The organism is Microbacterium azadirachtae (assembly GCF_025583665.1).
Lineage (GTDB): Bacteria > Actinomycetota > Actinomycetes > Actinomycetales > Microbacteriaceae > Microbacterium > Microbacterium azadirachtae.
The window spans coordinates 2,199,667-2,257,337 of record NZ_CP099706.1; the positions used below are offsets into that span (position 1 = coordinate 2,199,667).

Here is a 57,671-nt window from a genome sequence, read left to right on the forward strand (position 1 = left end):
CGACCATCACCTCGCGCGCGTGCCTGAACATCCTGCGCGCCCGGGCAGCGCGCGGCGAGATCCCCCTGGACGACGACGGGGGCGACCCGGTCGTGGAGCCGGAGCCGCGCACTCCGGATCCGCTCACGCAGGCGCAGCGGGAGGATGCGATCAGCGCCGCGCTCACCGCCGTGCACGAGCGTCTCTCCCCCGCCGAGCGCGTCGCGTTCGTGCTGCACGACTCGTTCGACGTCCCGTTCGAGCAGATCGCCGAGCTGCTCGAACGCTCCCCCGAAGCGGTGCGACAGCTCGCGAGTCGCGCGCGCAGGCGGATGCGCTCCGCCGACGTCGCCGGAACCAGGCCCGCCCGCGAGCGTCGTCCGGTCGTGGACGCCTTCTTCGCCGCCGCGCGCGCCGGGGACTTCGACCGCCTCGTGGCGCTGCTCTCCCCCGAGGTCGAGCTCCGGATCGACCAGGGGCTGTCGGCGACGTCGCTCGTCCGCGGCAGCGCGTCGGTGGCGAGCCGTGCCCTCATGTTCGCGATCCCCGACGCTGTGCTCGATCCCGTGCTGATCGACGGGCTCCCGGGCGTCGTGGTCCTGGTCGGCGGGCGGGCGGCGTCGGTCATGGCGTTCGATGTCGACGGCGATCGGATCGCGGCGATCGATGCGTTCGCCGGGCCGGCGCGTGTGGCCGAGCTCACGCTTCCGACCCGCTGACGACGGCGGTCCCGGAAGCGGAGGCGAATGTCCCCGCCCCGGGGCAGAGTGAGGGCATGAGCACCGCCACCCGCACCATCTCGCTGCCCCTCGTGGGGCCGTACGACCTCCGCGAGGTCGCACTCATGGGGTTCGGCCACCGCGACGAGGCGGCCTTCGACGGAGTCATGCGCCTGGCCTTCTGCACCGACGCGCTCGACGCCCAGGTCGGGGTCGAGGTGCGACAGCACGACGGCGCGCTCGCCCTGACCGTGCACGGGGAGGGCGACCTGACCGCGATCGCCGCGCAGGTCGCCCGTGTCGTCTCCGCCGATCACGATGGCGAGGCGTGGGCGGCGGTGTGCGCCGCGGATCCGGTGCTCGCGCGCGTGCACGCGGCCGCACCGGGTTTCCGCCCCTCGAACTTCTACAGCCCCTACGAGGCCGCCGTCTGGGCGGTCCTGTCCGCCCGCCGCGCCCGCAGGCAGGGGATCGCGCTGCGCCAGCGGCTCTCGCAGCAGCACGGAGCGGTCTTCGAGGTCGCCGGCCGCACCGAGGCCGCTCTCCCGCTGCCCGAGCAGCTGCTCGGCGTCGATGCGTTCCCGGGGCTCCCGGCCGACCGGATCCCGCGACTGCATGCGATCGCCCGGGCCGCCCTCGACGGCCGCCTCGACGTGCGACGTCTCGCAGCGATGCCTCCGGCCGACGCGATGCTCGATGTGCAGCAGCTGCCCGGCATCGGCCCCTTCTACAGCGCCCTGATCGTGATCCGCTCCTGCGGTCTCACCGACGTGCTGTCGACCCAGGAGGACCACACGCGCGCCGCCGTCCAGGCCCTCTACGGGCTCGATCACGCTCCCGACGATGCGGAGCTCGCGCGCATCGCGGAGGGCTGGCGTCCGTTCCGCACCTGGGCCGCCGTGTCGCTGCGTGCGGTGGGATCACGGCTCATCGCGCAGAGCGACGCCTGAGACGCGCTGCCTGCAGACGTGCGGCACGACCGTCGAAGGGCGGATGCCGCGCGCTGCAGCATCCGCCCTTCGACGGTCGTCCGGGGCTTACGCCTGGAGCGCGCCCTGCAGGTCGAGCGTGATGGTGACGTCCTTGCCCACGAGCACGCCGCCGGTCTCCAGCGCCGCGTTCCAGGTGAGGCCGAAGTCCTCGCGGTTGATCACGGTCTTCGCCGACGCGCCGGCCTTGTAGTTGCCGTACGGGTCGGCCCCGAAGCCGCCGAAGTCGAGCTCGAAGGTGACCGGCTTGGTGACGCCGTGGATCGTCAGGTCGCCGTCGACGTAGAGCTCGCCGCCCTCGGCGCGCGCACCCGTGGAGACGAAGTCCATCGTCGGGTACTTCTCGACGTCGAAGAAGTCGCCCGAGAGCAGGTGGCCGTCACGACCGGCGTCCCCGGTGCTCAGCGAGGTCACGTCGACGCTCGCCTCGACGCGCGCCTCGAGCGGGTTCTCCGGAGCCACGAGGGTGGCGCTCTTCACGCCGAAGGTGCCGCGCACCTTCGAGATCATCATGTGACGCACGCTGAACGTGACCTCGCTGTGAGCGGGGTCCAGGTTCCAGGTGCCGCTGCGGTAACCGGGGATGTCGATGGTCATGGGTGCTCCTCGTCGGAAGTGTTCGTAGGGGCCGCTCTCGGCGACATGAGAGTCCAACCTACATTCATCTGAATGCATTCCCGGCTCGCAGAACTTTTTCGGAGAGCTGTCGACGACACGACGAAGGCCCCGCCAGACGACGGGGCCTTCGTTCCGATCCGCTCAGCCGACGGCGATGAGATCGATGATGAAGATCAGGGTCTTGCCTCCGAGGAAGTGACCGGATCCGGCGGGTCCGTACGCGAGGTGCGGCGGGATGATCAGCTCACGGCGACCGCCGACCTTCATTCCGGGGATGCCCTCCTGCCAGCCCTGGATCAGGCCGCGCAGCGGGAACTGGATGGTCTCGCCGCGGCCCCACGAGGAGTCGAACTCCTCGCCGGTGTCGTGCTCGACTCCGGCGTAGTGCACGGTCACGGTGTCGCCGGGCTTGGCCTCGTCGCCGGTTCCCTCGATGATGTCGCGGATCACGAGCTCCGTGGGAGCGGGTCCGGTAGGGGCGTCGAACTCGGGCTTGGTGCGCTCAGTCATGCTTCCATCCAACCCGAGCGCGCACAGCGAGGTCAACGCGAGGCACTGCGCCGACGGCGAACACCCGCCGGCTCCGCGGTTTCCCGAAGCGATCCTTGACATCGCCGTACGGCGGGTGCAACCTGTTTTCAGATCAACTCAGCGCCCGGAGGACTTGCAGGCATCGCCGCAGCACCGGGCGCTGAGTCTTGCGATCACCGCATCCGCGCCGCGCACAGAATCCGATGCGGTCCCGTTATATCGGAAGCCACCGGTCGAGTCTCGTCCACCCCTAGATTCATCTCATGCGAGTACTGCGAGCCCCCGCGACCGTCCTCGTCGCGCTTGTCCTCACGTCGTGCGCTGCGGTCACTCCGCCGGCCGCGACGTCGAGCAGCCCGACGACCTCAGCAGTTCCCGCACCCACGCCGTCGTCGACCGCGTCACCGACGGCGGCGGCGATCGCGACCCTGTCGCTGTCGTTGGGCCATCTGGATGCCGCGGACGCCTCAGGGGCCGTGGCCGGGACCGCACGTCTGGATGATGGAGACGCGGTCGTCCAGCTCCTCTCTCGAACACTCGGCGCGCCGGTGTCCCAGGAGCACCATACGGATCCCTGGGACGTCACGACGACGAAATGGGACGGAGTGATCGTCAGCGTCTACGCCGATTCCGCGAAGGCGAGGATCACGTTCCTTGCCGCCGCGTCCGCCGGCGTCTCCCTGCGCAGCGCCATCGGAGTGTCCGTCGGCATGACCAGGGAGGCGACGATCGCCGCCGGTGCGACCCCCACGGCGTCCTTCACCGACACCTCCGGCGCTGTGCATCAGATCCTCGTCTCGGAATCGACGCAGCAGCCCGGGACGAACTCCCTCGTCACTCCGGGAGACGTCGGCTCCGTCTACGTCGAGCACGAGAGCGTCGATGGCACGGTCACCAGGATCGCCGCCCCAGGGGACGACTTCAGCGACCTCTGAGCGGGCTCACAGCGCCAGCAGGGCGTCTCGCGCGGCGTGCGTGCGGTGCAGCAGCGCCTGCTCGTCCTGTGCGGCCAGCGGATCCCGTCCGGTGATGATGCGCTGACGCACGGACGCCAGCGTCGTCGCGTCCTTGATGAACCCGCGCATGATCGGACGGCGGTCGCCGCGGAGTCCACTCGCCCACTGCAGGCCCGCACGGCGCCCGGCGGGCGTGGCCAGCATGGACACCTCCTGGGGCGTGAACCACCCCGCGGCCGCATAGTCGCCGAGGCGGGCGTAGGTGAGCCGGGCCTCCTCCTTGCGCAAGAGGATGACCGCGACGATGAAGCCGATGAACAGCGGCACCTGCAGCACGAAGTAGAGCACGAAGAAGTTGCCGATCATCGACGATCCGTTCCACAGGGCGTGCAGGGCCATGGCCCCGAGGAGGCCGACGGCGCCGAAGCCGAGCGCCCGCGCGGCGGAGGCGCCGCGCCGCGCCGCCAGTCCGATCGCGAAGCCGGTCACCGACGTGAACATCGCGTGCGCGAACGGAGACATGAGCCCGCGCAGCACGAACGTGACGGTCAGATCGGGAGCCCCGCCCTCGATCAGGCTGATCGCGAAGTACTGGATGTTCTCGGTGAAGGCGAAGCCCGCGCCCACGAGCGCGCCGTAGACGATGCCGTCGACGGGACCGTCGAAGGTGCGCCGCGCCATCAGGAAGATCAGGAACACGCCCAGGCCCTTGGCCGACTCCTCGACGATCGGCGCCTGGATCACGGCCGCCAGATCGGAGCTCCGCTCCCCGACCAGCAGCGTGAGCAGCAGGTCGACGAGCAGCGCCAGCCCGATCGAGGCGATCGCGCCCCACGCGATCGCGAACGCGACGAGCGACCGGGGCTCGGGCTCCCAGCGATCGATGAAGAACACGCCGAAGAACACGATCGCGAGCGGCACCAGTGCGAGCACCATGCCGATCATCGACGCCGCGGGGCCGAGCGCCCACACGAAGTACGCGATGAGCCCCAGCAGCACGAAGCCCAGCACGCCGAACGCCCAGACCGAGGCGTGGCGCCCCTTCGCCGACGGGACCGGCAGCGCAGGCACGGCCTGCACCGGAGCCGGCGGCGTGTATGCGTCGTAGGCGACCGCACCGTGATGCTCCGGCCGCTGCGCCAGCACGGAGCCGTACACCGGTGAGATCGGCGTCGACGCCGTCTGCGGGTAGCTCTGCGGCTGGACATACTGCGGCTGCTGCGCGTATTGCGGCTGCGCAGAGGACGGTGTCCCGTGCGAGGTCGGCTGCGCCGACGGTCGCGAGGCCGGGCGCTGCGCGGCAGGATCGCCGTGTCCTCCAAAGCTCATGCCCAAAGCCTAGAGGCTCGCTCGGGCGGGGTCGCGGATGCGCCCGGTAGCGTGGATGCATGCGGTTCGCTCATCTGCGCCGTCCCGAGTCCGACATTCCCGTCCTCGCCGTCATCGACGGCGACGGCGCGACGCTCGTCTCCGATCTCGTGGATCCGGCCCCTGCCACACTCCAGCAGCTCATCGAGGGCGGCGACGACCTCCTCGCCCGGGTCCGCGAGGCCCACGCCGACGGCGATGCCCCGGTGCACCCCCTCGACGGCTTCGGCTTCAGCGCCGCGGTGCTCGCTCCCCCCGTCGTGCTCGCGGTGGGGCTGAACTATGCGGCGCACTCGAGCGAGCTCGGCCTCAAGACCGACACTGCTCCCACGGTGTTCACGCTGTGGCCCAACTCGCTCACCGGGCACGGGCAGACGACGTCGTGGCCGCGGGCGCTGTCCGAGTCGGTCGACTACGAGGCGGAGCTCGGCGTCATCATCGGCGCACCCGCCAAGGACGTCACGGCCGAGGACGCGCTCGACCATGTCTGGGGCTACACGGTGGTCAACGACATCACCGCGCGCGACATCCAGTTCGCCGAGGCGCAGTGGTCGCGGTGCAAATCCTTCGACGGGTTCTCCCCTACCGGCCCCGTGGTCGTGACGGCCGACGAGATCCCGGATCCGCAGGACCTGCACATCTGGACCGTGGTCGACGGCCACCGGGTGCAGGACGCGTCGACCGGGCAGATGGTGCGACCGGTGTCGACCCTGATCGCGCATCTCTCGCGCTCGCTCACCCTGCGTCCGGGCACGCTCATCTCGACCGGCAGCCCCGGCGGAGCCGGATACTCTCGGGACCCGCAGATCTTCCTCCGCGACCGCTCGACCGTCACGGTCGGCATCGACGGCATCGGCGAACTCACGACGCACTGCCGGATCCTGGACTGACGTCCGCCGCCGCGAGGGTCAGCAGCCGCAGCTGCCGCCCACGCGGAGGTCCGTCGCGAGTCTCACGGTGCGCGGAGGCACTGTTCCGTCGCCGGGATCCGTCAGGAGCAGGTGGGCGGCGATGCGTCCCATCAGCTCCATCGGCTGGCGCACCGTCGTGAGCGTCGGCGTCGAGAGCCGACTCGCCATGATGCCGTCGAAGCCCGTCACGAGCACGTCCTGCGGCACGCGGATCCCCTCGCCGCGGAGCACGTCCATCACGCGCAGCGCGGTCTGGTCGCTGCCGCAGACCAGGGCGGCGGGGAGCGTCCCCGCCGCGACCCGCTCACGCAGCACGGGATAGGCGGGCATCCGCTCGAGGTCGGCGTCGTCGAGGGTCTCGGCGCGGGCGCCGCGGATGTCCTGCACCGCGGTGAGGAAGCCCTCACGCCGCTCGTCCAGATCGTCCTCGCCGATGGCCCCGACCCATCCGAACGTCTCGACGCCGTGCACGTCGTGCAGGTGCTGCACGAGCTTCCGCATGCCGCCGGCGTTGTCCACCGTGACGCGGTGTCCGATGCCCGCGCGCTTGCTCAGCTGCACGACCGGGACCCGTGCGGCCACCGCCTCGATCGCCGCGGCCGTCGAACGTCCCGGGAGGATCGCGAGACCGTCCACCCGCCCTGCCGTGTCGGCAAGGTCGGAGACGCCCACGCCTCCGCTGGAGAGGAGCACCGCCGTGCCGTTGCGCTTGCATTCGAGCACGAACCCGCGCTGCACCTCGTCGACGTACAGCGGGAACGTGCGCGGATCGCTCTCCCGCTCGTCCGCGGCGGCGTCCCAGGTCACCGCGTCGGCGTCGAGGTCGAGCTCGTCCAGGTCGACCCGGGCGCTCCCGTCCGCCGAGGGCGACGCCCCGGGCTCCTGGTCGAGCAGCATGTCGAAGAGATGCAGCCCGAGCACCCCGGTGCGCCCGCGAGCGAGGCTCCGCGCGGATCCGCTCGGCACGTAGCCGATCTCACGCGCGGCCTCGAGGACGAGGCGGCGCGTGTCCTCGCGCACCCGGTCGGGCCGGCGGAACGAGAAGGAGACCGTCGCGATCGACACTCCGGCACGCTGCGCCACGTCGTAGACGGTGGGTCGGCTCGACGCCATGAGCACCTCGCTTTCGGAGCGATTCTACTGAGCGGGCGCTCAGCCGATCGTCAGGCCGGTGCCGCGGCGGAAGACCGGATCCTCGGTGCCGTCCGGCATGTCGGCGAACGCCGCCCGCACCGCGTCCATCGAACGCGGGATGTCGACGGGGAGCACGCCGCGCGGCGGTATCCGCCCGGAGAGCGCCGCGAGCAGGGCGGCATCCGAGGTGCCGAACTCGACGGCGATCGCCGCGGCGAACGGCACGAGCGGCGTGAGGATCGCGGGACGGTCGAGGTTCACGACCACCACCAGCGGGCAGTGCGCGGCGATCCGTCGCAGCCGTGCGACGAGGCCCGGCGGGAACTCGAGGGAGCCCTGATGGAACCAGGCCTCCAGGAAGAGGTCGTCCCGCGGCTCGAACGGCGCGCCGATCCGCACCAGCGCGAGCTCCGCCTCCTCGGGAGCCGCGACGCGGTCCCCGTACCCGGCGAGCGCGTCCGTCGCGACGCCCTCGGCGTAGATCCTCGGACGCCCGCCGCGGAACAGCGGCAGCGTGCGGTCCCGGTTCTGCAGCACGGTGACGGACTCGGCCTGAGCACGCTCCCCCTCGGCGCGGAACTCCGCCGCGCCGACGATGCGCTCGGCCTCGTCCTCGTCCACATACGGGTCGTCGAAGAGCCCGAGCCGGAACTTCACGAGCAGGATGCGCCGCGCGGACCGGTCGATCCGCTCCTCCGCGACCGCCCCCTCGGCGAGGAGCTCCTGCAGGAGCTCGACGCACTCCTCGCCGCCGAACTGATCGACACCGGCGTCCAGCAGCCGCAGCAGCCGCTCCCGCGGCGACAGCTCCTCGACGCCCCACGCCCGCGCCGGCAGCACCTGATCCCCGACGTGGTTGTCGTTGATGAGCTCCCAGTCGCTCAGGACGACGCCGTCGTAGCCGAGCTCCTCGCGCAGCAGATCCGTGACGATCTGCCGGCTGTAGCTGAAGCCGACCTCCTCGATCGGCTCCCCGTGGCGCACCAGCCCCACCGGCATCCCGTAGTACGGCATGATCCCCGCCGTGCCGCGACGGATCGCCTCGACGAACGGACGCAGATGCTCCTCGAAGCGCCCGCCGGGGTACACCTGCTCGCGACCGTAGGGGAAGTGCGCGTCCTCGCCGTCCAACTGAGGACCGCCGCCGGGGAAGTGCTTGGTGATGCACGCGACGCTGTCGGGACCGAGCCGCTCCCCCTGGAAGCCCTCCAGATACGCGCCGGTCATCTCGGCGACGCGCTCGGCGTCGTACCCGAACGTCTGCGCCTGGCGCCCCCAGCGCGCCTCGGTCGGGAGGTCGACCTGCGGGTGCAGAGCCATCCTGATCCCCACCGCGCGGTACTCCCTGCCCGCGATCTCGGCGAACCTCCGCACCAGGTCGACGTCGTCCAGCGCGGCGAGCCCCAGGGGCTCGGGCCATTGCGAGAACGGGCCGGCGGCGAAGGCGACGCCCGAGTTCTCCACGAAGGCGTGCCGCGGGTCGGTGCTGATGGTCACCGGGATGCCGTGCGGGCTGCGGGCCGCGAGGGCCTGGAGCCGGTTGTTCCACCGCGCGCCCTCCCGTGCGGTGCGCATGCCGTGCACGTTGAAGTGCGTGAGGTGCTTGCCCAGCACGACCACCGAGGTCGGAGACTTCGAGATGGCACCGGGCTCCTCGCGCAGCTCGCCCTCGTCGCCGATCTCGATGACGGTGTGGAACAGGAGCCCCACCTTCTCCTCGATCGACAGGCGGCCGAGCAGGTCCTCGACCCGCTCCTCGGCGCTCAGCCGAGGATCCTCATACGGATCCATCACTCCGTTGCCGTTGAGGTCGCGGAAGCGCACGCCCTCGTCCGTCGTCCGAAACTCATCCCTCATGGATGTCCCTCTCCCTCGTTGCGTCATTTCAGGCCGGTCGTGGCGACGCCCCGGATGAACCACCGCTGCAGGAAGACGAAGAGCAGCAGGATCGGGGCGATCACGAGCACGGAACCTGCCAGCAGCAGCCCGTAGTCGGTGGCGTTCTGGCCCGTCGAGTACAGCGACAGGGCGACCGGCAGCGTGTACATGTCCTCGGTCTGCGCCGCCACGAGCGGCCACAGGAAGTTGTTCCAGGAGCCCAGGAAGGTCAGGATCCCGAGCGTCGCCAGGGGCGGTCCGCACAGCGGCATGACGACCGAGCGGAAGATCCGCCACTCCCCCGCGCCGTCCAGGCGTGCCGCCTCGAGCAGCGCGTCGGGGATCCCCGCCATGAACTGGCGCATCAGGAACACCCCGAGCGGCGCCGTGATGAACGGCAGGATGAGGGCGGGATAGCTGTTGACCAGCCCCAGCTTGGACACCATCACGAACAGCGGCACGAAGGTCACCACGCCCGGCACCATGAGCGTGACCATGACGGCGCCGAACAGGATCCGCTTGCCGGGGAACTCCATCTTCGCGAGCGCATAGCCGACCATCGAGCAGAACACGAGGTTGCCGAGCACCGTCACGAGCGCCACGATCAGGCTGTTGCCGAAGAAGTGCCAGAAGTCGAGAGGGCCGAACCACTGCGCGTAGTTCTCCCCGGTCGGCGCCTGCGGCCACCAGGTCGGCGGCCGGCGCAGGATCTCGCCCTGCGTCTTGACGGATCCGAGCACCATCCAGACGAACGGGACGAGCCAGATCACCAGCCCGACCGTCAGCACGGCGTAGGAGGTCGCCCGGCCGCTCAGCCGGCGGGCGCGGCGGGGCCGGATCGGGGCTTCTGTATGTGCGAGAGCCATGGGTCAGTCCTTCGAACGCAGCAGGCGGAACTGCAGCAGGCTCACGAGCGCGATCACGAGGAACAGCACGTAGCTGGCCGCGGACGCGAGGCCGTACTCGCCGAAGCCGAACTGCTGGTAGGTGTAGAACGCCACGGACAGCGTCGAGTCCAGGGGGCCGCCCTTGGTCATCACGAAGGACTCCTCGAAGAACTGCAGGTATCCCACCGAGATGAGCACGGCCCCGAGGAGGAGCGTCGGACGCAGCAGCGGCAGGGTGACCGAGACGAGCCGCCGCCACGGCGACGCGCCGTCCATGATCGCCGCCTCCGTGACGTCCTCCGGCACGGCCTGGAGCCCGGCGAGGAAGATGACCATGAGCGTGCCGACGTTGCGCCACACCGCCATGAGGATGAGCGACGGCAGGGCGAAGGCGGGATCGTTCAACCAGTTGGGCCCTGCGATGCCGATCGCCGCGAGCGCAGTGTTGAGCAGGCCGTCCGGCTGCAGGATGTAGCGCCAGACGACGGCGACGGCCACGATGCTGGTGACCACGGGCGCGTAGAACCCGACCCGGAAGAACGCCACCAGACGTCCCTGGCCGCTGTTCAGCGCAAGGGCGAGGGCCAACGCGACGATCATCGTGACGGGGATGCCCACCACCACGAACACCCCCGTGACCCCCAGCGAGGTGAGGAATCGCGGATCGCGGAAGAGCGCGACGTACTGCTGCAGGCCGACGGCGTCCACGGCGAACGGCGAGCCGATGTCGCGGGCGGTGAAGTCGGTGAACGACATCGCGAACGAGCCCACGATCGGCACGATCATGAACACGCCGAAGACCAGGACGAACGGCAGGGCGAAGCCCCACGCGATGAGCGCCCGGCGGCGGCGGGCGGCCGCGAACATGCCGCCGCCCGCCCGGTCGTTCCCGCCGCCGGAGCCCGTCCGGGTTCCGGCGGCGGGGAGGACGGTGGACGTCATCTCACTTCAGCCCGATCGTGTCGGCGTCGGACTGCAGCTTCTTGAGCGCGTCGGCGACCGAGGTCCCGCCGCGGCGGATCGATTCGAGCGCCTGGTCGCCCTTGGCCGCCACCTGCACCCAGGAGGTCGTCACGGGCGGAGCCTTCGCCGTCTCCAGCTGGGTGCCGAAGGTCGGCAGGCTCGCGTCGGAGGAGACGGACTTCTCCTGCCACGCGGCCTTCGCCGCGGGCAGATCGCCGGTCGCGGCGTAGAAATCGGCCTGCACCTTCGGATCCGCCAGCCAGCGCGCGAGCTTCCACGCCGAGGAGGCGTTCTTGCTGCCGTTGAAGACCACGAGGTTCGCACCGCCGCTGAACGACACCGAGGACTTGTCCGCCGGGAGCACGGCCGTGGCGTACTTGCTCGCGAAGTCCGCACCGCCGACCGAGGCCAGCTGGCCCCGGAGGAACGGCCCCTCCACCACCATCGGCGTCGTGCCGGCGACGAACTCGGACTCGACCGCCCCTGCGGAGGTGTCAGCGTTCGGGTCCGCGAGCTTCTTGTCGAAGAAGCTCTTGTAGTACTCGATCCCCTTGGTCATCTCGGGGGTGTCGAGCGTCCACTTCTTGCCGTCGGTCACCTCGGCACCGGCCGACCACGGCATCCACAGCGCGCCCTGGAAGGAGTCGTTTCCGGCGGGCATGCGGATCCCCCACTTCGCCCCGCCCTGGGACTGCATGTCCGCCGCCATCTTCTGCAGCTCCTCCCAGGAGGCCGGAGCCTTGGTCCAGCCGGCCTTCGCGGCGATGTCGGTGCGGTAGTACAGCACGCGGGTGTCGACGTACCAGGGGATGCCCGCGGCCCGGTCGCCGACCTTGGTGGAGCTCACCGCCGCGTCGAAGAATCCCGACGTGTCGATCCCGGCGGGCACGGTGCCGAAGGAGTCCCCGAAATCGGCCATCCAGGTGGTGCCCATCATCGCGATGTCCGGGGTGTTGCCGCCCGCGATGGCGGTCTGGATCTTGTTGTGCGCGGCATCCCAGGGGATCGCGGTCACCGTGACGGTGACGCCCGGGTTCGCCTTCTCGAAGGTCTTGACGAAGTCGGGCAGGGCCTCCCCCTCGGCTCCCATGGCCCACATCGTGATGGTTCCCTTGGCCGGCGCGTCGTCGAGCTGCACCGCCGTGGCGCTGGGGGCGGACGACCCGCCGTCCGCGCGGCCGCACCCCGTGAGCGCGAGGCCGATCGCTGCGAGAGCCGCGATCCCGGCCAGAGCTGTCCTGCTTTTCACGTCTTCCTCCTTGAAGCGTCCATCGACTGGATCTAAGCGCATAGATTCTCGCTCTTCGTCGATCTAAGCGCATAGATCCCGGGAATGCAAGAGCAGGAATGCCGAACGGCCCGCCACTGCAGCGCGTGGCGGACCGTTCGTGCGGTGCGTCGGGTCAGGCCCCGGCGTCGACGTCCTTCGACGGGATCACCGGGATCGCCGCGGTGATCGTCTCCAGACCGGACAGGCGCGCGGGCGACAGCTGCTTGGTGACCTCTTCGCGCGACATCAGCCCCGCCTCGACGACGAGGTCGGCGACGTTGCGGTTGGTCAGCAGGGCCGTCTTGGCGAGCGCCGCGGAGGCCGCGTAGCCGATGAACGGGGTCAGCGCGGTGATGACGCCCACCGAGGAGCCCACCATCGCACCCAGACGGTCGCGGTTGGCGGTGATGCCGTCGACGCAGTTCACCCGCAGGGTCCACATCGCCTGGCGCATCCAGGTGATCGACTGGAAGATCGAGTGGGCGATCACGGGCTCGAACGCGTTCAGCTGCAGCTGACCGGCCTCGGCCGCCATCGTCACCGTCATGTCGGATCCGGCGACGGCGAAGGCCACCTGGTTCACGACCTCCGGGATGACGGGGTTGACCTTGCCCGGCATGATGCTGGACCCCGCCTGCATCGCGGGCAGGTTGATCTCGCCGAGGCCCGCCTGGGGGCCGGAGGAGAGCAGTCGCAGGTCGTTGCAGATCTTGGACAGCTTCATCGCGTTGCGCTTGAGCGACGACGAGAACGACATGAAGGACCCGGTGTCGCTGGTCGCCTCGACGAGGTCGCTGGCCGTGGCGAGGTCCAGACCCGAGATCTCGCGCAGGTGCTTCAGCACGGCGGGCGCGTAGTTCGGGTGCGTGGTGATGCCGGTGCCGATCGCCGTCGCGCCCATGTTGATCTCGTACATGAGCCAGGCGTTCTCGGTCAGACGCGTGTGGTCGTAGCCGAGCGTCGACGCGAAGCCGTGGAACTCCTGGCCGAGGGTCATCGGCACGGCGTCCTGCAGCTGCGTGCGGCCGACCTTCAGAACGTCGTGGAACTCGCGCGCCTTGTTGAGGAACGACACGCGCAGCAGGTCGAGCTCGTCCAGCAGCGAGCGCAGGTTCAGCGAGAGGCCGATCTTGACGGCCGTCGGGTACACGTCGTTCGTGGACTGGCTGCGGTTGGTGTGGTCGATCGGCGAGAGGAACGCGTAGTCGCCCTTCTCGCGGCCGGCCAGCTCGAGCGCGATGTTGGTGATGACCTCGTTCGCGTTCATGTTGGTGGACGTGCCGGCGCCGCCCTGGATGACGCCGACGATGAACTGGTCGTGGAACTCGCCGTTGATCACCTTCTGCGCCGCGGCGTCGATGAGGTCGGCGCGCTCGGCGTCGAGGGCGCCGATCTCCTTGTTCGCCCGGGCGCTGGCCTGCTTGACCATCGCGAGCGCCTCGATCAGCTCGGGGTAGACCGAGATCGGTCGCTTCGTGATCGGGAAGTTCTCGGCGGCGCGGAGCGTATGGATCCCCCAATACGCGTCCGCAGGGATCTCCTTGCTTCCCAGGGAGTCGGTTTCGGTTCGGGTGGTGCGGGTGGCAGGCGCAACGGCGGCCATGGACACATCCTCGTGGGTGATGGCGAACAGGGAAGGGGGATGCGTCCATCCTAGCCGCCCGAGATCACCGCCCCGGCTTGCGCGAGAACGCCTCCAGGCGCTCCTCGGGTGTCAGCCGCTCCATCCTCGCGACCCATTCCGGGCTGAAGGTGTCCACCGGAATCGCCTCGACCACAGGGACCACCGTGTGCGCGATCGTCTCCGGCCGCACGTGGACGAGCTGGAACGACTGCGCGGCGTCCATGCCGTTCACCTGGTCGCCCGGGCTCGCCACGTCCATCGTGTAGCAGGTGGCGCTCGCGACGCTCACCGGGATGCCCGCGAACGTCGCGTGCAGCGAATAGTGCAGGTGTCCGGCGAGGATCCCGCGCACGTCGGATCCGCGCAGGATCTCGGCGAGCTCGTCCTGATGACGCAGCTCCAGGATGTCGAAGAAGGGGATGTGGCTGGGCACGGGCGGGTGGTGCATCGCGAGGAGGGTGCCGTGCGGGGCGGGCTCGCTCAGCTGCTCGGCGAGCCAGGCGCGCTGCTCGGCGTCCACGTCGCCGTGATGCCAGCCGGGGACGGTCGAGTCGAGCGCGATCACGCGCAGGCCCCGGAGATCCCACACCCCGGTCACCGGGTCCTCCGTGGGCGGAGCATCGAGAAGGTGCTCGCGCAGCACGGCGCGCTCGTCGTGGTTGCCCGCGACCCAGATGACCGGAGCGCCGAGGCGCTCCGAGACGGGAGCGACGGCGGCGCGGAGCCGCCGGTACGCGTCGGGCTCGCCGAGGTCGGCGAGATCGCCGGTGACCACGATCGCATCCGGCCGTTCGACCGCGTTCTCGATCGCGGCGAGCGTGCGCGCCAGCGTGCGATCGACGTCGAAGCGCCCGCCGAGAGCTGCGCCTCCCGCGAGGAGATGCGGATCGCTCAGATGCACGAGGGTGTGCGTGGGCGGCGCATAACGGCCGAACTGCACTGTCATGCCCCCAGGCTAGCGGGCGCTCCGGACGCCGGCGTGGAGCGCCCGAGGCGGCTCCTCGGCTCCTCGGCGGGCCCGTGCTACTTCACGACGATGAGCAGGATCCCCGCGGCCACCGCGGCCGTGCAGACGGCGAAGCACGCGTACGCGGCGACGAGCGCGAGCGACTTCTGCGCCTCGCTGAGCGGGCTCTTGCGGGCGGCCTTCGCGGCGGCCTTCGCGGCGCGCTTGGCCTCCTTGTCGCTGATCACCGTGATCGCATCGGTGAACTCGGCCGGGGTGACGACGGGCACGCGGCCGGCGCGCACGAGCATGCGCAGGCCCAGGGCGTAGAACCCGACCACGAGCAGAGTGCCGACGAGAGCGGCCCCGAGCACCTGGAAGAACGCCTCCCAGTGGATCGCCACGGTCATCGTCCCGCCCCCTTCTCGCGAGCCTTCGCCCGTTCGCGCGCCCGCTGCGCCCGCGCCTGACGCGGCGTGAGCGGCGGCTCCTCCGGCACCTCGACCGCGCGCGCGGAGTCGGCGACCTCGCTGAAGGCGTTGTTGGCCGTGACGGCGTTGCGGCGCGAACGCAGGAACAGGCCGATGATCACGGCGAGCGCCAGGATCGCGTCGATGAGCACGCCCCAGCCGCCCCCGATCACCACGATGAGCGCGGCGAGCGCGCCGACGGCGGCGGCCGCCGGAAGGGTGAGCACCCATCCGATCGCGATGCGACCTGCCGTACGCCAGCGCACGGCGGATCCGCGACGGCCGAGGCCGGATCCGATCACGGACCCGGAGGCGACCTGCGTGGTCGAGAGCGCGAAGCCGAGCGCGCTGGAGGCGAGAATCGTGGCGGCCGTGGACGTCTCCGCGGCGAAGCCCTGTGCGGGCTTGACGTCGGTGAGGCCCTTGCCGAGGGTGCGGATGATGCGCCAGCCGCCGAGATACGTGCCGAGGGCGATCGTGCAGGCGCAGGCGATGATGACCCACAGCTGCGGCTCGTGGTGGGCGCCGGACTGCCAGCCGACCGTGATGAGGGCGAGCGTGATGACGCCCATGGTCTTCTGCGCGTCGTTCGTGCCGTGCGCGAGGGCCACCAGCGACGACGTGAAGATCTGACCCCAGCGGAATCCGCTGCGGCCGTCGGGCTTGCCGTCGTACCGGCGCGTGATCAGATACGCGAGCTTCGTGGCGAGGAACGCGATGAGGCCCGCCGTCACCGGTGCGATCAGTGCCGGCAGCACCACCTTGGACAGCACCGCGCCGAAGTCGATGCCGTTCATGCCGATCCCGACGAGCGTGGCGCCGATCAGGCCGCCGAACAGCGCGTGGGACGAGCTGGACGGGAGTCCCAGCAGCCAGGTGAGCATGTTCCAGGTGATCGCGCCGATGAGGCCCGCGAAGATCAGCGCCGGGAAGAGATCCCCGTGGATCTGGTCCTCCCGCACGATCCCGCCGGAGATGGTCTTGGAGACCTCGGTCGACAGGAACGCGCCGACGAGGTTCAGACCCGCCGCCAGCATGACGGCCGTGCGCGGCTTGAGGGCGCCGGTCGCGATCGGGGTCGCCATGGCGTTGGCCGTGTCGTGGAACCCGTTGGTGAAGTCGAAGAAGAGTGCCAGCAGGATCACCAGCACGACGATGAGGGCTGCGGTTTCCACCGTTCGCTTTCGGGAAGTGGAGGGACGTGACGAACGAAGAGTTCACCGGGAGTACAGCATCCGTTAACGGACCGCTCTGCATCCTCCCATCCCGGCCCAGACCGGTCAACTCGGCTAGCGTGGGATGGTGACCTCCGTCTCCGCTTCACCCTCCCCCTCTTCGCTCGTCCCTCCGCGCGCCGCGCGGCGTTCGCTCCTGCGGACCCACCACGGCGACGTGTTCGACGATCCTTACGACTGGCTGCGCGCGAAGGAGGACCCCGAGGTGATCGCTCACCTCGGGGCCGAGAACGCCTACACGGACGCGCGCCTGGCGCACCTCGAGCCGCTGCGCGAGGCGCTGTTCCAGGAGATCAAGGGGCGCGTCCAGGAATCCGACCTCTCGGTGCCCACGCGTCGCGGCGACTGGTGGTACTACGGGCGCACCGTCGAAGGACAGCAGTACGGCCTCCAGTGCCGCGCCGCCGTCTCCTCCCCCGACGACTGGACGCCTCCGGTCCTGGATCCCGCCGTCCCCGTGCAGGGAGAACAGATCCTGCTCGACGGCAACGCCGAGGCGGAGGGGCACGAGTTCTTCGCGATGGGCGCCTTCGACGTCTCGGACGACGCCACCCGGCTGCTGTGGTCGACGGACTTCGAGGGCGACGAGCGCTACACCGTGCACGTGCGCGACCTCGCCACCGGCCGGACGCTCGCGGACGAGATCCCCGGCACGTCCGGAGCGTTCTTCACCCCGGACGGCACGGCCGTGATCTACACGACGGTCGACGACTCCTGGCGCCCGGACACCCTCTGGCTGCACCGGATCGGCACGCCGGTGTCGGAGGACGTGCAGCTGTTCCACGAGCCGGACGAGCGATTCTGGCTCGGCGCGGGGATCACCCGCAGCCGGAAGTACCTCGTGATCGGGGTCGGATCCTCGATCACGAGCGAGGAGCTGCTCGTCGACCTCGACGACCTGACCGCGCCGCCGCGAGTCGTCTGGCCGCGGAGGGAGGGCGTGGAGTACTCCGTGGAGCACGCCGTGGTCGACGGCCGCGACGAGCTGCTGATCCTCCACAACGACGGGGCGCTCGACTTCGAGCTCGTCGCCGTATCCGCGGCCGACCCCCAGGGCGGACGGCGCGTGGTGCTGCCGCACACGCCGGGGCGCCGCCTGCTCGACGTCGACGCGTTCCAGGACGTCACCGTGGTCGCCTACCGCTTCGAGGGCCTGGAGCGCATCGCGCTGATGGATGCCGCCACCGGAGCGCTCGACGAGCTCGGCTTCGACGAGCCGCTGTTCTCCGCCGGCTTCGGGGGCAATCCGGAGTGGTCCTCCCCCTTCCTGCGCCTCGGCTACGGCTCGTTCGTGACCCCCTCCACCGTGTACGACCTGGAGCTGGCGACCCGCACCCTGCACCTGCGCAAGCGTCAGGCCGTGCTCGGGGGCTACGACCCGGCCGCCTACGGTCAGCGGCGCGACTGGGCCGTGGCCGACGACGGCACGCGCGTGCCGATCTCGCTGGTGTGGAAGCGCTCCTTCGGAGAGCCCGGTTCCGCTCTCCGGCCCGTGCACCTGTACGGATACGGCTCGTACGAGCACTCGATCGATCCTGGCTTCTCCGTCATGCGCCTGAGCGAGCTCGACCGCGGCGTGGTGTTCGCCGTCGCACACGTGCGCGGCGGCGGCGAGATGGGCCGGCAGTGGTACGAGGACGGCAAGCTCGGCCAGAAGACCAACACGTTCACCGACTTCGTCGCCGCCGCGCGCCACCTCGTCGCCTCCGGCATCACCGAGCCGTCGCGGATGGTGGCCGAGGGCGGCAGCGCCGGCGGCCTGCTCATGGGCGCGGTCGTGAACCTCGCCCCCGAGCTCTTCGGCGGCGTCCTCGCCTCCGTGCCCTTCGTCGACGCCCTGACCACGATCCTGGATCCGTCGCTCCCGCTCACCGTGATCGAGTGGGACGAGTGGGGCGACCCGCTGCACGACGCGGATGTCTACGCCTACATGAAGTCGTACACCCCGTACGAGAACGTGCGCGACGGGGTGGCGTATCCGTCGATCCTCGCGGTCACCTCGCTCAACGACACCCGGGTGCTGTACGTCGAGCCCGCGAAGTGGGTGGCCCGCCTGCGCGACGCCGGCGCCGAGGACGTGCTGCTGAAGTGCGAGATGGTCGCCGGACACGGCGGCGTCAGCGGACGGTACAACTCCTGGCGCGAGCGCGCGTTCGAGCTCGCCTGGATCCTGGACCGGCTGGGCGCCGCCGCCTGACGCGCGGACGCCTCGCCCCCCTCCCCTGCGCCGGCCTGCCGGAATCAGGCGGATCGGCCGGGATCAGGCGGATCCGCGTGTGTTCGCCTGCTCTTGGTCGATCGGCCCCGGCCCAGCAGAACCGGGGCCGATCGGCGTTCAACCGAAGAGGGTCGCCGCCGCGTCGTAGCGGTTGCGGGGCACCGTGTTGAGCTCGCCGAGGGCGTCGGCGAACGGGACCCGCACGATCTCGGTGCCGTGCAGGGCGACCATCTGGCCCCATGCCTCGGCGACGACCGCGTCGGCGGCGTGCATGCCGAGTCGCGTCGCGAGCACCCGGTCGAAGGCGGACGGGGCGCCTCCGCGCTGGATGTGACCGAGGATCGTCGCCCGGGTCTCGATGCCGGTGAGCCGCTCGATCTCCGGGGCGAGCAGATCGCCGATGCCGCCGAGCCGCGGACGGTTGAACGCGTCCAGCCCCTTGTCGCTGTACGCCTCGTCCATGTCCTTGAGCTTGAAGCCCTCGGAGACGACGACGAGCGGAGCGCGCCCGCGATCGTTCGCGCTGGTGACGAGTGCGGCGATCTCCTCGAGCGACATCGGCACCTCGGGGATGCAGATCACGTGCGCCCCGGCCGCCATGCCGGCGTGCAGCGCGATCCAGCCGACGTGGCGGCCCATCACCTCGGCGACCATGCAGCGCCGGTGCGAGTCGCCGGTGGTGCGCAGACGGTCCATGGCCTCGGTGGCGATGTTGACGGCCGTGTCGAATCCGAACGAGTAGTCGGTCGCACGCAGGTCGTTGTCGATGGTCTTGGGAACCCCGACGACGTTGATCCCCTCCTTGTGCAGGCGGTCCGCCGCCGCGAGGGTCCCCTCGCCGCCGATCGCGATGATGCCGTCGATCTTGTGCCCGTACAACGTCTTGGCGATGTTCTCGGCGCCGCCGCGCGGACCCTCGTACGGGTTGGTGCGGCTGGTGCCGAGGATGGTGCCGCCGACCTTGGAGAGTCCCTTGACCTCGTGCCGCGTGAGGGGGAAGAAGTCGCCGTCGACGACGCCGCGCCAGCCGTCGCGGATGCCGACGAACTCGAGGTCGTACGCCTCGGTGCCTTTGAGCACGATGCCGCGGATGACCGCGTTCAGGCCGGGGCAGTCGCCACCGCTGGTCAAGATGCCGATCTTCATGGGTCGTCCTCGGGAGGGAAGGGAAAGGAAGCGCGGCACCGTTGCCTCGTTCGACACTAGTGCCGATCTGCTCCGCGGCGCCATTCGAGCGCGCCGAAAACCCGCATTCTTACGCACTCGCTCGCCGAGTTCTCGGCTTCTTGACGAAGAACGGCGCTTCACCACCCGAAAGCGGGTGAAGAAGCGCCGTTCTTTGCGATCGTTGCGGACTCCGCGTCAGCTGCCGCCCAGCGCCTCGCGGAGGAGGTGCATGAGCGCGGCCAGCTGCACCGACTCGCTGGCGCCTTCCTCGACGGCCTCGCCGTCGAGCGCGCGCGCCGCGAGGCCCTGCTTCTGGTCGATGAGCTCGGCGATCTTCGTGTCGAGCGTGTGCGCGGCGATGATCCGCCACGCCGTCACGGGCTCGTCCTGGCCGATGCGGTGGACGCGGTCGATCGCCTGCGTCTGCTCCGCCGCCGTCCAGCTGAGCTCCGCGAGCACCACGTTGGAGGCGGTCTGCAGGTTCACGCCGACGCCGGCGGCGGTGAGCGAACAGACCGCGATGCCGACCTCCGGGTCGCCGTTGAACGAGTCGATGGCCAGCTGGCGCGCGGGCGTGGACTGGTCGCCGCGGATCGAGACCGCCTTGATCCCCGCCGCCGCGAAGTGCGCCTCGGCCTGATCCATGACGTCGATGTGCTTCGCGAAGAACACCACCTTGCCCACCGAGCGCTGCAGCTGCGCCGCGTAGTCGGCGGCGAGCAGCGCCTTGGCCTGACCGATCTTGCGCACCATGGTGAAGACGTTGTCGCCCCCGGTGCCTGCGGCCTTGGACTCCTCGAGCTCGCCGTGCGCCACGAGACGGACGATGTCCTCGTCGATCTCGCCGTGCGCCAGTCCGCGGTCCCCGCGTGCCTCGATGATGCGCCGGTACTTCGCCGCCATACGAGCACCGAGCTCGGCCTCGGCCTGGCGGATGCTGCGGCCGAACTCGTCGTCCAGCTGCACCGGCAGGTCGGCGATGAGCTTGTCCGGCAGGTCGGCGGCGACGTCCTTCTTCTTGCGCCGCACGATGCCCATCGAGATGACCGCATCCCTGGCCTCGCCGTAGAACGCCTTGTCCGCGGGCGTGAGTCCGGTGGCGTCCAGCTTGTCCGCGAGCTCCGCGGAGGGGCGCTCGCCGTTGGTCCAGCCGAGGAAGCGCCAGATCGCGTCGAAGTCCTCGACGTCGTTGATCAGCGGGGTGCCGGTCAGCGCCATCAGCAGCGGACGTCCGTTCGGAGTCTGCTCCCTGATCCGCGTCGCGAGCGCCAGGACGTTCTGGGACCGCTGCGAGGACAGGTTCTTGATGAAGTGCGCCTCGTCGACGACCATCCCGCGCAGGCCGATCTCGCCGAGCCAGGACAGGTGCCGGTCCAGGATCTCGTAGTTCACGATGAACACATCGGCGAAGGCGTCGACGTCCTGGCCGTCGCCCTGGATGACGGCGGCTCGGCGCTGCGGCGTCCACCGCTCGACCTCGCGCGCCCAGTTCATCTTCACGACGTTCGGTACGACCACGAGCAGCGGGTAGGCGTCGGCGACCGACGCAGCCAGCACCGACTGCGCGGTCTTGCCCAGGCCCGGCTCGTCCGCGAGCAGGAAGGAGCGATGGCCGGCACGCACGGACTCGAGGAACCGGGACTGGTGCACCATCACCTCCAGGCCCTTCGGCGAGATGTGGTCGTACTCGGGCAACGGGGGCAGCTCCATCGAGGCCGTCGCACCGCCGGCGCCCGTCTCGAACGCCTTGTACAGCGGGCCCATCAGCTCCCAGCCGTCCAGACGACGACGCGGGGTCACGGCGGGACGCGGCGTCAGGTCGGGCGCGAGGAACGGGTTCGCGAGCATCCGCGACTCCACCGACGGCGGGGTCACCTGGCGCTCGGCGAGCGCGGCGGGCACGACGGGCGCCTGCTGCACCCGGATCACGTCGGCGATCACCAGCTCCTCGGGGGCGAGCTCCGCGCCCGACTCGAGCAGCCAGTCCCGCCGCATGCGCTTCGCGACGGGGCTCGTGGCCTGATCGGCCTCGAGCAGCTGAATGAGCGAGGTGTCGCGCGCAGCGGTCTTCGCGAGGATCGTCGCGACGCCGTCCAGCCGCTTGAGCTGCTCGGCGCGGGCGCTGTCGCCGAGCTCCGTGTCGCCCTTGACCCTGGCGCGCTCTTCGCGCACCAGGAACGCGATCACCTGGAACTTGACACGGTTCGTGGGCCCGAGCTTCCCGTGCTGGGCCTTGGCCTCGATCTCGCGCACCTTGCGCGCGAGGATCGGGATCAGCGGCGCGTCTTCGTCTCGGCGCGACGTCTTCTTCCGCCGGGTGGCGGTCGCCGTGGTCGGCATGCTCCTCCTGAGCGTGGATGCCGTCCCACACGGACGGCGGCTGGTCCGAACGATGACCGTCCGGATGGACGGTGCCTCCGGGCGATGCGATGTCCGCGGACGGCGACTGTCGGTCGGCAGTACGCGGACCGCGCGGACGGCGAACCCCGTAGGCGTGCATCGCGCACGTCGAACACAACGGGTTCGCGGTAAGTTTACGCCACTCGTGCGGTCACGCGGTCACGACGCGGGCGAGTCCGCGACCTCTGCTCCCCCGGCCGCCGGAACACCGGCCGGCTGCGGGACGCCGAGCAGGCTGCGCGCCTGCGCCACATCCGAGGCGATTCCCTCGACGAGCGCGTCCATGCTGTCGAACGCCGTCATGCCGCGCAGCCGGTGCGTGAACTCCACGGTCACGTCGTGTCCGTACAGGTCCAGGCCCGGACTGTCGATCGCGTGCGCCTCCACCTGGCGTTCCGGGACGTCGTCGAAGGTCGGGTTCGTCCCGACGGAGATCGCGGCGGGATGCGTGACCCCCGTGGTGTGGTCCACCAGTCGTCCGGCGTAGACGCCGTCGGCCGGGACCATCTCGTCCAGCAGCGTGGGCAGGTTGGCCGTGGGGAATCCGAGCTCGCGGCCGCGCTTGAGCCCGTGCACGACCTCTCCGCGCACCGACACGGGCCTGCCGAGCACGGCGCCGGCGAGCGTCACGTCTCCCGCGGCGAGCAGCTCCCGCGCCCAGGACGACGACACCCGCCGATCCGTGCCCTCGAGGAAGACGTCCTCGATCACGTCGACGGTGAAGTCGTGGTCCCGGCCCAGCTCTGACAGCAGGGCGGGCGTTCCGCTGCCGCCGCGGCCGAACCGGAAGTCGCGGCCCACGAGCACGGTGGCGACGTGCAGTGCGTCGACGAGGATCGACGTCGCGAAGTCCTCCGCGGTGCGCGAGGCCAGCTGCTCGTCGAACGTGAGCACCAGCACCGCGTCCAGTCCGCATCCGGAGAGCAGGTCGATCTTGCGCTCGACCGACACCAGGTCGTCGGGGCAGCGATCGGGGCGCAGCACGCTCAGCGGATTGCGGTCGAAGGTGACGGCGACCGTCTTCGCGCCGATCCGCGCGGCATCCTGCTGCGCGCGGCGGAACACGGCGCGGTGTCCGGAGTGCACGCCGTCGAACTTGCCGATCGCCGCGACCGTGCGTCCGAAGTCGGCGGGGATATCGGCCGGATCCCGGAAGACGATCATGCGGTCGGCCCTTCCGGCAGGATCTCCGCGGGCCGCGCCGACGGGCGATGCGCGATCAGCCACCACAGGCCGAACAGTGGCAGCACCAGGGGGATGAAGATGTAGCCCGAGCCGAACTGCGACCACACGGTCGGGTGCTGGAAGAGCGAGGGATGGGTGAGGCTGAGCGTGCCGACCACCAGCACGCCGACCAGCTCGAAGGCGATCGCGACCCAGGCGACGCGGTACCAGCCCGGCCGGCCCGACAGGATCAGGGCCAGGGTCGCCACGATGTAGACCACGGCGGAGAGCGCCGAGAGCGTGTAGGCGAGCGGTGCCTGATCGAAGGCGCGCGCGATCTGGACGAACGAGCGGCCCGTGGCGCCGAGCGCCATCACGGCGTACACGATCACGAGCACGCGCCCGATGCCGCGCATCCGCGGTCGCACCGGTGCGGTGGACGATCCCTCCGGCTGCGGGGAGGAGTCGGAGGGGGTCGAGGATCGCGCGGTGCTCATGGCGTCTCCATTCTACGGAACGGGACGGACACGGCGTCCGCCGAGACCGTTCCGGTCAGCCGCCCATCGGCGTCGTCCAGATCACCTGCATCCGCCAGATCATCACCGCGAGCGACAGCGAGACCACGCCCATGATCACCGTGCTCCAGCGGGACCGCTCCAGCAGCGCCCACGTCGCGCCGCCGATCGGCAGCAGCACGGCCGACACGAGGTACACCCCGTACTCCAGCCCGTCACCGCGCGCGGGGTTGCCTGCGAAGGGCGAGACGATCGCCATGACCACCTGGACGATCAGGAGGAGCTCCACCAGCGCCAGGGATCCCACCGTCCAGTCGTTGGGACGCTTCCCCGCGAAGCCCATGATCAGGCAGAAGAGTCCGGCCGCGACCGCCACCGCGAGCTGCACGACGGTGAACCACAGGATCATGACGCCCCCTCCGGCATGTTCATGGCGCTCTTCAGGTCGTCGCCGCGGCGCTCCACGATACCGATCAGGACGCCGTCCGGATCGATCGCCGCGGCGCGCGGGCCCTCGAGCCGGGAGCGCTGACCCACGAGGCGCTTGCCGTGCCGCAGGTCGACCGCTTCCTGGGCCGTCACGGGGAGCACGGGCAGGATGCGGCCCGCGGCGTCGGCCGACGTGAGCGGCTGCGCGTCGGCGAGATCGACGAGGCCCGTGGCGTCCGCCACGTCGAACGGACCGACGCGGGTACGCCGCAGGGCCGTGAGGTGCGCCCCGACGCCGAGGTCGGCACCGAGATCGCGGGCGAGCGCGCGGATGTAGGTGCCCGAGGAGCAGTCCACGACCACATCGAGATCGCGGGTCCCGGCGTCCCCCGCACGGTCGGCGAGCACGTCGAACCGCGACACGACGACGTCACGGGCGGCGAGGACGACCTCCTCCCCCGCGCGCACCCGGTCGTAGGCGCGGCGTCCGTCGACCTTGATCGCGGAGACGGCGCTGGGCACCTGCGAGATCGCGCCTGTGAGAGCCGCCACGCCGGCCTCGATCCGGTCCCCGGTGATCGCGGCGACCGCGTGCGGGTCGGCGGTGGAGACGATCTCCCCGTCCGCGTCGTCGGTGCCGGTGGTCTGGCCGAGGCGGATCGTGGCGAGGTACGTCTTGTCGGCGCCGACGACGAAGGTCAGCAGCCGGGTCGCGGCCTCGATGCCGACGACGAGCAGCCCTGTGGCCATCGGGTCGAGAGTGCCGGCGTGACCCACCTTCCGCGTGCCGAACGCCCGGCGGGTGCGGGCGACGACGTCGTGACTCGTCATCCCGCCCGGCTTGTCGACGAGCAGGATCCCGCTGGTTGCCATCCTCCCAGCCTAGGGGCGGAACGCCGGGTGCCCGAAACTCAGCCGCAGTACTCCGCCGAGGGCTTGTCCCGAGTCGTCACCGTCACCTGACGCACCGTGCGGGAGTCCGGGTAGAGCGTGAAGTACACAGCGCCCTGAGCGGGATCGCCCGTGCGGATCCACGGACCGTAGCCGCTCGTCCCCTCGGCCGCTCCCGGGTAGGCGGCACGCACCTGCTCCTCGGTCGACCCCACTCCGACCCCGCTGTCCGTCTGCGGGCGCGGCCCCGTCGTCGAGCCGAGCACCGCGATCTCCGAGACCACGGGTTCGGACTCGGACGAGTCCCCCGCCGCGACCAGCTGCAGCTCCGAGTCGCCCCAGAGCGCCGCCCATCGGCAGCTGTCGCGGATCGACCAGCCCGCCAGATCCGGCAGCGCCGACACCTTGTCTCCGAGCCGGACAGCGCCCACGCCGGCGGTCGAGATGATCCAGGTCGACGGCGAGGACGGATCCTCGGCCGGCGCCGACGACGAGGCAGGGGGGCTGGAGACCGGCGGTGTCGACGGCGACACCGCCGGGGACGCAGAAGGCGTCGGAGACGACGCGGTGGTCGCGGTCGGCGCGCACGCCGCCAATCCGATCATGGTCAGCACGGCCACGGCGCCGCACGCGAGCCTACTGGTGGTGGTCATCTCCGGTCTCCCTCTGTGTGGTTGCTCGTCCCCCGTCGCGACGGCGACGCCGTCCGCAGCCATAGGCTAGAGCCATGCCGCCCTCACCCACCCGCGGCGCGCCCGAGCTGATCGCCTGGTATCGCGCGCATGCCCGGGACCTCCCGTGGCGACGGCCCGAGTACCTCGCCCGGTACGGCGCGTGGGGGGTGCTGGTGAGCGAGTTCATGCTCCAGCAGACGCCGGTGACACGGGTGATCCCGCACCTGCAGGCGTGGCTCGCCCGCTGGCCGGACCCTGCGGCCCTCGCGTCGGCGACCGGCGCCGAGGTCCTGCAGCAATGGGCGAACCTCGGCTATCCCCGTCGTGCGCTGTGGCTGCATCGGGCGGCCGTCGCCATCCGCGACCAGCACGACGGCATCACGCCGCGCGATGTGGCGTCGCTGCTCGCGCTGCCCGGCATCGGCGACTACACGGCGCGTGCGGTCGCCGTGTTCGCCTTCGGGGACCGCCATCCCGTGGTCGACACGAACACCCGTCGCGTGATCGCCCGCGCCGTTCACGGCAGGGCGCAGCCCGAGCCGCCTTCGCGCCGAGACCTCGACGACATGCTGGCACTGCTCCCCGACGATCGGGGCGACGCCGCGATCGTGAACGCCGCAGCCATGGAGCTCGGTGCGACGGTGTGCACCGCGCGCACCCCCGACTGCGCGCGCTGTCCCCTCCTCGACAGCTGCGCCTGGCGCGCGGCGGGCTATCCGGAGAGCGAGGACCGGCGGCGCAGGCAGGCGCGCTACGAAGGCTCGGACCGGCAGGCGCGCGGCGGAGTGCTGCGCGCGCTGCGGCACGCCGACGGTCACCGGCTGCCGGCCGCCGAGGTCCTCGCCGACTGGCCGGATCCGGCGCAGCGCGATCGTGCGATCGACTCCCTCATCGCCGACGGCCTCATCGAGGCGGAGGACGGCGAGTTCCTGCTGCCCCGCTGACCCCTCCGCGCCCGGCTCCGGGGAGGCACAGGGACGGTCAGAGGTGCTGTTCGGTGCGGTGCGCGAGCACCGTCAGCTCGTGCCGGGTGCGGACGCCGAGCTTCGCGAAGATCCGACCGCCGTGGACCTCGACCGTCCGCACGGACACGTGCAGCGCCAGCGCGATCTCCCTGTTCGTGCAGCCCTGCGCCATCAGCAGCGCGACCTCCAGCTCGCGGGCGGTGAGGATCGTCTCCCAGGTGGCACGACACACCTCGAGCACGGGTGTCGAGACGTCGTCCCTCGCCCTGCCGGTGCCATGCCGCGGCGCGTCCAACATGCGCAGCCTGCGGTCGACCATGCCTCGCCATGCCTGCGCCCCCGACTCGTCGAAGAGGCTCTGTGCCGCGCGCAGATGCCGCACGGCGCGGCTCCGGTCTCCTCGCACGGCGCACGCCGGACCCAGCAGAGCCTCCAGCCGTGCCCGCTCGAACGGCGAGCGGATCCCCCTGCTCTCCGCTGCGATCTGATCGAGCTCATCGCGCCATCCCGACGTCCGGGTCTTCCGTACACGCTGACGCAGCAGGCGCGCGGCGGTCGCGTCCGGCGGCTCCGGTGCCCGAGGGGCGCCGAACGGCCCGATCTCGTCGAGCCCCGGCAGCGCGAACGGCTCGGGCGGCCCGCACCTGTCCGACCAGAGCCGCATGTGCACGGCGGCCTCGTCGCTGCGGCCCTGCAGGAACGCGCCGAGGGCGCGATCGACGAAACCCGTGCCCTCGCGCACCCACGGCAGGCACACTTCGAGATCGCGCGAGAGCGCCCCGACCCTGCCGTCCACGGCGAGCTCCAGCCGCCGGGACAGCGCCACCGCCAGCCCCGCGAAAGGCAGCGCCACCGGAAGCTCGTCGGCGGCCGCGCGGAGCAGATCCAGCGCGATCCCGATCCTCCCCGCCCAGACGTGCAGCAGCACCTCGGCGACGGCCCTGCGCGCCCGGTGCATCGGCGCCCGTGCCGGCAGCCCGGCGCAGATCTCCTCCGTCTCGAGGGCATCGGTCTCCGTGAGAGCGTGCAATCCGGCGCGGGGATCCCCGCTCAGCCCGAGGTACAGCGCATGCGCGATGGACGCGGATCCGCCGCCGGCGGTCATCGTCGAGCTCCCGCCCGCCAGCACGTCGCACCAGGCCTGGAGCGCGGATCTCTCTCCGCGGTCGTGCTCCATCCCTGCGCCGACGGCGAGCCACGCCGCACTGCGTCGGTGGTCGCCGCGCTCCGCGCTGAGGAGTGCACCCCGCACAGCCGCCGAGCGGTATCCCTGGCTCGTCGCATCCCCGGGGATCAGGCCGGCGGGTGCGGGAACCACTCCGTGCCGGAGCGTGCGGGCGAGCACGTACGCCGCGGTGGCGTCTCCGCGGTGGGCGCCGTCGATGCGGCGCGCTCCCTCGATCCGCTCCAGGGCGTCCACGACCCAGCCGCCGGAGAGCGCGGCGTGACCGGCGCACAGCAGCGCTGCGGCATGCGCCGGCGTGCCGGATCGTGCGTGCGCCACGGCCTCCTCGGCGTGCGCCCAGGCGCGGGAGAGGGATCCCCTCCTCAGTGCGACGCGGGACTGGGCGACCAGCGGCTCGACGAATCCGGGATCGCCGGAAGCCGAACCGCGGGCGCGATGCCACAGCGCCGCGTCCGGATCTCCTGCGGTCGCGTATGCGGCGGCGAGCAGACGATGCGCACGGAGCCGGACCGACGCGGTCGACGCGGCGAGCACGGCCGTGCGGAGTGCGGCATCGCTGAAGCGGAAGATCCCGCCATGCGCCTCGACGAGCCGGCCGAACCGCGACGACACGATCCTGTCCGCGCTGCCGCCCGTGATCGCATGGAGCACGGACAGCGGACCTCGTCCGCACAGCGCGAGAGCGAGCACCCGGTCGGGATCCAGGTCCGGCGGCAGCAGGCTCCGCGACCGTGCCGCGAGTGAGGGCACGTTCGGCAGCGGGTCGGGCAGGGCGCGCCAGCCGCGCCGGCACTCTGCGCCCAGCGCCGCCAGCACCTCGGCGACGGCGACCGGATCACCCGCGCACGCGGCCGAGACGGCGGCACGCACGTGCGGCGCAGCGACGCCCTCCGGCGAGGGATCGTGACCATCGGCGGGTTCCGCAGCGCGCGTGCCCCGCGGACCGACGTCGGCGACGATCCCCCGTCGTGCGAGGTCGTGCACCGCCGGGCGCGCGCGTGTCGTGCCGTCCATCCCGCCAGCCCCCCGCTGTCGCAGACGCGCACGCCGCCGTGCGCTGTCTTCGGAACGTAGCAATGTCCGTCGCGCGAACCGCTGCTCATGGCGCTCAGTGACGGGGATGTGCCCGGCATTGCGCCATGAGACGACGAAGGCCCCGAGAGCGGTCTCCCAGGGCCTTCGTCGATTCCGGCGTGCCGCATCGCGGCGTCCGGCGGATCACTCCTGCGCAGCGTCCTCCTCGACCCGGTACGGGTCGGCGTCGCCGGCATAGCTGCCGGAGGCTGCAAGCTTCGCGACCTCCTCATCGCGCTCCCGCGCCTGGCGCAGCAGATCGCTGATGTGGTCGGCGTTCTCCGGCAGCGCGTCCGGGATGAACTCGAGCGTCGGGACGAGGCGCACGCCGAGCTGCCGGCCGACCTCCTTGCGCAGGAGGCCCGTCGCCGAGGTCAGCGCCGCACCGGACGCGACGCGCTCCTCCTCCGAGCCGAGCACCGTGTAGAACACGGACGCGTGCTGCAGATCGCCCGTGACGCGCACGTCGGTGATCGTCACGAAGCCGAGACGCGGATCCCGCAGCCCCTTCTCGAGGCGCTCGGCGAGGATGACGCGGATGCGATCCGCAAGTCGTGCCTGTCGTTCTCCGGCCATGTCCCTACCCTCTCACTCTCTCATCCGCCGCTGAGTCACGAACGGAGCAGGATGGCATCCTGTGGCGGCCGTTGGGGCGTCCGCGAAGCGGACCGGGCCCCCATCAGGCCGACACAGGATGCCATCCTGCGTCACCAGGCGCTTACGCGCGCGGCTTCTCCACCATCTCGGTCGTCTCGATCTCGTCGCCGACCTGGATGTCGTTGTACTTGCCGAGGCCGATACCCGCCTCGAAGTCCGTGCGGACCTCGGTGACGTCGTCCTTGAAGCGACGCAGCGACTCGATGGCCAGGCCGTCGGCGATGACCACGCCGTCGCGGATGACGCGCGCCTTGGCGTTGCGCGTGATCGTGCCCGAGCGGACGATGACACCGGCGATGTTGCCGAACTTCGAGGAGCGGAACACCTCGCGGATCTCGGCGACACCCGACTGGACCTCTTCGAACTCCGGCTTGAGCATGCCCTTGAGGGAGTTCTCGATCTCGTCGATCGCGTTGTAGATGACCGAGTAGAAGCGCACGTCCACGCCCTCGCGGGATGCGGCCTCGCGGGCCTTCGTGTCGGGGCGGACGTTGAAGCCCACGATGATCGCGTTGTCGATCGTCGCCAGGTTCACGTCGCTCTCGGTGATCGCACCGACGCCGCGGTGGATGATGCGCAGCTGCACCGAGTCGTCGACCTCGATCTTGAGGAGCGACTCCTCCAGCGCCTCGACGGCACCGGACACGTCGCCCTTGATGATGAGGTTGAGCGTCTCGACCTTGCCCTCTTCCAGAGCGCGGGTGAAGTCCTCGAGCGAGATGCGCTTGCGGGCCTTGGCCAGCTGGGCGTTGCGCTCGACGGCCTCGCGCTTCTCCGCGATCTGACGGGCCATGCGGTCCTCGTCGGTCACGATGAAGACGTCGCCGGCGCGCGGGACGGAGTTCAGACCCTGCACCTGCACCGGGCGGGACGGCGCCGCGGCCTCGACCGCATCGCCGTTCTCGTCGATCATGGCGCGCACGCGGCCGTAGGCCGTGCCCGCGACGATCGCGTCGCCGACGCGCAGCGTTCCGGACTGGATGAGCACCGTCGCGACCGAACCGCGGCCCTTGTCGAGCTTCGCCTCGATGGCGATGCCTCGCGCGGCCTTGTTCGGGTTCGCGGTGAGGTCGAGGCCCGCGTCCGCGGTGAGCAGCACGGCGTCCAGGAGCTCCTGGATGCCGGTGTTGGCACGAGCCGACACGTCGACGAACATGACGTCGCCGCCGTACTCCTCTGCGACCAGGCCGTACTCGGTCAGCTGCTGACGCACCTTGGCGGGGTTCGCCTCGGGCTTGTCGACCTTGTTGACCGCGACCACGATCGGCACACCGGCCGCCTGCGCGTGGTTCAGCGCCTCCACCGTCTGCGGCATGATGCCGTCGTCGGCGGCGACCACGAGGATCGCGATGTCGGTCACCTGCGCACCACGGGCGCGCATGGCGGTGAACGCCTCGTGACCCGGGGTGTCGATGAAGGTGATCGCGCGCTCGATTCCGTCGTGCTCGGTCCAGACCTGGTACGCACCGATGTGCTGCGTGATGCCGCCGGCCTCGCCGTCGATGACGTTGGTCTTGCGGATCGCGTCGAGCAGCCGGGTCTTACCGTGGTCGACGTGGCCCATGACGGTGACCACGGGCGGACGGATCTCGAGGTCGTCCTCGCTCTCCGCCTCCAGCTCGGCCTCGAGGTCGAGACCGAAGCCCTCGAGGAGCTCCTTGTCCTCGTCCTCGGGCGAGACCATCTGCACCTTGTAGCCGAGCTCCTCGCCGAGCACCTCGAAGGTGGCCTCGTCCAGCGACTCCGTTGCCGTGGCCATCTCGCCGAGGTTGAAGAGGATCGTGACGAGCGTTCCGGGCTGCACGGTGTAGCCGTTCAGCGCTTCGAGCTTGTCCGCGAAGTCGGCGATGGAGGCGCCACGACGCAGACGGATCGTCTCGCCGTTGCCCTTGGAGACGTTGACGCCGCCGACGACCGGCGCCGACCGCATCTCGAACTCCTGCCGCTTCGCCCGCCGCGACTTGCGCTGCTTGCTCTTGCCGCCGCCCTTGCCGAACGCGCCGGCCGTGCCGCCGCCGGGACCACGGCCACGACCGCCGCCACCGCCGGGACGTCCGGCGAAACCGCCGGCCGGAGCGCCGCCGGGACGCTGGAAGCCGCCGCCCGCGCCGGCGCCCGCACCGGGACGGCCGGGACCGCCGGTGCGCTGCTGGAACGGAGCGCCGGGACGACCGCCGCCCTGGCCGGGACGACCGGGACGCCCTGCACCCTGACCGGGGCGGGGCGCGCCGACGCGCGGCGAACCGGGACGCGGCGCCTGCGGACGCGGGATGTTGCCCGGCGTCGGGCGCTGGCCCATGCCCTGCTGCGACGCGAACGGGTTGTTGCCCGGACGCGGGCCGGCGGGACGCTGGCCCATGCCCTGCGAGGACGCGAACGGGTTGTTGCCGGGGCGCGGGGCACCGGGCTTCGGCGCTGCCGAGCCGCCGGGCTTGGGCGCCGCCGGCTTCTCCGCGGCAGGTGCCGCCGGAGCCGCGGGCGCAGCCGGGGCCGCGGGCTTCTCCGCCGCCGGGGCGGGAGCCGTCTCGACCGGCTTGGCCGGACCCGGCTTCGGGCCGGGGGTCGGCGCCTTGGGGCCGGGCTTGGGTGCGCCGGGGGTCGCCGCGCTCTTCGCAGGCGCCGCCGGAGCAGCCGCCGACGCGGGCGCGCCGGCGGGCTTGTCGGCCTCGATCGCCGCGCGCAGCTTGCGCGCCACGGGAGGCTCGATCGTCGATGAGGGGGACTTCACGAACTCGCCGAGCTCCTTGAGCTTCGCGAGTGCGAACTTGCTGTCGACGCCGAGTTCAGCGGCGATCTCGTGCACGCGTGGTTTACCAGCCACAATTCTCCTGTCAGGGGTCGGTCCGCCCTGACAGGGCAGACCACTAGTCGCGGACGGGTCTCATTTCGAGCCGTTCACTTTGTTTCCATAGCCGTTCAGCCGTTTCTCGAGGGTCTGCATGTTCTCTGCTTCCGGGAATTCCAGCACAGGGGACACACGGAGCGCACGGGCGAAGGCGCGTCGCCGCTGGGCGGTCTCCACGCACTCCGGAGTCGGATGCACCCACGCACCCCGCCCCGGCAGCACGGCCTGCTCGTCGAAGACGAGCTCACCGTTCCGGATGACCACCCTGATCAGGGAGGCGCGAGATGCACGAGCGCGGCAACCGACACACGTTCGTACAGGTTCCATCTTACACCTCAGATCTGGGGCGTCCTTACGCGACGCTCAGCGGAGACGTCGTCTCGGTCGCTGCGCGCCCTCGCTCCCTCTCGATCAGCGCCGCATCACCGCGGCTACGCCGCATCGATCCCTCACGCGTCGAGGATCGAGTCCGGCTGGATGTCGATCTTGGCGCCCGTGAGCTTGGCGGCGAGGCGCGCGTTCTGCCCCTCCTTGCCGATCGCGAGCGACAGCTGGTAGTCGGGCACGAGGGCACGGACGGCCTTGGTGCCGGCGTCCAGGACGAACGCGCTCGTGACCTTCGCGGGCGACAGGGCGTGCGCCACGAACGTCGCCAGATCCTGGTGGTAGTCGACGATGTCGATCTTCTCCCCCGCCAGCTCCTCGGTGACGGCCCGCACGCGGCGGCCGAGCTCGCCGATGCACGCGCCCTTGGCGTTGATCGAGGGATCGTTCGCCTTCACCGCGATCTTGCTGCGGTGGCCCGCCTCGCGCGCGAGTGCGACGATCTCCACCAGACCGGCGGCGATCTCGGGCACCTCGAGCGCGAAGAGCTTGCGCACGAGCCCCGGGTGCGTGCGGGAGACCGTGATCGCGGGACCCTTGGCGCCCTTCGCGACGGAGGTCACGTAGACGCGGATCCGGGATCCGTGCGTGTACTCCTCGCCGGGCACCTGCTCCTCGGGCGGCAGGATCGCCTCGACGGACCCGAGGTCCACGTGGATCATGCGCGGGTTCGGGCCCTGCTGGATCACGCCGGCGACGATGTCGCCCTCCTTGCCGCGGAACTCGCCGAGCACCGCGTCGTCGGCGATGTCGCGAAGGCGCTGTCCGATGACCTGCTTGGCGGCGAACGCGGCGATCCGGCCGAAGTCGTCCGGCGTGGAGTCCTCCTCGCCGATCACGACGCCCTCCTCGTCGAGGACCGGCACCATGACGGCCACGTGGCCGGTCTTGCGGTCGAGCTCGACGCGGGTGCCCTCGGTGAGCGAGCCCTCGTGGGAGTCGTGCTTGGCGTAGGCGGTCAGGACGGCCTGTTCGATGATCGCGATCAGCTCGTCGAAGGGGATCTCCTTCTCCCGTTCGATCGTGCGCAGCAATCCGAGATCGATATCCATGGCGGCCTCCCTGTTCAGCTCTCGTCGGCGCGCATCCGCACGCACGACATCCGTACAACGATACCCTGGTCCGGCTCCCCTGCGCGATCGACGGCCGCTCGCGCGCGGCTCCAGGAGGACCGGATGACGAACGACGACAGCGCGACCAGCCACGACGTGATCGTCGTCGGCGCCGGCATGTCCGGCGTCGTCGCCGCGCGCCTCCTCGCGGACGCCGGGCTGCGGGTCGTCGTCCTGGAGGCGCGCGACCGCATCGGCGGCCGGATGCACAGCGATCGCTCGGCGGGATTCCCCGTCGATCTCGGCGCCTCCTGGATCCACGGCATCGAGGACTCGCGCCTGGCCGAGCTCGTGCAGGCGCTCGAGATCCCGACGCTCGAGTTCACGGTCGGCAGCTTCCAGGTCGGCGGACGGCCGATCGCGGACTTCGACGGCGAGGGGCGGCGCATGACGGCCGACGCGAGCGCCCGGTGGGTCGCGGACGTCGACGCCGCCGACCGTGCCGTCGGGCAGGAGATCGAGGCGGCCTCCCCCGGCGACACCTACCTCGATGTGACTGAGCGCGCTCTCGACCGGCTCGAGCGCCTCCCCGACGCGATGGATCCGGAGCGCATCGACGAGATCCGCGAGTTCTTCCGCCATCGCGTCGAGGAGCAGTGCGGCGCCTGGATCGGCGACCTCGACGCCCACGGCCTGGACGAGGACGCGATCGACGGCGACGAGGTGATCTTCCCGCGCGGGTACGACGAGCTCCCGGCGCGGATCGCGGCGGGCCTGGAGGTGCGCCTCGCGCACGTCGTCCGGCGCGTCGGACGCGACCCCCGCGGAGTGCGGGTCGAGACGGACCGGGGGACGTTCTCGGCGGCCCAGGCGATCGTGACCGTGCCCCTCGGCGTGCTGAAGGCCGGCGCGATCGCCTTCGAGCCGCCGCTGCCCGAGGCGGTCGCGGGACCGCTCGCGCGCCTCGGGATGGGTGTCTTCAACAAGGTGTTCCTGCAGTTCCCCGCACGCTTCTGGGAGGACGGGGTCTACGCCGTCCGGGCCCTCGGCGAGCCAGGGGAGCACTGGCACTCGTGGTACGACGTGTCCGCGATCAGCGGACGCCCGACGCTTCTGACCTTCGCCGCCGGTCCGTTCGGCCGTCGGATCCAGGGCCTGTCCGACGAGGAGATCGCGCGTGACGCGACCGCCGCGCTCCGCGCGCTGTACGGGGACGGGATCCCGGCCCCGAGCGCGCACCGGATCACCCGCTGGGGCGAGGATCCCTACGCGCAGGGCTCCTACTCGTATCTCGCCACCGGGTCCTCCCACCACGACCACGATGCGCTGGCCGGACCGGTGGACGGCGTGCTGCACTTCGCCGGCGAGGCCACCTGGGGCGCCGAGCCCGCGACCGTCGGCGGCGCCTATGCCTCGGGTGCGCGGGCGGCGGAGCGCGTGCTGGGCCGGCCGGCGGATCTCACGGCGTTCGCGGCGGGGATCCGCGCCGTCGCGTCCTGATCCGCAGGGTGTTCGGGCGCGGCGCGCCGCTCAGGCGGACGGAGCGGATCCCAGCCGGTTGATCGCGCCGATCAGCCGGAACAGGGACCCCACCGCGCGCTGGTCGAGGTGCAGGGTGAGTCGCGGCAGGTCGAGCTGATCCTTGTCCGCGAGCTCGACGGGCAGCGGCCCGCTCCCCTCGATCCGCCCGGAGGAGAGCATGGACCCGAACTGCTCGTTGAGCTGCGCGATCTCGTCGCCCGTGGGCTCGGCGCGCAGGCGCAGCACGAGGACGTCCCCGACCCAGCGCAACGAGTCGTAGTTGCGCCAGAATCCGGTGATCGCCGCAGTGGCCTCGTCGACCGAGTCGGTGATGCGCACCCGGTCGAAGTCACCCGGCGAGATCACCCCGGTGGGCGCCAGATCCTCCTGCACGAAGCGCTCCAGCCCGTGCCAGAAGGTGCCGCCGGGCTGGTCGAGGAGCACGATCGGCATCGGCTCCGCCTTGCCCGTCTGCTGCAGCGTGAGCAGCTCGAACATCTCATCGAGCGTGCCGAACCCGCCGGGGAGGCAGATGAAGCCGCGCGACTCCTTCATGAGCATGAGCTTGCGCGTGAAGAAGTACTTCATCGCGACGACGTGCTCCTGCTCCGCGACGATCGTGTTCGCCTTCTCCTCGAACGGCAGCCGGATCGACACTCCCAGCGAGCGGTCGGGCCCCGCGCCCTCCGCCGCGGCCTGCATGATCCCGGGGCCTGCACCGGTGACCACCATCCAGCCTTCCGCCGCGAGCGCGGCCGCGACGTCGCGCGCCTGCCGGTAGAGCGGATCGTCCTGCGCGGTGCGGGCGGAGCCGAACACCGTGACCTTGGGCACGCCACGGAACGGCGCGAACAGCCGGAACGCGTCGCGCATCTCGCTGAGCGCCGCCGAGGCGATCTTCAGGTCGAGGCGGTCGGTGCGGTCCTCGCCCAGCAGCACCGCCGTCTGCAGCATCCGCAGCACGAGGCGCCGGTCGGCGTGCACTCCGGCGTCGTCGAGCACGGCGTTGATCTCGGCGCGCAGGGCCGGCGGGAGCAGTTCTTCGGTCATGGCTCCAGCGTGTCACGCCGTCCGGCCTCCCGAGCGCGACCGCGCCGGGGCGGCCGCCGGCCCGAAGCGCCGCGAACGGTCATGCCCAGGGCATCGGCCGGTCGGTGATGCGCGTGCTGTCGTCGGGAAGGTGCGGAAGCTGCTCGCCGCCGGCGCGGATGCAAAGCCAGCGCAGCTCGCCGGGGCTGTCCGGACGGGCGCGCCAGGTGCGCGGCACGCCCTGGCCGACGCGCACCACCGTGCCGGGGGCGACCTCGACGACGTCGTCTCCGACGCCCATCTGCCCGAGTCCGGCGAGGAACACGTAGAGCTCCTCGATCTGCGCATGCGTGTGCCAGTAGCCGGCCTCCTCGCCGGGCACCAGGGCGTTGGCGGTCATCCCGATGTACTGCATGGTCAGCTCATGGTCGACGACGCGACGGCCGTCGCGCGACCGGGCCTCGTCGAATCCGCCGTGGAACGCCCGCCAGTCGTCCGGGCTTCCGATGTCGGTGATCTCGTAGTCGCTCATGCGTCCTCCTCGTGCGTGCGGTCTGCGGCACCCTGTCCGCCGTGCCAGGTCCGGATCCAGCCCGAGGCGGCCCGCGTGTAGACGATGCGCGTGTGGCGGCGATCCTCCGCCCCCTGCCAGAACTCGACCCGGCTCGGCACGATCCGCCAGAGCACCCAGTCGCCCTCGGCCACTCCGGCGCGCGCGGCGGCCGAGCGTGCGGCGAGATCGGCGGCGCTCTCCTCGGCGGAGGCCTCCTGCACCGGACCCCGCACCCGCACCGCGCGCACGACGGGCTGCCACCAGAAGTTCAGCGCGGCCGCGGGATTCGCCGCGAGCTGGCGTCCCTTCGCCGACGAGCGGGGACCGGCGAAGGCCCAGCCGCGCTCGTCGACGTCCTTCAGGATGAGCGTGCGCGCATCCGGCATTCCGTCGCCGTCCACGGTCGCCAGCGTCGCGGCGTGCGGCTCGGCGACGCCCGCCTCCGCCGCCGTGGTGATCCAGTTCAGGAACAGCGCGAGCGGCTCGTCCGGCACCGACCCCGGGTGCAGTGCGGGGGCGGTCCCGGTGAGCGCCGGACGGGACCTCAGCCAGGCGGCGGGGGTGATGTCCATGCGAGGGGATCCGTCGCGGTCAGCGCGCCGCGAGCCGCTGCAGCGCCTCGGCGATCGTGAGCGTGTCGCGCTCGCCCGTACGGCGGTCCCACAGCTCGACCTGGCCGTCGGCGGCGCCGCGGCCCACGACGAGCACGCGCGGGATGCCCACGAGCTCGGCGTCGCCGAACTTCACGCCCGGGGAGACCTTGGGACGGTCGTCGTACAGCACGTCCAGCCCCGCGGCCTCGAGCTGCGCCGCCGCGTCCTCCGCCACGTCGAAGGCGACCTGGTCGCGGCCCGCGGCGACCACGTGCACGTCGAACGGCGCGACCGAGGCGGGCCAGATCAGGCCCTTCTCATCGTTGTTGAGCTCGGCGATGATCGCGAGGATGCGGGTCACGCCGATGCCGTAGGAGCCCATCGTGACGGTCACGAGCTTGCCGTTCTCGTCGAGCACCTTGAGTCCGAGCGCCTCGGCGTACTTGCGGCCGAGCTGGAAGACGTGGCCGATCTCCATGCCTCGAGCCAGATGCACAGGTCCCGAGCCGTCCGGGGCCGGGTCGCCCTCTCGCACGTTCGCGATCTCGACCACCCCGTCCGCCGAGAAATCACGGCCGGCGACGACCGAGTGCGCGTGCTTCTGGTCGATGTTCGCGCCGGTGATCCAGCTCGTGCCCTCCCCCACCCGCGGGTCGAGCAGGTAGCGGATCCCGGTGGCCGACTCCTCGCCGAGGATGGCTCCCGTAGGCGACCACGGGCCGATGTACCCCTTCACCAGCAGCGGATTGTTCTCGAAGTCGTCCGTCGTCGCGGGCTCGACCTCGGCCGGGGCGAAAGCCACCTCGGCGCGCTTCTCGTCGACCTCGCGGTCGCCGGGGATGCCGACGACGACGAGCTCGCGGGTGCCGTCGAGATGAGTGAGGGCGAGCACGACGTTCTTGAGGGTGTCGGCGGCCGTGTACTCGCCGTCGAGATGCGCGTTCGCGTGTGCGACCAGGGTCTCGATCGTCGGCGTGTTCGGGGAGTCGAAGATCACCGGCGCCCCGGACTCGTCATAGGGCACGGGCTCCGGCGCCGCCGTCGAGAAGGCCTCGACGTTGGCGGCGTAGCCGCCCTCGGACCGCACGAACGTGTCCTCGCCGACGGGCGTCGGGTGCAGGAACTCCTCGCTACGCGAACCGCCCATGGCGCCCGCGTCGGCCTGCACGATCACGTACTCGAGCCCGAGCCGCTGGAAGATGCGCTCGTAGGCGTCGCGCTGGGCCTGATAGCTGGCGGCGAGCCCCTCGTCGGACGCGTCGAAGGAGTACGCGTCCTTCATCGTGAACTCGCGACCGCGCAGGAGACCGGCACGGGGGCGGGCCTCGTCGCGGTACTTGTCCTGGATCTGGTAGATCGTGAGCGGCAGATCCTTGTACGAGGAGTACAGGTCCTTCACCAGCAGGGTGAAGGCCTCCTCGTGCGTGGGCGCGAGCAGGTAGTCGCCGCCCTTGCGGTCCTGAAGGCGGAACAGCAGGTCGCCGTACTCCTCCCACCGTCCGGTCGCCTCGTATGCCTCCCGCGGCATGAGCGCCGGGAAGTGCACCTCCTGCGCGCCAGCCGCGGCCATCTCCTCGCGGACGATGGTCTCGATCCGCGCCTTCACCCGGAGCCCGAGCGGCAGCCACGCGAAGATGCCGGCCGCCTGCGGTCGGATATACCCGGCGCGGATCAGGAGCTTGTGGCTCGCGACCTCGGCGCCGGCCGGGTCTTCGCGAAGCGTGCGGAGGAAGAAGTTCGAGAGACGAGTCACCACGGCTCAAGTCTAGTGAGGCGCCCGTCCCGCCCCGTGCGCGTTGCAGGGCGGGACGGGCGCGCAGCGCGGATCAGTTGAGCGCGCGCGTGCCGGGCGGGATGATCCCGCCGGCGTAGATCTCCGACGCGTTGTCCTGCAGGGCGGTGAGCGCCACACGCTGCGGCAGCGGGCCGTAGGAGATGCGGGCCACGCCGAGCGCCTCGTACTCGGTCGAGGTGAGGGCCCCGGGGAGGCCGATCACGCTGACCTTGCCATGGCCGATGCCGTCGACCAGCGCCCGCGTCGTGTCGGCGTCGAGGATGCCCGGCACGAACACGCTGGTCGCGCCCGCCTCGACGAACGCCCTGCCGCGCTCGATCGCGTCGGCGAGGGACTCCGCGACCGGACGCCCGCCGCCGCGCACGAACGCGTCGGTGCGGGCATTGAGCACGAAGGGCACGCCTTCGGCCTCGCCGGCGCGGATCATCGCCGCCACGTTCGCCGCGGCCTCGTCCAGCGGGCGCAGGCGGTCCTCGACGTTCGCGCCGACGACGCCGGCGCCGATCGCCAGGCGCACGGTCTCTCCCGGGTCGCCGTAGCCGTCGTCGAGGTCGGCCGTCACCGGCAGCTCGACGGCCGCCGCGATGCGGCCCACCATGTCGAGCATGAGCTCACGCGGGATCGCGCCGTCGGCATAGCCGAACGACGACGCGATGGAGTGGCCGGCCGTGGCGATGGCCGTGGTCTCGGGCAGTACGGCGATCGCCTGCGCGGAGACGACGTCCCAGACGTTCACGACACGGAGGATCTCGGGGGCCGCGTAGAGCGCGGCGAGGGTACGGGCCTTGTCGGCAGTGGTGGTCATGGTCACCACGCTAACGCCCGCCCCCGACGCAGAGGGCGGCTTAGGCTGAACCCATGCCTCAGCGCCGATCGCACGTCGCCCCCTCCGCCGCGCAGTCGGAGCTCGCCACGGCGCTGGCGACGTTGCGCACCGAGCTCGACGCCCCGACCGGGTTCCCTCCGGAAGCCCTCGCCGAGGCCGCCGCGGCCTCCCCCGCGACGCCCGACCTCGACCTGCGCGACATCGCCTTCGCGACGCTGGATCCGGCCGGCTCCATGGACCTGGACCAGGCCTTCCAGCTGGAACGGAGCGGATCGGGCTACACCGTGCGATATGCCATCGCCGACGTGCCCTCGTTCGTCGCACCGGGAGGCGCACTCGACGCCGCGGCCCGCCTGCGGGGCGAGACCCTCTACGCCGCGGACGGGACGATCCCGCTGCATCCGCCGATCCTGAGCGAGGATCACGCCTCGCTGCTGCCGGATCAGGATCGCCCCGCGCTCGTGTGGACCTTCGCCCTGGACGCGGAGGGGAGCGTGTCGGACACCCGGCTCGAGCGCGCACTGATCCGCTCGAGGGCCAAGCTCGACTACGTCTCGGTGCAGGCGGATCTCGACGCGGGGCGGGACTCTCCGGCGGCGCTGCTCCCCGAGATCGGGCGGCTGCGGCTCGCGCAGGAGGCGCAGCGCGGCGGGGCGAGCCTGAACCTGCCCGATGACGAGGTGGTGCGGCACGACGACGGGACCTATGCGATCGAGCGGCGCACCCCGCTCCCCGTGGAGGACTGGAACGCGCAGCTCTCGCTCATGACCGGGATGGTCGCGGCGCAGCTCATGCTGCAGGCGAGGATCGGGATCCTGCGCACGATGCCGCAGCCCGAGGACGCCGCGTTCGAGACGTTCCGGCACCAGACCGAGGCGCTCGGCGTGCCGTGGACGACCGGACGCTACGGCGACTATCTGCGGACGCTCGACAAGGAGGATCCGCGCACGCTGCCGATCCTGGAGGCGGCGTCCGCGCTGTTCCGCGGGGCCGGGTACGTCGCCTTCGACGGGACGGTCCCCGCCGAGACCACGCAGGCGGCCATCGCCGCCCCCTATGCGCACGCCACCGCGCCCCTCCGGCGGCTCGTGGACCGTTGGTCGCTCACCGTCGCGCTCGCGGTGAGCCGTGGGGAGGAGGTGCCCGCGTGGGTGCGCCAGAGCCTCCCGCTCCTCCCCGACCTGATGCGGGCCTCCGCACAGCGGGCGTCGGCGCTCAGTTCCCGCACGATCGATCTCGTCGAGGCGGCGCTGCTGGCCCCGCGCGTCGGCGAGACGTTCGACGCGGTGGTGATCCGGCGCAACGGCGAACGCGGCACGGTGCAGATCGAGGAGCCGCCCGTGACGGCGTCGGTGGCGCTGCCGCCCGAGGCCGTCGCCGGCACTGCGGTGCGGGTCACGCTGACCGCCGCGGACGTCGCGAAGGGGCAGATCTCCTTTGCCGTCGCCTGAGGACGAGCCCGACGCGCTCGGCACCCGGATCCGGGACGACGCGCACTCCTTGCGCACGCTCGATCCGGACGATGACGACGACTCCGACCTCGAGCCGCTGGCCGACATCGTCGGCGACGCCCGCGTGGTCGCGATCGGCGAATCGATGCACCGCGTGCACGAGTTCTTCGCTCTGCGCCACCGGCTGTTCCGGTTCCTGCACCGGCGCGCCGGATTCACCGCACTCGTGACCGAGAGCGGCATGCCGGAGGGCCGCAGGGTCGACACGTGGATCCGCACCGGGGCCGGAGGGCTCCGTGACACCCTCCGCGAGGGCGTCACCTACGGCTTCGGGGCCTGCCAGGAGATGCTCGACCAGCTGACGTGGATGCGGGCGCGCGCCGCGGCCGGCCACGGCGCGCCGCGCTGGTACGGGATGGACCTCCCCGATTCGTCCGCCAGCGCCCTCCCCGGCGTCCTCACGGCCGTCGACCTGCTCGACGACGTGGATCCGCACTACGCCGCGCACGCGCGAGAGAGCCTGCTCCCCCTGTTCGCGTATCTGCCCGGCGACCGCTCCGGGCTGGCCCAGGCGGCACCGACGATCCAGGCCTATCTCGCCCTGCCCGCCGACCGGCGTGCGGGCATCACGGTCGGCATCGCGGACCTCGCCGCACGGATCCGCGCCCGGCGCCGCGAGGAGATCGCCGCACTCGGCGGCGACGCGGAGAGCCGGGAGCGGGTCGACGCCGCGATCCGGGCCGCGGAGAGCGCCCGGGCGGCGGACGCGTTCCTGCAGGCGATGACCGCGGGCGCCGCCCGCACCTGGCCCGCCGCCAACATCCGCGACGCGTGGATGGCCGACACCGTGGAGTGGATCCTGGAGCGCGAGCCGCGGATCGTGGTGGCGGCGGCGAACGGGCACGTGCAGCGCACCCCGTTCTCCGCTCCCCCGTTCGTGCCGGATCCGATGACGACGATGTGCGGGCACCTCGCCGACCGGCTGGGCACCGATCTCGTGGTCATCGGCACGGCCTTCGGCGGCGGCGAGCAGTGGCTGCACCGTCCGACGGTGGACGACGCCCCGGGCCATTCCCGCCCCTTCATCGCACCGCTCGCCCCGCTCGATCCCTCGAGCCTGGACGCCGTGCTGGAGCGCTCCGGCATCGGCGACGCGCTGCTGGATCTGCGCCGGCCGTCCGCGCGCGCAGCCGTGGCACTCGATGCCACCTCCGGATGGCACAACGGCGACGTCCTGCAGCCCGGCTCGGCCCGCGAGGCCTTCGACGCCGTGGCCTTCGTCCGCCGGGTCTCGCCCTGGCACACCTGGATCGACGAGCGCGGCCTCGACCGGCGCTGAGGCTTCCCCCGCGGGCTCAGAGCTCGCGGAGGTAGCAGAGCATCCGGTAGTCCTTGCCCGGCTCCACGTTGACGAAGCCGTGCCGTTCGTAGAAGCGCCGCGCGTCGACGTCGATCTCGTCGACGTTGATGTGCATCTCCCCGCCGCCGCGGGCGCGCACCTCCTGGATCGCGCGCTGCAGCAGCCGCGTGCCGATGCCCCCGCCGCGCAGGTCGGGGATCACGTAGAGCTCGTCCAGTACCGCGAGCGGTCCGTCGCAGTACACGGTGGGGCGCAGCGTGACCACGGCGTAGGCGATCGGATCGGTGGGGTCGCCGACGAACAGCACGAACGCGGCGGGATCGGCGATCAGGGCACGGAACCGCCGCTCGAGCACCTCGAACGGCGGCGACGGATCCCCGAACTCGTCGCCGAAGTCGATCTGCAGCCGGGCCGCGATCGCCGCCTGATCGACCGTGCCGATCCTGATGTCGATCGATTCGTCACCCGCCACGGCCGTCCCCCGTTTCAGGCGTTCACGCCGGCGAACCCGCAGGAACCGCGGTCGTGGTCATCACCAGCAGCTGCTCCGAGAGCTGCAGCGACACCCGGATCGACGCGAACTCCGCGAGCGAGGAGGCGTGCGTGCCGCCGCACAGGATCGACGCGGTGCCCTCGGGCAGCTCGCAGACCCAGCGTCGGCGGTCGACGATGCTCTCGCCTTCGACCTCGATGCGGCTCGGCGCGGCGGACGCGATCCACGCCGCGAGCCGCGCGTTCATGCGCTCTTCGCGCTCTGCCAGCGTCCCGGCGAGACCTTCGGTGTCGAACCCGGCCTTGCGCAGGCTCTTGCCGAGGCGGTACTCGTCGACGGCGCCGTCGGGGCCGATGACGCTCGTCTGATTCGCGCGCCCCTCGAAATCGGGGTTGCCGAGGGCGTCGGATCCGGGATCCTTCCGCCACAGATCGGCGACCGCGAAGTCGAGCGCCAGCGACGCGAGGTGGCAGGCGGTGTGTCCGCGGCTGAGGCCGGCGCGGTACGCGGCGTCGACCGCGGCCTCGACCTCCGCACCCGCGGCGAGCGCCGCGGGGACCGTGTCGACCCGGTGGCCGACCGACCACGTCCAGCCCTCCGCGCCGCGCTTGACCGGGATCGCGGCGCCGATCGCGACCTCGCCCTCGTCGCTGACGGCGGCCATGACGGCCTCGGTCACCGCGACCTCGACGTCGGCGACGCGGAGCGTGCCCCGGTCCCCCGGCTGGTCCGGCCAGGTGTGGTCGACGGGGTGGAACGGCGTGCGATCGAGCACGACGACCGCACCGCTGTCGTCCGGGTTCACGCCGACCACGTGGGCGGTCTCGAGGAGGGATCCCGACGGGAAGGTGACGACGGTGGCGCTGGTCACGAGGTGACGACCTGTGCGGTGCCGAGCGGCGCGTTCGGGCCCATCTCGTCGGCGATGCGGTTCGCCTCTTCGATGAGGGTCGCGACGATGTCCTCCTCGGGCACGGTCTTGATGACCTCTCCCTTGACGAAGATCTGGCCCTTGCCGTTGCCGCTGGCGACACCGAGGTCGGCCTCGCGCGCCTCGCCGGGTCCGTTCACGACGCAGCCCATGACCGCCACGCGCAGCGGCACGGTCATGTCCTTGAGCCCCTCGGTGACGTTCTCGGCGAGCGTGTAGACGTCGACCTGCGCGCGTCCGCAGGACGGGCAGGAGACGATCTCGAGCTTGCGCTCGCGCAGGTTCAGCGACTGGAGGATCTGGTGTCCGACCTTGACCTCCTCAGCGGGCGGTGCGGAGAGCGAGACCCGGATCGTGTCGCCGATCCCCTCGCCGAGCAGGATCCCGAACGCGGTGGCCGACTTGATCGTGCCCTGGAACGCGGGGCCCGCCTCGGTGACGCCGAGGTGCAGCGGCCAGTCGCCCCGCTCCGCGAGCAGGCGGTAGGCCTTGACCATCACCACGGGGTCGTTGTGCTTGACCGAGATCTTGAAGTCGTGGAAGTCGTGCTCCTCGAACAGGGACGCCTCCCACACGGCGCTCTCGACGAGCGCCTCGGGGGTGGCCTTGCCGTACTTCTCGAGCAGGCGCCGGTCGAGCGACCCGGCGTTCACGCCGATGCGCAGCGAGACGCCGGCGTCCTTCGCGGCCTTGGCGATCGCGCCGACCTGATCGTCGAACTTGCGGATGTTGCCAGGGTTGACGCGCACTGCGCCGCAGCCCGCGTCGATCGCCTGGAACACGTACTTCGGCTGGAAGTGGATGTCGGCGATGACCGGGATCTGGCTCTTCTTCGCGATGATGTGCAGCACGTCGGCGTCGTCCTGGGACGGGACGGCGACCCGCACGATCTCGCAGCCGGACGCGGTGAGCTCGGCGATCTGCTGCAGCGTCCCGTTGATGTCGGTCGTCTTCGTCGTGGTCATCGACTGGACGCTGACCGGGGCGTCGCCTCCGACGAGGACCTTGCCGACCTTGATCTGGCGGCTCTTGCGTCGCGGGGCGAGGACTTCGGGGATCCGGGGCATCCCCAGGTTCACAGCTGGCACGTCAACCAGGTTACCGGTGTGCGGCTGGAAGGGATCCGCGAACAGCCGCAGCCGCGAACGTCACGACGGGCGAGGACACCGCCCCGTTGTGATAGTTTCGGCGCATGTCCGCGAACCGCACCTGGTGGCCCGCCTCCTAGGCGGTGAGTTCGCGTACCACGATCCAGACCGCCTTCCGGGGCGGTCTTGTCGTTTCTGCCGCGTCGGATCCCCCTTGCTCAGGAGCCTCAGATGACCACTGCCGACCGGATCCATGCCCTGCCGACCGAGAGCGCCTTCGTGCTGCTGGCCCGCGAGGGCTCGGACAGCGTCGAGCTGCTGACCGGCGAGATCGTCGACGTCGTCGACCTCGCCGACATCCCGCTGGGGGCGGACGGCGCCCGTCGTGAGGTGTTCGCCCTGGTGCCCTACCGCCAGGTGCGCGAGCGCGGCTTCGAAGCGCAGGACGACGGGGCGCCGCTGCGCTGCCTGCTCGTCGACGAGCATCTGCACCTGCCCGCGGACGAGGTGCGCGCCGCGCTGCCGGCCGAGCCGCTGCCGCTCCACGACGGCGGCTTCGATCTCAGCGACGACGAGTACGCCGCGATCGTCGAGCGCGTGATCGCCGAGGAGATCGGCCGCGGCGAAGGCGCGAACTTCGTGATCCGCCGCGATTACACGGCGCGCATCGACGCCGCGACCCCGGAGACGGAGCGGATCGCGGCGCTGACGTGGTTCCGGGCTCTGCTCGAGCACGAGCGCGGCGCCTACTGGACCTTCGCGGTGGTCACCCCCGGCGTCGTGGCGGTCGGGGCCAGCCCCGAGGCGCACGTCGTCGCGCAGGGCGGCGTCGTGACCATGAACCCGATCTCCGGAACCTTCCGCCACCCGGCCGGCGGCTCCACGACGGCCGCGCTCGGCGAGTTCCTCTCCTCCGCCAAGGAGACCGAAGAGCTGTTCATGGTCGTGGACGAGGAGCTCAAGATGATGAGCGCGGTCTGCTCCGACGGCGGGCGGATCACCGGTCCGCACCTGAAGCAGATGTCGCGCCTCACCCACACCGAGTACATGCTCCGCGGCAGCAGCCGCCTCGACCCCCGCGACATCCTCCGCGAGACCATGTTCGCGCCGACGGTCACCGGCTCCCCGATGCAGAACGCGTGCACTGTGATCCGCCGGCACGAGCGCAAGCCGCGCGGCTACTACTCCGGTGTCGCGGCGCTCTTCACCCCGAACGACGCCGGCGGCCACGACCTCGACGCGCCCATCCTCATCCGCACCGTGTACCTCGCCGACGGCCGGCTCAGCGTGCCGGTGGGGGCGACGCTCGTACGGCACTCGGATCCGGCCGGCGAGGTCGGTGAGACCCACGGCAAGGCGGCGGGTGTGCTGGGCGCCATCGGCGCCGTGGCCCGCGACACGGCGGCGGAGTCGCGGGAGGATCCCGACGCGCCGAGCCCCGCGGGCACGCCGGCGGAGGACCCGGGGATCCAGGCCCTGCTCGCGTCCCGCAACGCGCGTCTGGCGGAGTTCTGGATCAATCCGCAGGACGGCGGCGCGCAGTCCACGGCCGCCGCGCCCTTCGCCGGCCGCACCGCGGTCGTGGTCGACGCCGAGGACCGCTTCACGACGATGCTCGCCCACCAGCTGCGCCATCTCGGCCTCGAGGTGCACATCCAGCCGTGGGCGCAGAGCGACGACGCGGAGATCGACGCCGCCGACCTTCTCGTCGCGGGCCCTGGTCCGGGCGACCCCCGCGACGGCTCCTCCGCGCGCATCGCCCGCATGCGGGAGCTCGTGGCGCGACGGCGCGCGAGCGGCCGCCCGCTGCTGGCCGTCTGCCTCAGCCACCAGATCCTCGCGGACTCGCTGGGAATCGAGCTGGCGCCGCTCGCGAGCCCGCACCAGGGGCTGCAGAAGTCGGTGCCCGTGTTCGGCCAGGACGCGTCGATCGGCTTCTACAACACGTTCACGGCCCGCGTCGCCCCCGGCACCACCGCGGTCGGCGTCGCCGAGGTGTCGGCGGATCCGGGATCCGGCGATGTCTACGCGCTGCGCGGACCCGGGTTCGCATCGGTGCAGGGCCACCTGGAGTCGATCCTGTCCCGGGACGGGATGACCACGCTGCAGCGCCTCGTCGGGCACGCACTCGAGGGGCGCTGAGCGCCCTTCCCCCGGGCGCACGAGGAGACGCCGCCGGTCCCGACGGCGCCTCCTCTGCGGCATCGCCTACTTGGTGTTCAGCTTGAAGCTCCCGCTCCAGGCCGCACCGGCATACCGTCCGGCGATCCCGGCCCAGGACACGGAGACCGGGTAGGTGCCCGGCTTCAGGGTCAGCTTCAGCGCGGTGGAGGCCACCCCGTTCGCGCCGGTCTGGGCGGTCACGGTCTGGCTGCCGATCACGAAGGTCACGGTCTGGTTCGCGATCGGACGGCCGAGCACGTCGGTCACGGTCGCGGACAACGGGATCTTCGCGTTCGGCTTGCTGGACAGCGTGCCCGTGTAGACGATCGCCGAGGCCATCGACGTCACCGTCTGCGACACCGCCGCGGAGCTGCTCGCGACATACCGGGCATCACCCGCGAACGCCGCGGTGATCGGATAGGAGCCGCTCGGGAGCGTCTCCGTCACGGTCGCCGCAGCCGTCCCGGAGCCGTCCGCCGTCGCCGTGGCGAGCTGCGTCGCACCGCCGGCCGTGGTGAAGGCCACCGCCGCGCCGTTGACGGGTCGCCCGAACTCGTCCATCACCGCGCCCCGGTAGGTGACGGGGGCCGAGTAGGTCGCCGTCAGATCGCCCGTGAACGACGTGCTCGTGCTGCGGGCGCGCACCGTGACCGAGACGTCCTTGGCGGTGCAGGCGCCGTGCCTGTCGCACACCGTCACGGTCACCTGCGCGGTTCCCGGATCCGCCCACTGATGCGTCTCCGACGGCCCGCCCGTCACGATGGCCGAGCCGTCGTGGAAGTCCCACGCGTACGTCAGCGTCGACTGCTCGGCGGCGCCCGGATCCGTCGCCTGCGCCTGCAGGGTCAGCGGACGTCCCCATGCGACGGTCGGGTCGGCGGGGGCGACGATCACGGCCGGCGGAAGGTTGTTCACCCCGACGCCGAACGTCGTCGTGCCGGACAGGCCCGTCACGTCGGTCGCGGCGACCATGCCCGAGAACGGACCGGAATCCGCGAACACGTGCGTCGTCGGGCTGCCGTACGCGGTACCCCCGTCGGAGAAGCTCCACACGAACGTGGCCCCTGCGGCGCAGGGTCCTGCGGCGACCGCGCTGAACGGGATCGCGCTGCCCTCGTCCCCGGTGAACGTCGGAGCGGCCGTCACGGTGGGCGGCACGTTGTTCGCCAACGCGCTGCCCAGCGCGTAGGACACGTCGGATGCCGTCTCCGCGAACCCGCTGTCGTTCGTTGCGAGCGTGTCGGTCGCGTCGTACACCGTGATGTTCGGCGCCCCGGGAAGGGTGAACGGCGGGTACGGCACCACGACCGGGATGACCGCCGGTGCCGAGACCTTCACCGTCCAGACCAGCTCGGTGACGGTGTGCACGGTGCCCTGGAGCCCGAGGCCGGACAGCCCGTACATCACCGGAGATCCCACGGGCGTCGTGCACGGCACCGACACCTGATCGGTCACCGGCTGGCCGGTGCCGAGATCCAGCGGGCGGGTCAGACCGTTCAGCGACCTCGTCGCGGCGACCGCGGACACCGAGAACGTCGCCGTCGTGCGCAGCTTGGCCGCGACCTGGGGAGTGAGCGGGCACGCGTTCGCGTCAGGGGTCGAGCCGGGGATGTCGGGGCACGGCGGCGGAACCACGGTCACATCTGCGGACTCCGCGACGCAGGTGGCGGTGTCGCCGTCCGCGCCGAGGCTGCACGGCGTGCTGGCGTTCATGACGGTGGGCGCGAACGCGATGGGGACGGAGCTGCCGCTGACGTCCACCGTCCCGGAGAACCCGACCGTGTGCTCCACGGTGAGCGTGCCGGCACCGGGCTGCCGGGTGACCACCGGGTTCACCGCTCCGCCCTGGCGGACCGTGCTGTCGTCCCATCCGGCGGAGACGACGTCCGACTGCGAGAGCGCCAGGTGGGTGGTGAGGCTCGCGGTGCCGTTCAGGGCACCCGTGACGGTGTAATCGGCGGCGGGCAGATCCATCGCCTGACTGAAGGCGACGGTCTGGTTCTGGCCGACCGGACTCGCGAAGGCGGGAGCCGGTGTGAGGAGCGCGGTGGCGACGGCGATCGCAAGACCTGTGATCACGGCACGCCGCGTCTTTGCGACGGTGTTCATCGGGGGGCCTTTCCTAGAGGGACGGCTGCGGGTGCCCGCAGCGTACGTCCCTAGAGAGTCGGCGCCCGTCCCCCTGATACACGGATCGGGATCCGGATCCGTGCCCGAAGCGGCGTCTCAGCCGATCGTCACCGGCCGGAACAGGTCGGCCACGAGCAGCAGCGCGCCCATCGCGATGAGCAGGCCCGCGACGACGATCGTGAGCGGCACGAGGCGCGTCGCGTCCACCGGCGCCGGCGGCGCACGACGGAACAGCTTCGCCCACGCGCGCTTCAGTCCGTCCCACAGCGCGACCACGATGTGTCCGCCGTCCAGAGGCAGCAGCGGGATCAGGTTGAACACGAAGAGGGCGATGTTCAGCGAGCCCATCAACCCGAGCAGCACGGCGAAGCGGTTCAGCAGGGGCGCATCGGCCGCGGCGACCTCGCCCGCGATCCGTCCCACGCCGATCACGCTGAGCGGGCCGTTCGGGTCACGAGGGGTTCCGGTGACCAGCGATACCCCGACGTCCCACAGCCGCACGGGCAGGTTGCCGATCAGCTGCACCACCGCGCCGGCGTTGGTCATCGCCTGGTCGAAGCCCGCGTTCGCCGGCTGCTTCACGTATGCGAGCTGCGCGTAGACGCCCGCGTAGCCGACCGTGTGCACGACGGGGTGGCCCTTGTCGTCGACGACGGGCCGGCCGTTGCCGTCCACCTGCTGACGCTGCGCGGCGACCGGGGTCAGCTGCAGCGTGACGTCGGCGCCGTCGCGGGAGACGACGAGCGGGATGGTCTTGCCGGGCGACGCCTGGATGATGGCGCTCGCCTCGGCGAACGTCGACACGGCCGTGCCGTCGACCGAGACGATCCGGTCCCCCGGCTTCACGCCGGCCTCGGCGGCGGGCGCGACCGGATCCGATGACGTGCAGGACGTCTGGGTGGAGCCCGCCGGCAGCACGCACTCGGACAGCGACGCGATCGTGGTGGTGCCCTGCTGCACCCCGATGCCGCTGAGGAGCACCGTGAACACGACGATCGCGAGGACGAGGTTCATGAACGGCCCGCCGAACATCACGACGACGCGCTTCCAGACCGGCAGCAGGTAGAAGACGCGGGTCGCGCGCTCGGGGTCGATGGTCTCGTCGTTGGCCGCCCTGGCGTCCTGGATCAGGCTGCGGAACGCGCCCCGTGACCGGCTCTGCGCCGCGTCCTCCTGCTCCCCGGGCGAGGGCGGGTACATGCCCGACATCGAGATGAAGCCGCCGATCGGAAGCGCCTTGACCCCGTATTCGGTCTCGCCGATCCTCTTCGAGAACAGCCGCGGTCCGAAGCCGATCATGTACTGGCCGACATGCACGCCGAACAGCTTGGCGGGCACCAGGTGCCCGAGCTCGTGCAGGGCGATCGAGACGCCGAGCCCGACCAGCACGAACAGCAGGCCGCCGACGTATAGCAGGATCTCCACCCCGCCACGCTACCGGTGCCGGGCTAGGAAACGGCCGTGCCGCGGCTGTGCGCCCGGCCTGTGCCCGGTCAGGCGGATGCGGCGATCACGCGGTCCGCGGTCGCACGCGCCCAGGCCTCCGCCGCGGCCAGTGTCTCGACCGTGAGCTCCTCGGGCGGATCGTGCGCGTCCACGACGCGCTCGATGGTGTCGACGATCCCCAGGAACGGCAGGCGCCCCTCGTGGAACGCGTCCACCGCCTGCTCGTTGGCGGCGTTGTAGACGGCCGGATAGGTGCGGCCCGCACGCCCGACCTGCTTGGCCAGCGCCACGGACGGGAAGGCGGCCGTGTCGAGCGGCTCGAACGTCCAGTTCGCCGCCGTCGTCCAGTCGATCGGACGGCCCACGCCCCCGACGCGGTTCGGCCAGTCCAGTCCCAGCGAGATGGGAAGGCGCATGTCGGGCGGCGAGGCCTGCGCGATCGTGGATCCGTCCACGAACTCGACCATGGAGTGCACGATCGACTGCGGATGCACGACGACCTCGATGCGCTCGTAGTCGACGTCGAACAGCAGGTGCGCCTCGATGACCTCGAGCCCCTTGTTCACGAGCGTCGCCGAGTTCGTGGTGACCATGCGCCCCATGTCCCAGGTGGGGTGCGCGAGCGCCTCCGCCGGGGTGACGGCCGCCATCTGCGCGCGGGAGCGCCCGCGGAACGGGCCTCCGGACGCGGTGACGACGAGGCGGCGCACCTCCTGCTTGGTGCCCGAGCGCAGCGCCTGGGCCAGCGCCGAGTGCTCCGAGTCGACCGGGACGATCTGCCCCGGTGCGGCGAGCGCGGTGACGAGCGCGCCTCCGACGATCAGCGACTCCTTGTTCGCCAGGGCCAGCGTTCGCCCGGCCTTGAGGGCGGCGAGAGTGGAGCCGAGCCCGATGGATCCGGTGATCGCGTTGAGCACCACGTCCGCCTCGACGTCGCGCACCAGCTGCTCGGCCTCGGCGGAGCCCAGCGCCGTGTCCTCCACGCCGAACTCCTCGGCCTGCTGCGCGAGCAGGTCGGCCTGTGTGCCGGCGGCGAGCCCGACCAGCTCGAAGCGATCGGGGTTGGCCCGGATCACATCGAGGGCCTGGGTCCCGATCGAGCCGGTGGATCCGAGGATGAGGACGCGACGCATGCCCTCAGCCTAGGGTCACTGGGTCGGGGCCGCAGGAACGGTGCCGAGGATGTCGACCACGAACACCAGGGTCGAGTTCGCCGGGATCGAGCCCTGCGCCTGAGCGCCGTAGCCGTCGGCCGGCGGGATCACCGCAAGCACCTGCGAGCCGACCTTCTGGCCCTCGAGCGCCTTCTTGAACCCGGTCACCACTCCCGTGGTCTGGAACTGCGCCGGGGTGCCGCGCTTCCAGCTGGAGTCGAACTCCTTGCCGTCGGCCCAGGTCACTCCGCGGTACTGCACGATGACGTAGTCGCCACTGGCCACCGTCGCTCCGTCGCCCTGCTTCAGGAGGGAGATCTTCGTCTCGGTCGGCGGGTCCGCCTTGGGGATGGTGATCTCCGGCGCGCCGTCCTTGGCGAGCTTCACGGCCGGCATCCCGTCGACCGGAGCGACCGCGGTGCCATCCGCCACCGTGGAGAGCTTCTTCGTGGCCTGGGCGTACACCACGACCGACTTCCCGCCGTCGCCGAACATCTTGCCGGGGATCGCGGCGACGACCGCCGACCCGAGCGGCTGGCACTCCAGCGCGGCGACGAAAAGCGATTGCTGCTGCGGATCCAGCAGCACCGGAATCTGGTCATCGGACCCGCGCGAGCTGGAGTCGAGGACGGCACTGTCCGCGGCGTTCACGATCCGGTACTGCACGGAGACGAGGTCGCCGGGCTTGACGTCCTTGCCATCGCCCTTCTTCACGACCGTCCGCTCGACCGCCGTGGCCTTGTCGACGTCAGCGGCCGAGGGAACGGTGACCTTCAGATCCTTGCCTTCCCCCTCGAGCGTGACGGCGTCCGACGCCTTGCCCGGCTTCGCGTCGAGCAGGCACGATGACGAGGCCGACGGGGTGGGCGATGCAGAGGGGCTGCCGGCGCCGGCGCAGCCGGAGAGCAGGAGTGCCGTCGCGGCGACGGCGGACAGAGCGGCGGCGATGCGGATGCGCACAGAAGACCTCGAGACGTAGGGACGAACCCACCCATCCTGCCGTATCGGGCTTTGCCGCCGCTGGGAGATGCCTCCTGCATCGCGCATTCCGATCGTGGAATGGATCCTGATCTAGCCTTGTCTGGTGACACCGGAACACGAACCCGCAGCGTCCGCGGACCGCGACGGCGCCGTCGCGGAGACGCACCAGCCTGAGGACGAGGTGCGCCGCACCGGAGCGACGTATCTGCTCGGCCGGATGATCCTGATCCCGCTCACCCGCCTGATCTACCGCCCCCGCATCGAGGGCCGCGCGAACGTGCCGATGGACGGCCCGATCATCATCGCGTCGAACCACCTCTCCTTCATCGACTCGATCGCGATCCCCGTGGCCGCGCCACGGCGCGTGCACTTCCTGGCGAAGTCCAGCTACTTCGAGGGCACCAGCCTGAAGGGCCGCTTCGTGGCCAGCTTCATGCGCGCGGTCGGCGCCATCCCGGTGCGCCGCGGCGCCGGACAGGCGGCGCTCGACGCCCTCGACGAGCAGCGCAAGCTCCTGGACGAGGGGCTCGCGGTCGCGCTGTACCCGGAGGGCACGCGCTCCACCGACGGCCGCCTCTACAAGGGCCGCACGGGCGTCGCCTTCCTCGCACTGCAGACCGGGGCGAAGGTCGTGCCCGTGGGCGTGATCGGCACGGACAAGGCGATGCCGGTCGGGGCGAACATGCCCAAGCTCGGCGTGAAGGTGACCATCCGCTTCGGCGAGCCGCTGGACCTCTCCCACCACGGCTCGGCGAACTCGGGCCGGGCGCGTCGCGGTGCGACGGACGAGATCATGGCCGCGATCCACGCCCTCAGCGAGCAGGAGCTCGCGGGCGTCTACAACGAGGTGCCCGCGCAGGGCACGATCGAGAAGATCAAGCAGGCGCTGCCGCACGAGCGCCGCTGACGTCGCGTCAGTCCGCGGCGTCGGCGACCAGGATCGTCGCCTCGTGGCGCACCGGGAACGCGACGGAGTTCGCGATGAAGCACCAGGCGTTCGCCTGGGCGTGAGCGGCCTCGGCAGCCGCCCGCATGGACTCGTCGGCGACCGTCACCACAGGGTGCAGGGTGACCTCGGTGAACGCTCCCCCGCCGCGCCCGTCCTCCTGCATGGTGCCCGTCGCCTCGTCGCGATAGTCCACGACGACCACCCCGGCAGTCACGCAGGCATGCAGGTAGCTCAGCAGGTGGCATTCGCTCAGTGCTGCGAGGAGCATGTCCTCGGGGTTCCAGCGCGTCGGATCCCCTCGGAACGGCTTGTCCGAGGACGCCAGCAGATCCGGCTTCCCCGCCACGCGGATCGTGCTGGCGCGGTCGTAGTCGCGGTATCCCGAGGTGCCGGTTCCGCGGTTGCCGGTCCACGTGGTGCTGAGGGCGTAGCGATGGGTGCCGAGGCTCATGGATCCATCGTGCCAGGCCGCGTCCGTGCGGCGCGGAAACGGCAGCGTTCGAGTGCACGCGCGCCCACTAGGCTTTCCTTCGTGGTGCAGACTCTGACCGTCCAGGATGCCGTGGAACTCGCCGTCGTCGAGCGGAACGGTTTCATCGAATCCCGCCACATCGGAGCCGCGGTCGTGCTGTCGGCGGAGGGCGAGATCATCGCCCGGCACGGCAACCCGGAAGCACTGGTCCTTCCCCGCTCGAGCCTGAAGCCGCTGCAGGCGGTGGCCTGCCTGACCGCCGGGGCACCCCTCGAGGGCGAGCAGCTGGGACTGGCCAGCGCCAGCCACGTCGGCACCGACCGCCATGTGGCCGTCGTGCGCGAGGTCCTCGCCGCCGGCGGACTCACGGAGGACGATCTGGGCTGCCCGGCCGACTGGCCGGGCGACTCGGCGACCCGGGACGAGCTCGTGCGCGACCACGCGAGCAAGGCGCGCATCCGGATGAACTGCTCCGGCAAGCACGCCGCGATGCTGCGCGCCTGCGTGGCGAACGGCTGGCCCACCGCCGGATACCTCGGGCTCGACCACCCGCTGCAGGTGCACATCAAGGAGACCGTGGAGCGCCTGAGCGGTGAGCGCGTCGCGGCGACCGCGATCGACGGCTGCGGCGCCCCGGTGCACGCGATCACGCTCGCCGGACTGGCGAGGGCTCTGCACCGGATCGGCAGCGCTTCCGAGCGTTCGCCGTTCGCGCTGCACCGCGTCGCCGGCGCACTGGTGCGCACTGTGCGGGAGAACCCGTGGACGATCGAGGGTCCCGGCCGGCCCGACACGATCGCGATCGAGAAGCTCGGCGTGTTCGCCAAGCACGGTGCCGAGGGCGTGATGGTCATGGTCGCGCCGAACGGCACCACGGTCGCGCTGAAGATGCTGGACGGATCGGGCCGTGCGGCCACGATCGTCGCGGCGACCCTGCTCGCCCGTGCGGGCGCGCTGACCGACGCGCAGGTCCAGGACCTCGCCTCGGCCCTTCCTCTTGCCGTCCTCGGCGGCGGCAGCGACGTGGGGGCCATCCGCCCCGGCGCCGGAATCTGAACGCCCCCAGAAGGGGCCAGAACCCGCGGGCGGGAAAGCCCATCAGGGAAAAGGAAAGGAGCCACAATGAGGATCTCGGTCCCCAGTGAGGTGAAGAACAACGAGTTCCGGGTGGCGCTCACCCCCGCCGGAGTGCACGACCTCGTGCTCGCCGGCCATGACGTCTTCGTGCAGTCCGGCGCCGGCGCCGGCTCCTCGATGTCGGACGACGACTACCGCGAGGCGGGAGCGACGCTGCTCGACGACGCGGACGACGTATGGGCCCGTGCTGAGCTGGTGCTGAAGGTGAAGGAGCCGATCGCCAGCGAGTACCACCGCTTCCGCAGCGATCTGGTGCTCTTCACCTATCTGCACCTCGCCGCCGATCGCGCGCTGACCGACCGTCTCGCCGAGTCGGGCATGACCGCGATCGCCTACGAGACGGTGCAGCTGGCTTCGGGGGCGCTTCCGCTGCTGGCCCCGATGAGCGAGGTCGCGGGCCGTCTGGCGCCGCTGGTCGGCGCGAACACGCTGATGCGCTCTCAGGGCGGTCTCGGTCTGCTGATGTCCGGCGTGCCCGGAACCCGTCCGGCTGTCGTCACGGTGATCGGCGGCGGCGTCGCCGGCGCGAACGCCGCGGTGATCGCGGCCGGCATGGGCGCCGACGTGACGATCTTCGACACCAACATCGCCCGGCTGCGCTACCTCGACGACTTCTTCGGCGGACGCGTCAAGACCGCGGCGTCGAACCCGCTGGATCTGCGCCGCGCCGTGGTCGGATCGGATCTCGTCATCGGGTCGGTGCTGATCCCCGGGGCGAAGGCGCCGAAGCTGGTCACGAACGACATGGTCGCGGAGATGCGTCCGGGCAGCGTGCTCGTGGACATCGCCGTGGACCAGGGCGGCTGCTTCGAGGACACCCATCCGACGACGCACGACGACCCCACCTTCCGGGTCCACGACACGGTGTTCTACTGCGTCGCGAACATGCCGGGCGCGGTGCCGAACACGTCGACCTCGGCGCTGACGAACGCGACGCTGCCCTACGTGCGCCAGATCGCGTCGCGCGGCTGGCAGGCCGCTCTTCGCGCCGACGCCGCCCTCGCCGGCGGTCTCAACGTCACCGGCGGGAAGATCGCCAACGCCGGTGTGGCCACGGCGCACGATCTGCCGCTCACGCCGCTGGAGGAGCTGCTGGGCTGACGTCGTCCCGCGGGGCGGGCAGGATCACACGGGACGGTCTTCCGTCCGCGTTCACGGTCCATGCCCGCCCCGCGTGCGTCAGCGCGTAGGGCGGCAGCTCGCGCACGCCCGCCAGCGTGCGCAGCTCCCTGCCCGCTTCCGCGAGCACGACCGCCTCCCCCGTCCGCATCACGCGCTGCCAGAGCGCGTACTGCCGCTGCCACGCATCCGCGTCCCCGACGATCAGCGCGAGGTCGTCGGATGCTCTCGTTCCGTCCGAGACGATCACGGGCGCACCCTCCGTCAGCAGCTGCACCACGCCGCGCCCGAAGCACCGCGACAGCGCGTCCGCGGTGCGCGCCGGCGTGGTGCTCACGAGCCCGACCAGGGGCGCTCTCGGCTGCCAGACCGGGGCGTCAT

51 protein-coding genes (2 of these 51 only partly in view) are annotated in these 57,671 nt (G+C 71.3%); 13 read left to right on the forward strand and 38 right to left on the reverse strand.

What is annotated here, in order from left to right; all coding sequences use genetic code 11:
- Both NFX31_RS10530 and NFX31_RS10535 read left to right on the forward strand, forming a co-directional pair.
- Positions 1–698, forward strand: partial view of a sigma-70 family RNA polymerase sigma factor gene (locus NFX31_RS10530; RefSeq protein WP_262955669.1) — the 3' portion only. Its footprint begins 175 nt before the window's first position; only the last 698 of its 873 coding nucleotides appear in the window; the start codon falls outside the window, past its left edge; it ends in the stop codon at positions 696–698.
- Positions 699–754: 56 nt separating this feature from the next.
- Entirely contained in the window at positions 755–1,648 is an 894-nt protein-coding gene (locus NFX31_RS10535) for a DNA-3-methyladenine glycosylase family protein (RefSeq protein WP_262955670.1), read from the forward strand.
- Between the two features lie 87 nt (positions 1,649–1,735).
- On the opposite strand, the gene NFX31_RS10540 is transcribed toward NFX31_RS10535, so the two are convergent.
- On the reverse strand, positions 1,736–2,284 hold the full coding sequence (locus NFX31_RS10540; protein ID WP_045251765.1) for a YceI family protein: 549 nt from the start codon (positions 2,282–2,284) through the stop codon (positions 1,736–1,738).
- A 162-nt stretch (positions 2,285–2,446) separates the two neighbouring features.
- On the reverse strand, positions 2,447–2,815 hold the full coding sequence (locus NFX31_RS10545; protein WP_045251764.1) for an FKBP-type peptidyl-prolyl cis-trans isomerase: 369 nt from the start codon (positions 2,813–2,815) through the stop codon (positions 2,447–2,449).
- Between the two features lie 284 nt (positions 2,816–3,099).
- Between NFX31_RS10545 and NFX31_RS10550 the strand changes: the two genes are divergently transcribed.
- On the forward strand, positions 3,100–3,771 hold the full coding sequence (locus tag NFX31_RS10550) for a RodZ family helix-turn-helix domain-containing protein (RefSeq protein ID WP_262955671.1): 672 nt from the start codon (positions 3,100–3,102) through the stop codon (positions 3,769–3,771).
- A gap of 6 nt (positions 3,772–3,777) precedes the next feature.
- On the opposite strand, the gene NFX31_RS10555 is transcribed toward NFX31_RS10550, so the two are convergent.
- Positions 3,778–5,121: a PrsW family intramembrane metalloprotease gene (locus NFX31_RS10555; protein ID WP_262955672.1), complete on the reverse strand. Its 1,344-nt coding sequence runs from the start codon at positions 5,119–5,121 to the stop codon at positions 3,778–3,780.
- Positions 5,122–5,180: 59 nt separating this feature from the next.
- On the opposite strand from NFX31_RS10555, the gene NFX31_RS10560 reads away from it, so the two are divergent.
- A complete protein-coding gene (locus tag NFX31_RS10560) occupies positions 5,181–6,050 on the forward strand; it encodes a fumarylacetoacetate hydrolase family protein (RefSeq protein ID WP_045251762.1) in 870 nt (289 codons plus the stop codon).
- An 18-nt stretch (positions 6,051–6,068) separates the two neighbouring features.
- Here NFX31_RS10560 and NFX31_RS10565 read toward each other — a convergent pair whose 3' ends face one another.
- From NFX31_RS10565 to NFX31_RS10605, 9 genes are all read right to left on the reverse strand, one after another.
- A complete protein-coding gene (locus tag NFX31_RS10565; protein WP_045251761.1) occupies positions 6,069–7,184 on the reverse strand; it encodes a LacI family DNA-binding transcriptional regulator in 1,116 nt (371 codons plus the stop codon).
- A gap of 39 nt (positions 7,185–7,223) precedes the next feature.
- Complete coding sequence (locus NFX31_RS10570) at positions 7,224–9,062, reverse strand: glycoside hydrolase family 3 protein (RefSeq protein WP_262955673.1); 1,839 nt, start codon at positions 9,060–9,062, stop codon at positions 7,224–7,226.
- A 23-nt stretch (positions 9,063–9,085) separates the two neighbouring features.
- Complete coding sequence (locus NFX31_RS10575; RefSeq protein WP_091477339.1) at positions 9,086–9,949, reverse strand: carbohydrate ABC transporter permease; 864 nt, start codon at positions 9,947–9,949, stop codon at positions 9,086–9,088.
- Between the two features lie 3 nt (positions 9,950–9,952).
- Entirely contained in the window at positions 9,953–10,912 is a 960-nt protein-coding gene (locus NFX31_RS10580; protein ID WP_082072441.1) for a carbohydrate ABC transporter permease, read from the reverse strand.
- Between the two features lies 1 nt (position 10,913).
- Complete coding sequence (locus NFX31_RS10585; RefSeq protein WP_262955674.1) at positions 10,914–12,182, reverse strand: extracellular solute-binding protein; 1,269 nt, start codon at positions 12,180–12,182, stop codon at positions 10,914–10,916.
- Positions 12,183–12,336: 154 nt separating this feature from the next.
- Positions 12,337–13,806, reverse strand: a complete 1,470-nt coding sequence (locus tag NFX31_RS10590; protein ID WP_045251757.1) for an aspartate ammonia-lyase — start codon at positions 13,804–13,806, stop codon at positions 12,337–12,339.
- 64 nt (positions 13,807–13,870) lie between these two features.
- Complete coding sequence (locus NFX31_RS10595) at positions 13,871–14,773, reverse strand: metallophosphoesterase (RefSeq protein ID WP_045251756.1); 903 nt, start codon at positions 14,771–14,773, stop codon at positions 13,871–13,873.
- 77 nt (positions 14,774–14,850) lie between these two features.
- Positions 14,851–15,183: a hypothetical protein gene (locus tag NFX31_RS10600; protein WP_045251755.1), complete on the reverse strand. Its 333-nt coding sequence runs from the start codon at positions 15,181–15,183 to the stop codon at positions 14,851–14,853.
- On the reverse strand, positions 15,180–16,418 hold the full coding sequence (locus tag NFX31_RS10605) for an inorganic phosphate transporter (RefSeq protein ID WP_045251754.1): 1,239 nt from the start codon (positions 16,416–16,418) through the stop codon (positions 15,180–15,182). The genes NFX31_RS10600 and NFX31_RS10605 overlap by 4 nt, the downstream gene beginning before the upstream one ends.
- Positions 16,419–16,545: 127 nt before the next feature.
- Here NFX31_RS10605 and NFX31_RS10610 point away from each other — a divergent pair, with 127 nt between their 5' ends.
- Positions 16,546–18,675 carry a S9 family peptidase gene (locus tag NFX31_RS10610; protein ID WP_262955675.1) on the forward strand — a complete coding sequence of 710 codons (2,130 nt, stop codon included), beginning with the start codon at positions 16,546–16,548 and terminating at the stop codon, positions 18,673–18,675.
- A 138-nt stretch (positions 18,676–18,813) separates the two neighbouring features.
- Here the strand turns inward: NFX31_RS10610 and NFX31_RS10615 are convergent, their stop codons facing one another.
- From NFX31_RS10615 to NFX31_RS10645, 7 genes are all read right to left on the reverse strand, one after another.
- Complete coding sequence (locus NFX31_RS10615; RefSeq protein WP_045251752.1) at positions 18,814–19,842, reverse strand: 6-phosphofructokinase; 1,029 nt, start codon at positions 19,840–19,842, stop codon at positions 18,814–18,816.
- A 216-nt stretch (positions 19,843–20,058) separates the two neighbouring features.
- Positions 20,059–22,203 carry a DEAD/DEAH box helicase gene (locus NFX31_RS10620; protein WP_045251751.1) on the reverse strand — a complete coding sequence of 715 codons (2,145 nt, stop codon included), beginning with the start codon at positions 22,201–22,203 and terminating at the stop codon, positions 20,059–20,061.
- 219 nt (positions 22,204–22,422) lie between these two features.
- Entirely contained in the window at positions 22,423–23,427 is a 1,005-nt protein-coding gene (locus tag NFX31_RS10625; RefSeq protein WP_045251750.1) for a bifunctional riboflavin kinase/FAD synthetase, read from the reverse strand.
- The gene (locus tag NFX31_RS10630; protein WP_156156822.1) at positions 23,424–23,843 is read right to left on the reverse strand and encodes a hypothetical protein; all 420 of its coding nucleotides are present in this window, start codon (positions 23,841–23,843) and stop codon (positions 23,424–23,426) included. The genes NFX31_RS10625 and NFX31_RS10630 overlap by 4 nt, the downstream gene beginning before the upstream one ends.
- 136 nt (positions 23,844–23,979) lie before the next feature.
- The gene (locus NFX31_RS10635; protein ID WP_045251748.1) at positions 23,980–24,351 is read right to left on the reverse strand and encodes a hypothetical protein; all 372 of its coding nucleotides are present in this window, start codon (positions 24,349–24,351) and stop codon (positions 23,980–23,982) included.
- Positions 24,348–25,244 (reverse strand): tRNA pseudouridine(55) synthase TruB, encoded by an 897-nt coding sequence (gene truB / locus NFX31_RS10640; RefSeq protein WP_045251747.1) that lies wholly within the window; start codon positions 25,242–25,244, stop codon positions 24,348–24,350. The genes NFX31_RS10635 and truB overlap by 4 nt, the downstream gene beginning before the upstream one ends.
- Before the next feature lie 38 nt (positions 25,245–25,282).
- Positions 25,283–25,915, reverse strand: coding sequence for a hypothetical protein (locus NFX31_RS10645; protein WP_262955677.1), 633 nt, complete (start codon positions 25,913–25,915; stop codon positions 25,283–25,285).
- Positions 25,916–25,989: 74 nt separating this feature from the next.
- Here NFX31_RS10645 and NFX31_RS10650 point away from each other — a divergent pair, with 74 nt between their 5' ends.
- Complete coding sequence (locus NFX31_RS10650) at positions 25,990–26,880, forward strand: HhH-GPD family protein (RefSeq protein ID WP_091477352.1); 891 nt, start codon at positions 25,990–25,992, stop codon at positions 26,878–26,880.
- Between the two features lie 37 nt (positions 26,881–26,917).
- On the opposite strand, the gene NFX31_RS10655 is transcribed toward NFX31_RS10650, so the two are convergent.
- The 5 genes from NFX31_RS10655 to nusA form a co-directional block, all read right to left on the reverse strand.
- Positions 26,918–29,101, reverse strand: a complete 2,184-nt coding sequence (locus NFX31_RS10655) for a LuxR family transcriptional regulator (RefSeq protein ID WP_262955678.1) — start codon at positions 29,099–29,101, stop codon at positions 26,918–26,920.
- Positions 29,102–29,305: 204 nt separating this feature from the next.
- Positions 29,306–29,737, reverse strand: coding sequence for a 30S ribosome-binding factor RbfA (rbfA, locus tag NFX31_RS10660; protein ID WP_045251742.1), 432 nt, complete (start codon positions 29,735–29,737; stop codon positions 29,306–29,308).
- Between the two features lie 142 nt (positions 29,738–29,879).
- The gene (infB, locus tag NFX31_RS10665) at positions 29,880–32,639 is read right to left on the reverse strand and encodes a translation initiation factor IF-2 (RefSeq protein WP_262955679.1); all 2,760 of its coding nucleotides are present in this window, start codon (positions 32,637–32,639) and stop codon (positions 29,880–29,882) included.
- Positions 32,640–32,699: 60 nt separating this feature from the next.
- Positions 32,700–32,927, reverse strand: coding sequence for a DUF448 domain-containing protein (locus tag NFX31_RS10670; protein WP_245762855.1), 228 nt, complete (start codon positions 32,925–32,927; stop codon positions 32,700–32,702).
- A 185-nt stretch (positions 32,928–33,112) separates the two neighbouring features.
- The gene (gene nusA, locus NFX31_RS10675; protein WP_045251739.1) at positions 33,113–34,099 is read right to left on the reverse strand and encodes a transcription termination factor NusA; all 987 of its coding nucleotides are present in this window, start codon (positions 34,097–34,099) and stop codon (positions 33,113–33,115) included.
- A 123-nt stretch (positions 34,100–34,222) separates the two neighbouring features.
- On the opposite strand from nusA, the gene NFX31_RS10680 reads away from it, so the two are divergent.
- Entirely contained in the window at positions 34,223–35,599 is a 1,377-nt protein-coding gene (locus tag NFX31_RS10680; RefSeq protein ID WP_262955680.1) for a flavin monoamine oxidase family protein, read from the forward strand.
- A gap of 30 nt (positions 35,600–35,629) precedes the next feature.
- Here NFX31_RS10680 and NFX31_RS10685 read toward each other — a convergent pair whose 3' ends face one another.
- From NFX31_RS10685 to NFX31_RS10705, 5 genes are all read right to left on the reverse strand, one after another.
- Positions 35,630–36,670 carry an LOG family protein gene (locus NFX31_RS10685; RefSeq protein WP_262955681.1) on the reverse strand — a complete coding sequence of 347 codons (1,041 nt, stop codon included), beginning with the start codon at positions 36,668–36,670 and terminating at the stop codon, positions 35,630–35,632.
- A 79-nt stretch (positions 36,671–36,749) separates the two neighbouring features.
- Entirely contained in the window at positions 36,750–37,181 is a 432-nt protein-coding gene (locus NFX31_RS10690) for a cupin domain-containing protein (RefSeq protein WP_045251736.1), read from the reverse strand.
- Positions 37,178–37,774, reverse strand: a complete 597-nt coding sequence (locus tag NFX31_RS10695; RefSeq protein ID WP_262955682.1) for a pyridoxine/pyridoxamine 5'-phosphate oxidase — start codon at positions 37,772–37,774, stop codon at positions 37,178–37,180. Before NFX31_RS10695 ends, NFX31_RS10690 begins: the two co-directional genes overlap by 4 nt.
- Positions 37,775–37,793: 19 nt before the next feature.
- A complete protein-coding gene (locus NFX31_RS10700; RefSeq protein WP_262955683.1) occupies positions 37,794–39,551 on the reverse strand; it encodes a proline--tRNA ligase in 1,758 nt (585 codons plus the stop codon).
- A 70-nt stretch (positions 39,552–39,621) separates the two neighbouring features.
- A complete protein-coding gene (locus NFX31_RS10705; RefSeq protein WP_091477534.1) occupies positions 39,622–40,395 on the reverse strand; it encodes an isocitrate lyase/PEP mutase family protein in 774 nt (257 codons plus the stop codon).
- A gap of 53 nt (positions 40,396–40,448) precedes the next feature.
- On the opposite strand from NFX31_RS10705, the gene NFX31_RS10710 reads away from it, so the two are divergent.
- Complete coding sequence (locus tag NFX31_RS10710; RefSeq protein ID WP_262955684.1) at positions 40,449–41,867, forward strand: RNB domain-containing ribonuclease; 1,419 nt, start codon at positions 40,449–40,451, stop codon at positions 41,865–41,867.
- On the forward strand, positions 41,854–43,206 hold the full coding sequence (locus NFX31_RS10715; RefSeq protein ID WP_262955685.1) for an erythromycin esterase family protein: 1,353 nt from the start codon (positions 41,854–41,856) through the stop codon (positions 43,204–43,206). Before NFX31_RS10710 ends, NFX31_RS10715 begins: the two co-directional genes overlap by 14 nt.
- Before the next feature lie 16 nt (positions 43,207–43,222).
- On the opposite strand, the gene NFX31_RS10720 is transcribed toward NFX31_RS10715, so the two are convergent.
- From NFX31_RS10720 to ispG, 3 genes are read right to left on the reverse strand one after another with little or no spacing between them, the layout of a single operon-like run.
- Positions 43,223–43,681 carry a GNAT family N-acetyltransferase gene (locus NFX31_RS10720; protein ID WP_420847438.1) on the reverse strand — a complete coding sequence of 153 codons (459 nt, stop codon included), beginning with the start codon at positions 43,679–43,681 and terminating at the stop codon, positions 43,223–43,225.
- A gap of 40 nt (positions 43,682–43,721) precedes the next feature.
- On the reverse strand, positions 43,722–44,591 hold the full coding sequence (locus tag NFX31_RS10725) for an alanyl-tRNA editing protein (RefSeq protein WP_091477368.1): 870 nt from the start codon (positions 44,589–44,591) through the stop codon (positions 43,722–43,724).
- Positions 44,588–45,739, reverse strand: a complete 1,152-nt coding sequence (ispG, locus tag NFX31_RS10730) for a flavodoxin-dependent (E)-4-hydroxy-3-methylbut-2-enyl-diphosphate synthase (protein WP_175491204.1) — start codon at positions 45,737–45,739, stop codon at positions 44,588–44,590. Before ispG ends, NFX31_RS10725 begins: the two co-directional genes overlap by 4 nt.
- 231 nt (positions 45,740–45,970) lie before the next feature.
- Between ispG and NFX31_RS10735 the strand changes: the two genes are divergently transcribed.
- Entirely contained in the window at positions 45,971–47,881 is a 1,911-nt protein-coding gene (locus tag NFX31_RS10735) for an anthranilate synthase family protein (protein ID WP_262955687.1), read from the forward strand.
- Positions 47,882–47,947: 66 nt separating this feature from the next.
- Here the strand turns inward: NFX31_RS10735 and NFX31_RS10740 are convergent, their stop codons facing one another.
- The 4 genes from NFX31_RS10740 to NFX31_RS10755 form a co-directional block, all read right to left on the reverse strand.
- The gene (locus NFX31_RS10740; protein ID WP_262955688.1) at positions 47,948–50,011 is read right to left on the reverse strand and encodes a PKD domain-containing protein; all 2,064 of its coding nucleotides are present in this window, start codon (positions 50,009–50,011) and stop codon (positions 47,948–47,950) included.
- A gap of 117 nt (positions 50,012–50,128) precedes the next feature.
- Entirely contained in the window at positions 50,129–51,457 is a 1,329-nt protein-coding gene (locus NFX31_RS10745) for a M50 family metallopeptidase (protein ID WP_262955689.1), read from the reverse strand.
- A gap of 68 nt (positions 51,458–51,525) precedes the next feature.
- Positions 51,526–52,611, reverse strand: a complete 1,086-nt coding sequence (gene dxr, locus NFX31_RS10750) for a 1-deoxy-D-xylulose-5-phosphate reductoisomerase (protein ID WP_045251726.1) — start codon at positions 52,609–52,611, stop codon at positions 51,526–51,528.
- Positions 52,612–52,626: 15 nt separating this feature from the next.
- Positions 52,627–53,592 (reverse strand): FKBP-type peptidyl-prolyl cis-trans isomerase, encoded by a 966-nt coding sequence (locus NFX31_RS10755; RefSeq protein WP_045251725.1) that lies wholly within the window; start codon positions 53,590–53,592, stop codon positions 52,627–52,629.
- Positions 53,593–53,716: 124 nt separating this feature from the next.
- Between NFX31_RS10755 and NFX31_RS10760 the strand changes: the two genes are divergently transcribed.
- Positions 53,717–54,520, forward strand: a complete 804-nt coding sequence (locus tag NFX31_RS10760) for a lysophospholipid acyltransferase family protein (RefSeq protein ID WP_374700520.1) — start codon at positions 53,717–53,719, stop codon at positions 54,518–54,520.
- A gap of 7 nt (positions 54,521–54,527) precedes the next feature.
- Here NFX31_RS10760 and NFX31_RS10765 read toward each other — a convergent pair whose 3' ends face one another.
- Positions 54,528–55,013, reverse strand: coding sequence for an OsmC family protein (locus NFX31_RS10765; RefSeq protein WP_045251724.1), 486 nt, complete (start codon positions 55,011–55,013; stop codon positions 54,528–54,530).
- 81 nt (positions 55,014–55,094) lie between these two features.
- Between NFX31_RS10765 and NFX31_RS10770 the strand changes: the two genes are divergently transcribed.
- Positions 55,095–56,090: an asparaginase gene (locus NFX31_RS10770; RefSeq protein ID WP_262955691.1), complete on the forward strand. Its 996-nt coding sequence runs from the start codon at positions 55,095–55,097 to the stop codon at positions 56,088–56,090.
- A 66-nt stretch (positions 56,091–56,156) separates the two neighbouring features.
- Positions 56,157–57,272 (forward strand): alanine dehydrogenase, encoded by a 1,116-nt coding sequence (gene ald, locus NFX31_RS10775; protein WP_262955692.1) that lies wholly within the window; start codon positions 56,157–56,159, stop codon positions 57,270–57,272.
- Here the strand turns inward: ald and NFX31_RS10780 are convergent.
- Positions 57,244–57,671, reverse strand: partial view of an FtsK/SpoIIIE domain-containing protein gene (locus NFX31_RS10780; RefSeq protein WP_262955694.1) — the end only. The gene runs 2,392 nt beyond the window's last position; 428 of the gene's 2,820 nt are visible here — the last part of the coding sequence; its start codon lies off the right edge, out of view; its stop codon occupies positions 57,244–57,246. The two genes, ald and NFX31_RS10780, sit on opposite strands and share 29 nt — an antisense overlap.

Coding starts and splice junctions, on each gene's coding strand:
- NFX31_RS10535 (WP_262955670.1), top strand. CDS start 755: ATGAGCACCGCCACCCGCACCATCTCGCTGCCCCTCGTGGGGCCGTAC.
- NFX31_RS10540 (WP_045251765.1), bottom strand. CDS start 2,284: ATGACCATCGACATCCCCGGTTACCGCAGCGGCACCTGGAACCTGGAC.
- NFX31_RS10545 (WP_045251764.1), bottom strand. CDS start 2,815: ATGACTGAGCGCACCAAGCCCGAGTTCGACGCCCCTACCGGACCCGCT.
- NFX31_RS10550 (WP_262955671.1), top strand. CDS start 3,100: ATGCGAGTACTGCGAGCCCCCGCGACCGTCCTCGTCGCGCTTGTCCTC.
- NFX31_RS10555 (WP_262955672.1), bottom strand. CDS start 5,121: ATGAGCTTTGGAGGACACGGCGATCCTGCCGCGCAGCGCCCGGCCTCG.
- NFX31_RS10560 (WP_045251762.1), top strand. CDS start 5,181: ATGCGGTTCGCTCATCTGCGCCGTCCCGAGTCCGACATTCCCGTCCTC.
- NFX31_RS10565 (WP_045251761.1), bottom strand. CDS start 7,184: ATGGCGTCGAGCCGACCCACCGTCTACGACGTGGCGCAGCGTGCCGGA.
- NFX31_RS10570 (WP_262955673.1), bottom strand. CDS start 9,062: ATGAGGGATGAGTTTCGGACGACGGACGAGGGCGTGCGCTTCCGCGAC.
- NFX31_RS10575 (WP_091477339.1), bottom strand. CDS start 9,949: ATGGCTCTCGCACATACAGAAGCCCCGATCCGGCCCCGCCGCGCCCGC.
- NFX31_RS10580 (WP_082072441.1), bottom strand. CDS start 10,912: ATGACGTCCACCGTCCTCCCCGCCGCCGGAACCCGGACGGGCTCCGGC.
- NFX31_RS10590 (WP_045251757.1), bottom strand. CDS start 13,806: ATGGCCGCCGTTGCGCCTGCCACCCGCACCACCCGAACCGAAACCGAC.
- NFX31_RS10595 (WP_045251756.1), bottom strand. CDS start 14,773: ATGACAGTGCAGTTCGGCCGTTATGCGCCGCCCACGCACACCCTCGTG.
- NFX31_RS10600 (WP_045251755.1), bottom strand. CDS start 15,183: ATGACCGTGGCGATCCACTGGGAGGCGTTCTTCCAGGTGCTCGGGGCC.
- NFX31_RS10615 (WP_045251752.1), bottom strand. CDS start 19,842: ATGAAGATCGGCATCTTGACCAGCGGTGGCGACTGCCCCGGCCTGAAC.
- NFX31_RS10620 (WP_045251751.1), bottom strand. CDS start 22,203: ATGCCGACCACGGCGACCGCCACCCGGCGGAAGAAGACGTCGCGCCGA.
- NFX31_RS10625 (WP_045251750.1), bottom strand. CDS start 23,427: ATGATCGTCTTCCGGGATCCGGCCGATATCCCCGCCGACTTCGGACGC.
- NFX31_RS10630 (WP_156156822.1), bottom strand. CDS start 23,843: ATGCGCGGCATCGGGCGCGTGCTCGTGATCGTGTACGCCGTGATGGCG.
- NFX31_RS10635 (WP_045251748.1), bottom strand. CDS start 24,351: ATGATCCTGTGGTTCACCGTCGTGCAGCTCGCGGTGGCGGTCGCGGCC.
- truB (WP_045251747.1), bottom strand. CDS start 25,244: ATGGCAACCAGCGGGATCCTGCTCGTCGACAAGCCGGGCGGGATGACG.
- NFX31_RS10645 (WP_262955677.1), bottom strand. CDS start 25,915: ATGACCACCACCAGTAGGCTCGCGTGCGGCGCCGTGGCCGTGCTGACC.
- NFX31_RS10650 (WP_091477352.1), top strand. CDS start 25,990: ATGCCGCCCTCACCCACCCGCGGCGCGCCCGAGCTGATCGCCTGGTAT.
- NFX31_RS10655 (WP_262955678.1), bottom strand. CDS start 29,101: ATGGACGGCACGACACGCGCGCGCCCGGCGGTGCACGACCTCGCACGA.
- rbfA (WP_045251742.1), bottom strand. CDS start 29,737: ATGGCCGGAGAACGACAGGCACGACTTGCGGATCGCATCCGCGTCATC.
- nusA (WP_045251739.1), bottom strand. CDS start 34,099: ATGGATATCGATCTCGGATTGCTGCGCACGATCGAACGGGAGAAGGAG.
- NFX31_RS10680 (WP_262955680.1), top strand. CDS start 34,223: ATGACGAACGACGACAGCGCGACCAGCCACGACGTGATCGTCGTCGGC.
- NFX31_RS10685 (WP_262955681.1), bottom strand. CDS start 36,670: ATGACCGAAGAACTGCTCCCGCCGGCCCTGCGCGCCGAGATCAACGCC.
- NFX31_RS10690 (WP_045251736.1), bottom strand. CDS start 37,181: ATGAGCGACTACGAGATCACCGACATCGGAAGCCCGGACGACTGGCGG.
- NFX31_RS10695 (WP_262955682.1), bottom strand. CDS start 37,774: ATGGACATCACCCCCGCCGCCTGGCTGAGGTCCCGTCCGGCGCTCACC.
- NFX31_RS10705 (WP_091477534.1), bottom strand. CDS start 40,395: ATGACCACCACTGCCGACAAGGCCCGTACCCTCGCCGCGCTCTACGCG.
- NFX31_RS10710 (WP_262955684.1), top strand. CDS start 40,449: ATGCCTCAGCGCCGATCGCACGTCGCCCCCTCCGCCGCGCAGTCGGAG.
- NFX31_RS10735 (WP_262955687.1), top strand. CDS start 45,971: ATGACCACTGCCGACCGGATCCATGCCCTGCCGACCGAGAGCGCCTTC.
- NFX31_RS10740 (WP_262955688.1), bottom strand. CDS start 50,011: ATGAACACCGTCGCAAAGACGCGGCGTGCCGTGATCACAGGTCTTGCG.
- dxr (WP_045251726.1), bottom strand. CDS start 52,611: ATGCGTCGCGTCCTCATCCTCGGATCCACCGGCTCGATCGGGACCCAG.
- NFX31_RS10765 (WP_045251724.1), bottom strand. CDS start 55,013: ATGAGCCTCGGCACCCATCGCTACGCCCTCAGCACCACGTGGACCGGC.
- ald (WP_262955692.1), top strand. CDS start 56,157: ATGAGGATCTCGGTCCCCAGTGAGGTGAAGAACAACGAGTTCCGGGTG.